This window comes from Thioalkalivibrio sp. ALJ15 (assembly GCF_000383695.1).
In the GTDB taxonomy this organism is placed as follows: domain Bacteria; phylum Pseudomonadota; class Gammaproteobacteria; order Ectothiorhodospirales; family Ectothiorhodospiraceae; genus Thioalkalivibrio.
The window spans coordinates 1-55509 of sequence record NZ_KB912062.1; the positions used below are offsets into that span (position 1 = coordinate 1).

At 68.0% G+C, this 55509-nt stretch carries 57 protein-coding genes (1 of these 57 only partly in view); 24 read left to right on the forward strand and 33 right to left on the reverse strand.

From position 1 onward, the window contains the following. Window positions 1-357, forward strand: a 357-nt coding sequence (locus G015_RS0112895; protein WP_020146568.1) for an integrase core domain-containing protein, incomplete at its 5' end; no start/stop codon positions are given. On the opposite strand, the gene G015_RS14180 is transcribed toward G015_RS0112895, so the two are convergent. Next, on the reverse strand, window positions 303-680 hold the full coding sequence (locus tag G015_RS14180; RefSeq protein ID WP_083925142.1) for a PilZ domain-containing protein: 378 nt from the start codon (window positions 678-680) through the stop codon (window positions 303-305). The two genes, G015_RS0112895 and G015_RS14180, sit on opposite strands and share 55 nt — an antisense overlap. 225 nt (window positions 681-905) lie before the next feature. On the opposite strand from G015_RS14180, the gene G015_RS0112905 reads away from it, so the two are divergent. Beyond that, the gene (locus tag G015_RS0112905; protein ID WP_026182187.1) at window positions 906-1238 is read left to right on the forward strand and encodes a DUF3634 family protein; all 333 of its coding nucleotides are present in this window, start codon (window positions 906-908) and stop codon (window positions 1236-1238) included. A gap of 277 nt (window positions 1239-1515) precedes the next feature. Next, complete coding sequence (locus G015_RS0112910; RefSeq protein ID WP_020146855.1) at window positions 1516-2715, forward strand: NnrS family protein; 1200 nt, start codon at window positions 1516-1518, stop codon at window positions 2713-2715. Between the two features lie 34 nt (window positions 2716-2749). On the opposite strand, the gene G015_RS0112915 is transcribed toward G015_RS0112910, so the two are convergent. From G015_RS0112915 to G015_RS0112925, 3 genes are all read right to left on the reverse strand, one after another. Next, complete coding sequence (locus tag G015_RS0112915) at window positions 2750-4180, reverse strand: RtcB family protein (protein WP_020146856.1); 1431 nt, start codon at window positions 4178-4180, stop codon at window positions 2750-2752. Window positions 4181-4259: 79 nt separating this feature from the next. Next, complete coding sequence (locus G015_RS0112920) at window positions 4260-4706, reverse strand: archease (protein WP_028490932.1); 447 nt, start codon at window positions 4704-4706, stop codon at window positions 4260-4262. Window positions 4707-4721: 15 nt separating this feature from the next. Further along, window positions 4722-4991 carry a hypothetical protein gene (locus G015_RS0112925; RefSeq protein WP_020146858.1) on the reverse strand — a complete coding sequence of 90 codons (270 nt, stop codon included), beginning with the start codon at window positions 4989-4991 and terminating at the stop codon, window positions 4722-4724. 287 nt (window positions 4992-5278) lie between these two features. On the opposite strand from G015_RS0112925, the gene G015_RS0112930 reads away from it, so the two are divergent. Both G015_RS0112930 and G015_RS0112935 read left to right on the forward strand, forming a co-directional pair. Then, window positions 5279-5908 carry a MarC family protein gene (locus tag G015_RS0112930; RefSeq protein WP_018138037.1) on the forward strand — a complete coding sequence of 210 codons (630 nt, stop codon included), beginning with the start codon at window positions 5279-5281 and terminating at the stop codon, window positions 5906-5908. A 144-nt stretch (window positions 5909-6052) separates the two neighbouring features. Continuing rightward, window positions 6053-6718 carry a DUF3012 domain-containing protein gene (locus G015_RS0112935; RefSeq protein WP_020146859.1) on the forward strand — a complete coding sequence of 222 codons (666 nt, stop codon included), beginning with the start codon at window positions 6053-6055 and terminating at the stop codon, window positions 6716-6718. Between the two features lie 133 nt (window positions 6719-6851). Here the strand turns inward: G015_RS0112935 and G015_RS0112940 are convergent, their stop codons facing one another. The 3 genes from G015_RS0112940 to G015_RS0112950 form a co-directional block, all read right to left on the reverse strand. After that, on the reverse strand, window positions 6852-7616 hold the full coding sequence (locus G015_RS0112940; RefSeq protein ID WP_018174563.1) for an SDR family NAD(P)-dependent oxidoreductase: 765 nt from the start codon (window positions 7614-7616) through the stop codon (window positions 6852-6854). 143 nt (window positions 7617-7759) lie between these two features. Continuing rightward, entirely contained in the window at window positions 7760-8122 is a 363-nt protein-coding gene (locus G015_RS0112945; protein WP_018138034.1) for a nucleotide pyrophosphohydrolase, read from the reverse strand. A 380-nt stretch (window positions 8123-8502) separates the two neighbouring features. Continuing rightward, a complete protein-coding gene (locus G015_RS0112950; RefSeq protein ID WP_018138033.1) occupies window positions 8503-9051 on the reverse strand; it encodes a glutathione peroxidase in 549 nt (182 codons plus the stop codon). A 160-nt stretch (window positions 9052-9211) separates the two neighbouring features. On the opposite strand from G015_RS0112950, the gene G015_RS0112955 reads away from it, so the two are divergent. From G015_RS0112955 to G015_RS0112970, 4 genes are all read left to right on the forward strand, one after another. Beyond that, on the forward strand, window positions 9212-10315 hold the full coding sequence (locus tag G015_RS0112955; RefSeq protein ID WP_038038672.1) for an alkene reductase: 1104 nt from the start codon (window positions 9212-9214) through the stop codon (window positions 10313-10315). 51 nt (window positions 10316-10366) lie between these two features. After that, window positions 10367-11314 carry a nitroreductase family protein gene (locus tag G015_RS0112960; RefSeq protein ID WP_020146860.1) on the forward strand — a complete coding sequence of 316 codons (948 nt, stop codon included), beginning with the start codon at window positions 10367-10369 and terminating at the stop codon, window positions 11312-11314. Between the two features lie 144 nt (window positions 11315-11458). Next, window positions 11459-12256, forward strand: a complete 798-nt coding sequence (locus tag G015_RS0112965) for a M48 family metalloprotease (protein WP_018649087.1) — start codon at window positions 11459-11461, stop codon at window positions 12254-12256. A gap of 12 nt (window positions 12257-12268) precedes the next feature. After that, entirely contained in the window at window positions 12269-12595 is a 327-nt protein-coding gene (locus G015_RS0112970; RefSeq protein WP_018138029.1) for a DUF3634 family protein, read from the forward strand. 44 nt (window positions 12596-12639) lie between these two features. On the opposite strand, the gene G015_RS0112975 is transcribed toward G015_RS0112970, so the two are convergent. Further along, entirely contained in the window at window positions 12640-13212 is a 573-nt protein-coding gene (locus tag G015_RS0112975) for a Spy/CpxP family protein refolding chaperone (RefSeq protein ID WP_018994278.1), read from the reverse strand. Between the two features lie 125 nt (window positions 13213-13337). Beyond that, window positions 13338-15224 (reverse strand): DNA topoisomerase IV subunit B, encoded by a 1887-nt coding sequence (gene parE / locus G015_RS0112980; RefSeq protein WP_018138027.1) that lies wholly within the window; start codon window positions 15222-15224, stop codon window positions 13338-13340. Window positions 15225-15542: 318 nt separating this feature from the next. Here parE and trxA point away from each other — a divergent pair, with 318 nt between their 5' ends. Next, window positions 15543-16418 (forward strand): thioredoxin, encoded by an 876-nt coding sequence (gene trxA, locus G015_RS0112985; RefSeq protein WP_018138026.1) that lies wholly within the window; start codon window positions 15543-15545, stop codon window positions 16416-16418. Between the two features lie 277 nt (window positions 16419-16695). Here the strand turns inward: trxA and G015_RS0112990 are convergent, their stop codons facing one another. From G015_RS0112990 to G015_RS0113010, 5 genes are all read right to left on the reverse strand, one after another. Further along, a complete protein-coding gene (locus G015_RS0112990) occupies window positions 16696-17097 on the reverse strand; it encodes an OsmC family protein (protein ID WP_018138025.1) in 402 nt (133 codons plus the stop codon). 61 nt (window positions 17098-17158) lie between these two features. Beyond that, complete coding sequence (locus G015_RS0112995; protein WP_018138024.1) at window positions 17159-17872, reverse strand: DsbC family protein; 714 nt, start codon at window positions 17870-17872, stop codon at window positions 17159-17161. A gap of 94 nt (window positions 17873-17966) precedes the next feature. Continuing rightward, complete coding sequence (gene xerD / locus G015_RS0113000) at window positions 17967-18872, reverse strand: site-specific tyrosine recombinase XerD (RefSeq protein WP_018138023.1); 906 nt, start codon at window positions 18870-18872, stop codon at window positions 17967-17969. A gap of 14 nt (window positions 18873-18886) precedes the next feature. Next, complete coding sequence (locus G015_RS0113005; protein WP_018138022.1) at window positions 18887-19732, reverse strand: slipin family protein; 846 nt, start codon at window positions 19730-19732, stop codon at window positions 18887-18889. A gap of 319 nt (window positions 19733-20051) precedes the next feature. Next, the gene (locus G015_RS0113010) at window positions 20052-21575 is read right to left on the reverse strand and encodes a nodulation protein NfeD (protein ID WP_018994730.1); all 1524 of its coding nucleotides are present in this window, start codon (window positions 21573-21575) and stop codon (window positions 20052-20054) included. A gap of 137 nt (window positions 21576-21712) precedes the next feature. Here G015_RS0113010 and mobA point away from each other — a divergent pair, with 137 nt between their 5' ends. The 3 genes from mobA to glp all read left to right on the forward strand — a co-directional run bounded on the left by mobA (window position 21713) and on the right by glp (window position 24152). Then, window positions 21713-22279 (forward strand): molybdenum cofactor guanylyltransferase MobA, encoded by a 567-nt coding sequence (gene mobA, locus G015_RS0113015; protein ID WP_018138155.1) that lies wholly within the window; start codon window positions 21713-21715, stop codon window positions 22277-22279. 64 nt (window positions 22280-22343) lie between these two features. Next, complete coding sequence (mobB, locus tag G015_RS0113020) at window positions 22344-22880, forward strand: molybdopterin-guanine dinucleotide biosynthesis protein B (RefSeq protein WP_018138156.1); 537 nt, start codon at window positions 22344-22346, stop codon at window positions 22878-22880. A gap of 27 nt (window positions 22881-22907) precedes the next feature. After that, window positions 22908-24152 (forward strand): gephyrin-like molybdotransferase Glp, encoded by a 1245-nt coding sequence (gene glp / locus G015_RS0113025; protein WP_018138157.1) that lies wholly within the window; start codon window positions 22908-22910, stop codon window positions 24150-24152. A gap of 51 nt (window positions 24153-24203) precedes the next feature. On the opposite strand, the gene G015_RS0113030 is transcribed toward glp, so the two are convergent. Further along, window positions 24204-24569 carry a PilZ domain-containing protein gene (locus G015_RS0113030; protein WP_018138158.1) on the reverse strand — a complete coding sequence of 122 codons (366 nt, stop codon included), beginning with the start codon at window positions 24567-24569 and terminating at the stop codon, window positions 24204-24206. Window positions 24570-24631: 62 nt separating this feature from the next. Between G015_RS0113030 and G015_RS0113035 the strand changes: the two genes are divergently transcribed. Beyond that, window positions 24632-25168 (forward strand): RDD family protein, encoded by a 537-nt coding sequence (locus G015_RS0113035; protein WP_018138159.1) that lies wholly within the window; start codon window positions 24632-24634, stop codon window positions 25166-25168. 43 nt (window positions 25169-25211) lie between these two features. Here the strand turns inward: G015_RS0113035 and G015_RS0113040 are convergent, their stop codons facing one another. From G015_RS0113040 to lptF, 3 genes are read right to left on the reverse strand one after another with little or no spacing between them, the layout of a single operon-like run. Next, complete coding sequence (locus G015_RS0113040; protein ID WP_020146861.1) at window positions 25212-25868, reverse strand: GDSL-type esterase/lipase family protein; 657 nt, start codon at window positions 25866-25868, stop codon at window positions 25212-25214. Next, window positions 25865-26938 (reverse strand): LPS export ABC transporter permease LptG, encoded by a 1074-nt coding sequence (gene lptG, locus G015_RS0113045; RefSeq protein WP_018994726.1) that lies wholly within the window; start codon window positions 26936-26938, stop codon window positions 25865-25867. Before lptG ends, G015_RS0113040 begins: the two co-directional genes overlap by 4 nt. Then, a complete protein-coding gene (gene lptF, locus G015_RS0113050) occupies window positions 26935-28050 on the reverse strand; it encodes an LPS export ABC transporter permease LptF (RefSeq protein ID WP_018174550.1) in 1116 nt (371 codons plus the stop codon). Before lptF ends, lptG begins: the two co-directional genes overlap by 4 nt. 89 nt (window positions 28051-28139) lie before the next feature. On the opposite strand from lptF, the gene G015_RS0113055 reads away from it, so the two are divergent. Together G015_RS0113055 and G015_RS0113060 are read left to right on the forward strand one after the other, a co-directional pair. After that, window positions 28140-29618 carry a leucyl aminopeptidase gene (locus tag G015_RS0113055; RefSeq protein WP_020146862.1) on the forward strand — a complete coding sequence of 493 codons (1479 nt, stop codon included), beginning with the start codon at window positions 28140-28142 and terminating at the stop codon, window positions 29616-29618. A 16-nt stretch (window positions 29619-29634) separates the two neighbouring features. After that, complete coding sequence (locus G015_RS0113060) at window positions 29635-30054, forward strand: DNA polymerase III subunit chi (protein WP_018864759.1); 420 nt, start codon at window positions 29635-29637, stop codon at window positions 30052-30054. A 30-nt stretch (window positions 30055-30084) separates the two neighbouring features. Here the strand turns inward: G015_RS0113060 and G015_RS0113065 are convergent, their stop codons facing one another. Then, window positions 30085-30684: a DUF938 domain-containing protein gene (locus G015_RS0113065; protein WP_020146863.1), complete on the reverse strand. Its 600-nt coding sequence runs from the start codon at window positions 30682-30684 to the stop codon at window positions 30085-30087. A 90-nt stretch (window positions 30685-30774) separates the two neighbouring features. Between G015_RS0113065 and G015_RS0113070 the strand changes: the two genes are divergently transcribed. Continuing rightward, complete coding sequence (locus tag G015_RS0113070; protein ID WP_020146864.1) at window positions 30775-31641, forward strand: bifunctional nuclease domain-containing protein; 867 nt, start codon at window positions 30775-30777, stop codon at window positions 31639-31641. Window positions 31642-31662: 21 nt separating this feature from the next. On the opposite strand, the gene pgi is transcribed toward G015_RS0113070, so the two are convergent. Continuing rightward, entirely contained in the window at window positions 31663-33321 is a 1659-nt protein-coding gene (gene pgi / locus G015_RS0113075; protein WP_012983482.1) for a glucose-6-phosphate isomerase, read from the reverse strand. Window positions 33322-33474: 153 nt separating this feature from the next. Here pgi and glgA point away from each other — a divergent pair, with 153 nt between their 5' ends. The 5 genes from glgA to G015_RS0113100 all read left to right on the forward strand — a co-directional run bounded on the left by glgA (window position 33475) and on the right by G015_RS0113100 (window position 41319). Continuing rightward, window positions 33475-34950, forward strand: coding sequence for a glycogen synthase GlgA (gene glgA, locus G015_RS0113080; RefSeq protein ID WP_012983483.1), 1476 nt, complete (start codon window positions 33475-33477; stop codon window positions 34948-34950). Between the two features lie 87 nt (window positions 34951-35037). Then, on the forward strand, window positions 35038-37878 hold the full coding sequence (gene ppc, locus G015_RS0113085) for a phosphoenolpyruvate carboxylase (RefSeq protein WP_018174543.1): 2841 nt from the start codon (window positions 35038-35040) through the stop codon (window positions 37876-37878). Window positions 37879-37945: 67 nt separating this feature from the next. Then, window positions 37946-38227 (forward strand): PP0621 family protein, encoded by a 282-nt coding sequence (locus G015_RS0113090; protein WP_020146865.1) that lies wholly within the window; start codon window positions 37946-37948, stop codon window positions 38225-38227. 21 nt (window positions 38228-38248) lie between these two features. Next, window positions 38249-39898 carry a PAS domain-containing sensor histidine kinase gene (locus tag G015_RS0113095; RefSeq protein WP_018174542.1) on the forward strand — a complete coding sequence of 550 codons (1650 nt, stop codon included), beginning with the start codon at window positions 38249-38251 and terminating at the stop codon, window positions 39896-39898. Beyond that, window positions 39895-41319, forward strand: a complete 1425-nt coding sequence (locus tag G015_RS0113100; protein WP_018994267.1) for a sigma-54 dependent transcriptional regulator — start codon at window positions 39895-39897, stop codon at window positions 41317-41319. The genes G015_RS0113095 and G015_RS0113100 overlap by 4 nt, the downstream gene beginning before the upstream one ends. 10 nt (window positions 41320-41329) lie before the next feature. Here G015_RS0113100 and G015_RS0113105 read toward each other — a convergent pair whose 3' ends face one another. The 8 genes from G015_RS0113105 to leuS form a co-directional block, all read right to left on the reverse strand. Next, window positions 41330-41923: a nucleoside triphosphate pyrophosphatase gene (locus G015_RS0113105; RefSeq protein ID WP_018994719.1), complete on the reverse strand. Its 594-nt coding sequence runs from the start codon at window positions 41921-41923 to the stop codon at window positions 41330-41332. After that, window positions 41923-42393 (reverse strand): 23S rRNA (pseudouridine(1915)-N(3))-methyltransferase RlmH, encoded by a 471-nt coding sequence (gene rlmH, locus G015_RS0113110; protein WP_018174539.1) that lies wholly within the window; start codon window positions 42391-42393, stop codon window positions 41923-41925. The genes G015_RS0113105 and rlmH overlap by 1 nt, the downstream gene beginning before the upstream one ends. Window positions 42394-42408: 15 nt before the next feature. Next, window positions 42409-42801, reverse strand: a complete 393-nt coding sequence (gene rsfS, locus G015_RS0113115; protein WP_020146866.1) for a ribosome silencing factor — start codon at window positions 42799-42801, stop codon at window positions 42409-42411. A gap of 7 nt (window positions 42802-42808) precedes the next feature. Then, window positions 42809-43459, reverse strand: coding sequence for a nicotinate-nucleotide adenylyltransferase (gene nadD / locus G015_RS0113120; protein ID WP_020146867.1), 651 nt, complete (start codon window positions 43457-43459; stop codon window positions 42809-42811). A 69-nt stretch (window positions 43460-43528) separates the two neighbouring features. Then, window positions 43529-44833 (reverse strand): glutamate-5-semialdehyde dehydrogenase, encoded by a 1305-nt coding sequence (locus tag G015_RS0113125; RefSeq protein WP_020146868.1) that lies wholly within the window; start codon window positions 44831-44833, stop codon window positions 43529-43531. 4 nt (window positions 44834-44837) lie between these two features. Next, window positions 44838-45875: a DNA polymerase III subunit delta gene (gene holA / locus G015_RS0113130; protein WP_018138178.1), complete on the reverse strand. Its 1038-nt coding sequence runs from the start codon at window positions 45873-45875 to the stop codon at window positions 44838-44840. Continuing rightward, window positions 45875-46441 (reverse strand): LPS assembly lipoprotein LptE, encoded by a 567-nt coding sequence (gene lptE / locus G015_RS0113135; protein ID WP_020146869.1) that lies wholly within the window; start codon window positions 46439-46441, stop codon window positions 45875-45877. Before lptE ends, holA begins: the two co-directional genes overlap by 1 nt. Next, window positions 46438-49029 (reverse strand): leucine--tRNA ligase, encoded by a 2592-nt coding sequence (gene leuS, locus G015_RS0113140; RefSeq protein ID WP_018994716.1) that lies wholly within the window; start codon window positions 49027-49029, stop codon window positions 46438-46440. The genes lptE and leuS overlap by 4 nt, the downstream gene beginning before the upstream one ends. 206 nt (window positions 49030-49235) lie before the next feature. Here leuS and G015_RS0113145 point away from each other — a divergent pair, with 206 nt between their 5' ends. Together G015_RS0113145 and G015_RS0113150 are read left to right on the forward strand one after the other, a co-directional pair. Next, window positions 49236-50090, forward strand: coding sequence for a DUF2189 domain-containing protein (locus G015_RS0113145; RefSeq protein WP_018138181.1), 855 nt, complete (start codon window positions 49236-49238; stop codon window positions 50088-50090). 61 nt (window positions 50091-50151) lie between these two features. After that, window positions 50152-50697: a zinc ribbon-containing protein gene (locus G015_RS0113150; RefSeq protein WP_018138182.1), complete on the forward strand. Its 546-nt coding sequence runs from the start codon at window positions 50152-50154 to the stop codon at window positions 50695-50697. Between the two features lie 47 nt (window positions 50698-50744). Here G015_RS0113150 and lnt read toward each other — a convergent pair whose 3' ends face one another. The 5 genes in view from lnt to miaB are tightly spaced (at most 3 nt apart) and all read right to left on the reverse strand, a layout consistent with a single transcriptional unit that may run on beyond the window. Next, window positions 50745-52244, reverse strand: coding sequence for an apolipoprotein N-acyltransferase (gene lnt, locus G015_RS0113155; RefSeq protein ID WP_020146870.1), 1500 nt, complete (start codon window positions 52242-52244; stop codon window positions 50745-50747). Next, complete coding sequence (locus G015_RS0113160; RefSeq protein ID WP_018138184.1) at window positions 52244-53176, reverse strand: HlyC/CorC family transporter; 933 nt, start codon at window positions 53174-53176, stop codon at window positions 52244-52246. The genes lnt and G015_RS0113160 overlap by 1 nt, the downstream gene beginning before the upstream one ends. Next, on the reverse strand, window positions 53169-53684 hold the full coding sequence (ybeY, locus tag G015_RS0113165; RefSeq protein WP_018138185.1) for an rRNA maturation RNase YbeY: 516 nt from the start codon (window positions 53682-53684) through the stop codon (window positions 53169-53171). Before ybeY ends, G015_RS0113160 begins: the two co-directional genes overlap by 8 nt. Continuing rightward, entirely contained in the window at window positions 53671-54666 is a 996-nt protein-coding gene (locus G015_RS0113170) for a PhoH family protein (RefSeq protein ID WP_018138186.1), read from the reverse strand. Before G015_RS0113170 ends, ybeY begins: the two co-directional genes overlap by 14 nt. 3 nt (window positions 54667-54669) lie before the next feature. Further along, a protein-coding gene (miaB, locus tag G015_RS0113175) for a tRNA (N6-isopentenyl adenosine(37)-C2)-methylthiotransferase MiaB (protein WP_018138187.1) crosses the window boundary here: on the reverse strand, window positions 54670-55509 show its 3' portion. It continues 513 nt past the right edge of the window; the window shows 840 of its 1353 coding nt (coding positions 514-1353); its start codon lies off the right edge, out of view; its stop codon occupies window positions 54670-54672.

A 55509-nucleotide genomic window follows, 5' to 3' on the forward strand; every position in this document is an offset into this window, starting at 1 on the left:
CTGCAGAGCCGGCAACCCGAGCCGGGGCTGCTGGTGCACTCCGACCAGGGCTGTCAGTACACCAGCGACGCCTGGCGGCGTCTGCTGGTGCAGCACGGCGCCCGGGCCAGCATGAGCCGGCGGGGTAACTGCTGGGACAATGCGGTGGCCGAACGCTTCTTCCTAAACCTGAAGATGGAGCGCGTCTGGCGACGGGACTATGCCAATCACGGCGAGGCCACCCGGGACATCACCGACTACATCGTCGGCTTCTACAACGAGCGCCGAAGGCACTCGACCCTGGGCTACCTGTCGCCTAACGCCTACGAGCGAAAATGGACAGCCGAAACACCGATCGAGGTGTCCGAAATCACTTGACCACTACACTCGCGCATCAGGTCGAGGAGGCCGTCGACGTTGGTCGGGTCTTCCGTTTCGAACATCACGCCCGCGCCGTTCTCGTCCAGGCGCATGACGATGCAATGCCAGACATGGGTCCGGCCGTCGGGCGCTTCTTCAGGGCTTACAATCAGCCGCACTCTGGAATTCTCGGAGAGACCGGAAATCGGCAGCTCCAAGTACAACCCGCTGAGGCTGACATCCCGGACCCGGCCACGGGCGCGATACCCTGGGGCACCGGATCGAGTCTGCACCTCGGCGGTCATGCCGATCGCCCTGCGACGCCCTTCGCGAAGCTCCATTGGCCACACTCCCTCCGCAGCTCATTCCGCTACGGCATGTTCGTGTCTTTCTTTGGACTGTAGTACATGCGTCTGGCCCCGGCTCGCGGGCGATGCGGAACCGCCCGCACTTCGCCCCGCACGCATCGGGAGACCCCAGCTCGCCGCTGTGACATGCGATCGACGCAGGATGGCGTGCGCTACACTGGGCGCCGATTCTCGTCCCACTTGGCGCCCCATTCGGTGATGCTCCTTACGCTGTTGATCATGCTCTTGTTGCTGGGCCTGGGTGTCGCGCTGATGCTCTGGCATGCGCGGCAGGTGTTCTCGGTGGAGCTGCGCGACGGGACGGCCCGCGTGCGGCGCGGCAAGCCCCCGGCCGGCTTCCTGCGTGGCTGCGAGGACGTGGCACGCCAGTTCGGGCTCAAGCGGGGCCGAATCGCCGCCGTGCGCACCGACGCGGGCGTGCAACTGCGCTTCTCCCGCGACCTGCCAGCAAAGACCCACCAGGCCTTTCGCAACGTCTGGACGCCCCCGCCGGGCGGCGGAGGTGGCGGCGGCATGCGCGCGACCGGATAGCAGGACGGTTCGGCCGATAGCCGGGGTCTCGCAATGACGATGAGGCCACCCCTTCAACACCAGACCTCCCTTTGCCACCCATGATCCCCGAACCATCGGGGCCAGCGTGCCTTTTGACCTTGGATCGCATCGAGTCGCCTCGCATATGCGACCGGCGGCTTGGAGGTCGGCTCGCACTAAGCGGCAGATAGAATGCAAGATATCGACAAGGGTCGATTTTGTGGGTGGTGCCCGTAGAGAAGACGGGTACGGCGCGGCGGAGCCAAGGGGGGCGAACATGAAGCTGAACATCGAGGAGTCCGGGCAGTATCGCTTCGGCCTGAGCCACCTGGGATTTCGTCCGTTCTTCCTCTTGGCCGGGCTGTACGCCGTTCTGGTCGCGGGTCTGTGGACCTGGCTCTACCACGTCGATATGGCGGCGCTGCCCACGGCCGCCTTTGGCGGACCCTTCGCCTGGCATGGCCACACGCTGATCTTTGGCTACGGCATGGCGGTGATCGCCGGCTTCCTGCTCACGGCCGTGCGCAACTGGACCGACATACAGACGACCCACGGCCCCTCGCTGCTGGTGCTGGCCGGACTCTGGCTCGGTGGCCGGATGGCGGCGTTGTTCGGGGACCCTGGGCTGGTCGCGATGGCGTTGTTTGATCTCGTCTTCACCCTGTGGCTGCTGGCCGCCCTGGCCCGCCCGGTATGGCAGGCGCGCCAGTGGGCCCAGCTCGCTGTAATCGGCAAGGTCGCGCTGCTGGGGGCGAGTAACGGGTTGTTCTATCTGGGCGCCTTCGATCTGCTGGACGGCGGCCAGCGCCTGGGACTTTACTCCGGGGTCTACCTGGTGCTGTCGCTGATCCTGATGATGGGACGCCGGGTCATCCCGTTCTTTATCGAGCGCGGCCTGGACGGTGCCTTTACGCCGGTGAACCGGGCCTGGCTGGACCGCCTGGCCCTGGTGCTGTTGCTGGCCTTCTGGCTGGTCGAAGTCTTCCTGCCCTGGACAACGGTCGCAGCGGCGCTGGCGGCCGGTCTGGCCCTGGCGCATGGCGTGCGCTGGGCGGGCTGGCATACACCGGCGCTGTGGGGCAAGCCGCTGCTCTGGGTGCTGATGCTGGCCTACGGCTGGATCGTGATCGGCTTTGCGCTGCGGGCCGCGACCGAGTTCACGCCCCTCGCCCCGATGGCCGCGCTGCACGCCTTTACCTACGGGGGCATCGGTCTGATGACCCTGGGCATGATGACGCGCGTGGCCCTGGGCCACACCGGGCGCAATGTCTTCGATCCGCCACGCATCCTGGGCGTGCTGTTCGCCTTGCTGGCCATCGGGACGCTGGCACGGGTGGCCGGGCCCCTGCTCTGGCCGGCCCTGACCGCAACCTGGATGGGCACCTCGCAACTCCTGTGGATCGCGGCCTTCGCCGGATTCGTCTGGGTGTACGCCCCGATGCTGGTCAAACCGCGCACCGACGGCCGTTACGGCTAGGAGCCTTTCCGCGCCCTCTTCCGGCGGGACGCGATCAGCCCTTGATGCAGACCAGGGGTTCGACGCGGGCGACGAGGCGGGCAAGGCCGGCCTCGTGGGTGGCCTGCACGACCTCGGCGACGTCCTTGTAGGCGCCTGGGGCCTCCTCGGCCACGCCGCGCAGGCTGGGGCTGCGAATCACGATGCCGCGGGCGGCGAGTTCATCGACCAGGGCGCGCCCGCGCCACTGGCGGGTGGCCTGATGGCGGCTCATCGCCCGGCCAGCGCCGTGACAGGCGGAGCTGAATGACAGGTCCTCGGCCTCGCGGGTGCCCGCCAGGATGTACGAGGCGGTCCCCATGGAGCCGCCGATCAGGACCGGCTGGCCGACATCCCGCAGGGCCGCCGGGATCTCCGGGTGGCCAGGGCCGAAGGCACGGGTGGCGCCCTTGCGGTGCACGTAAAGCTCGCGTTGGCGGCCGTCGACCAAGTGGCGTTCGGTCTTGCAGGTGTTGTGCGAGACGTCGTAGAGCAGATCCAGCCGCGCTGCGGGGAGGACGTCGGCAAAGACCTGACGGGTCAGGTGGGTGATGATCTGGCGGTTGGCCAGCGCACAGTTGATGGCCGAGCGCATCGCGCCGAGGTAGCGCTGGCCCACCTCCGACCGGATCGGTGCGCAGGCCAGCTCGCGGTCGGGCAAACGGATCCCGTGCTCCTCGGCGGCCAGTGCCATCTCGCGCAGGAACTCCGTGCCGATCTGGTGCCCCAGCCCGCGCGAGCCGCAATGGATACTGACCACGACCGCGCCGCCTTCCAGCCCGAAGGTACGGGCCACATCCTCATTGTAGATCTCGGTGACATGCTGCACCTCGAGGTAGTGGTTGCCGGAGCCCAGGGTGCCCATCTCCTTGCGCTGGCGCTTGCGCGCGAAGTCGGACACCGCGTGCGGGTCGGCGCCGGGCATGCGGCCGCGTTCCTCGGTGCGGTCGAGGTCGGCGTTCTCCCCATAGCCCTGGGAGACGGCCCAGGCGGCGCCGCCGGCGAGCATCTCGGTCATCTGCTGATCCTGCAGGTGGATTCGCCCGGTGCTGCCGACGCCGGCGGGGACCGTGGCGAACAGGGCATCCGCCAGCTCGCGTTTCACCGCCTCGATGTCCTGGCGGACGAGCCCGGTGTGCAGGGTGCGCACCCCGCAGGAGACATCGAAGCCCACCCCGCCGGCCGAGATCACGCCACCCTGGTCGGGGTCGAAGGCGGCCACACCGCCGATCGGGAAGCCGTAGCCCCAGTGGGCATCCGGCATCGCGTAAGAGGCCTGGACGATGCCGGGCAACGTGGCAACGTTGGTAGCCTGCTCGGCGACCTTGTCGTCCATCTGGCGGATCAGCCCGGCCGTGCCGTAGATGATCGCGGGGACCCGCATGTCGCCCCCGGGCTCGAGCTGCCAGGCGGTGTCGGAGAGGCGGGCAAAGCGGCTCAGGTCCATGGTGGTTCCTCCCGGCCCGGGGTATTCCCGTCATGGCCGTCAGGGCGAGACACGACGGGATACGCCGCACGGGGCATGCTCAAATATCGAGCACGCACTGTGCGACCCAACGCCCGTCGTCCTCGCGGCGCACGTCCAGCTGCGTGAAGGTGGCCCCCTTCACCTCCACGCAGGGCTGGTGACGCGCAACCTCGGTCTTCTCGCCCCAGGCCTCGGCCAGCAGGCGGTCACCCTCGATCTGCACACAAAAGCGCGAGAACAACAGACCGTTCACGGCCATCTCGTACACCAGGCCGTTGAGAAAATCATAGAACAGGATCTCCGGGTCCGCGGCCTGCGCGCGGACTTCCACCGAAATCTCCGGGCGCACGGTCTCCGGGTCGGTGATCACGGCGGTCATCGCGTGCGCGGCAGCGGCAAAGGCCTCGCCGAGGGTCCCACCAAAACCGCGCACCCCCATGTCGGCGACGTGCGGGAAATGCTCCCATCGCTCGGCCGGGACCTCCGGAGGCGGCGTTGTGCTCATGCCGACGCGGCCGGCTCAGCGCGCGCACTGACAGGCAGCCAGAGGTCCCGCCCAGGCGTCGAGCAGTTGCTGGCGCACACGGGCGTCGTCACAGTGCTGCAGTTGCTCCCGCGTGGCGGCGAAGGTGTGCGTGACCCAGCCGGAGTCCGCGGCGCATTCGATCTGGATCTCCCAGCCGCCGTCGCGTGGTTCGACATCGAAGGTGTAGTTGCTCAGGTGCAGCTCCTCCAGCAGGCCGCTGACCACCTCCCGCGCCCGGGAAAGTTCCTCGATTGACAGCGCCATGGTCTCCTCCGGCATGTTGCCCTGCAGCCACTGCCCGAGCCGGCGGGTGGCCTATGCGAACGGCGGGCGCACCCCTGTGGCAATGAAGTCAGGCCATCGGCACCCGCAAGCGCCTGATGATCAACGTCGACTGCGCGCGACCAGGAAGCGGATGCACGGGACTGCGTCCTTCATGCGGGGCCCGCAAAGGGCTCGTGCATCTGCAATGATGTAGGCCATGGACGGCCCGCGTGCAACGCGGCGGCCAGCAGAACCAGGCACGCAACACGAAGGGATCGGGGAGAAAGATGCTGGAACTGGGTGTGGTCGCACTGGCGACCTTCTTCGTGACCGTAGGCCCCGTGGACGTGGCGGTCGTGTTCGCTGTGCTGAGCCAGGGCATGACACGGGCCCAGCGACGCCGAGTGGCCTGGCGCGCGGCATTGCTGGCGACCGCCATCCTGATGCTGTTCGCGCTATTCGGCGAGGCCGTGCTGTCGGTACTGGGCATCACCATGCCGGCGCTGTACACCGCCGGCGGCATCCTGCTGTTGCTGATCGGGATCGACATGGTCTTCGCGCGCAGCTCCGGCGGGGTCTCGGCGACCCCGGCGGAAACCAGCGAGGCGCGCAGCCGGGGCGACATCTCGGTATTCCCGCTGGCGACCCCCATGCTGGCCGGGCCGGGCGCGATGGGGGCGGCAATCCTGCTGATGAGCCGGGCCGGCGATGACTGGATGGCCCAGGCGGTGGTGCTGGGCGCGCTGGCGGCGATCATGGTGCTGGCCCTGATCTGTCTGCTGGTGGCATCACGCCTGCAGCACCTGCTGGGGGTCACCGGCGCCCATGTGCTGACCCGTATCCTCGGCGTGCTGCTTTGCGCACTGGCCATGCAGTTCATATTCGACGGCCTCGAGCAAAGCGGCCTGCTGGGCTGACGAACTTGCACCTCGGCAAACCGGTGCGTTTGCTGCTATGAACTAGGTAATCGCCGCCTGTTCGCATTCCGTTCGCTGTTGGCCGCGGTTCCCATCCTGTTGCATTGATTTGTGTTCGGTTAGGGGGAACCGAGGGAGGCAGCCATGAACACCCTACCGAGCTTTACCGCGCCAGCCATCGCGGGGCTGGCTTTCGTGTTGATCACGTTTTCCGGCTGCGGCCAGTCGAACGACTCGGCCCAGGCCGCGGAATCGGACGCCATCATCCAGGAAGAACCGGAAGCGCCGGCCATGGAGCGCGCGATCGGCTTTTTGGAGTCCTGGATCGAGTTATTCGACACCATGAGTGCGGAACTGGCCGGGGTCGAAAGCCGGGAGGCCGCCAATGAGCACGCCACCTGGCTGACCGAAGAACTGACGCCGCGCCTGGAACAACTGGCGAGCGAGATGATCGTCTTCATGGAGTCGATCGAGGAACACGAGATGGAGGTCATGGAGGCGTCGTTTGACGCCCCGGAAAACCACCAGCGCATGCTGGAACTGGAAGGGCGCATGGAGCAGTCGCTGGATCGACTGGAAGAAAACATCATGCGTGTCGAGACAGCGCATGCAACGCCGGCCCTGGAGATGGCGTGGCTGAACTTCGCCCGGACCAACGAGCGGCTGGAACGGCAGATGGAGGCCACGTTCGCCGGTGGCGCGCAGGCGGTTGGCAGTCCCGCATGGTGCGACGCCATGGCCAACACGCCCCAGGCCCAATGGACGATGAACGACGCCTTCGCCTTTGCCAACCACTGCGTGGGGCGCTGATGCGGGGCCCCGGCATAGCTCCCGGAGCCCCGCTTGCAGGTTCAATCGACAGATTGCCGCGGCCCCTGCGGGGCCTCGCAATGACGTCAGCGCCTTGCGCGCCGCACGATGACGAGTGGCGCGTCCCGGCTGACTACTGCGAGCAGAGGCCGCCGTCGACAACAAAGGTGTTGCCCGTGCAGCCGGAGGCGGCGTCGGACAGCAGGAATACCGCCATCCCGGCGCATTCCTCATTACTGACGTAGCGGCCCAGCGGGATGCGCGCCTCGAAGGACTTGTGCACCTCGTCGGCGTGGCCCGGGTTCGCCTGCTCCTCGATGGACTGCATCATGCGGTTCGCGACCGGGCCGGGGTTGAGCGTATTCACGCGGATGTTCTCCGATCCCAGCTCGGCGGCCAGGCACTTCATCATGCCCACCACCGCGTGCTTGCTGGACACATAGGGCGACAGGCCCGCAGCCCCGCGCAGCCCGGCTACGCTGGAGGTGATCACGATGCTGCCGCCATTGCCGCGACGCAGCGCAGGAAGGGCCGCCTCCGCGCCCAGACGTACGCCATGCACGTTGACGGCAAAGACCTTTTCCCAAGCCGCGTCGGAACGGCTGTCGAACGGGCCCACCTCGCCCTCGATCCCGGCGTTCAGGAACACGCCATCCAGGCGCCCGAAACGTTCCAGTGCCGTCGCGACCATGCGCTCGTTGTCCTCGCGCCGCGTGACGTCCACGGCCAGACCTACCGCACGCTCGCCCAGGGACTGGGCGATGGCCTCCACCGGCCCGGCTTCGCGGTCGGTAATCACCACACTGGCACCCTGCTCGTACGCCATGCGCGCCGTGCTCTCGCCAATACCACCGGCACCACCGGTGATTGCGATCACTTTTCCTTCCAAGGGACTCATGCTGTGTCTCCTTCATCGTGCAGTCGGGTAACCGCGGCAAGGCGCTCGCGGACAAAACCATTATCAGCCCGGCAAAGGCCAGGCATCTTGATCCGGGTCACGACTCTTGCCGCATACGACTCCCGGCGGGCCGAACGAGCGATCTACAGGTTCGTGTACTTGCGTGCGCGGCCTCGCGCCTTGTCCACCGGGTATTTTTTCGCGTTGGTTTCCAGCTTGTCGCTCGCGGCCTGCACGAGGTCGATGTTCAGCTTGCGCGCCAGCATCAGCAGATAGATCTGCACATCTGCGATCTCGGCCCGAACCTCTTCCAGCGCCTCGCCGGACAGGCCACGCGACTGCTCCTCGGTCAGCCACTGGAAGTGCTCGATCAGCTCGCCGACCTCACCCGCCAGCGCCATCGAGAGATTCTTCGGCGAATGGAACTGCGCCCAGTCGCGCTCTTCGACGAACGCCTCCAGCCGCATCGCCAGCTCATCCAGCCCCCGCGTGTTGGTCGACCCCATGGCCATCGCTCCTGTCGCATCCGTTTCTCTGGACTCGACACCGTAACGAACTCTCGCCGCGCCGTAATCCGCCTGGTAATCGCCCGCGCAGGCACAGAACTGGCGCCACCGGGATGTTCGAACGCCGGAGGTCCCGGCTCGCTCGGGAACAGCGCACGTACTGACGAGCAGGCATGCGAGGCCTAGCCCGCCCCCTGTGCGGCGGAAGAACCCGCCTTACAGCCCCGGGAACGCTCCCGAGTAGACGCTTGCTGCGCCAGGAGCGTATCGGACAAACCAGACAGAACTGGTAAGGCGGCTGTTTCCGGCAAGGCCCGGGCGACGAGCACGAGTTCGTCCCGCTGCCCTGAGCGCCGGGGCCGGCATCCGCGAAAGACGTACTACAGGATGCTCTCGATCGCGCCGCGCAGGTCGGTGGAGTTGGGGCCGACCCGGCTGGGGAAGTGCGCGACCACCCGGCCGTCGCGGTCCACCACGTACTTGTAGAAGTTCCAGCGCGGGGCGTCGGCCTGGCGCGCCAGTTCGCGGAAGATCGGGTGCGCACCGTCACCGCGTACGCCGATCGGCTTGAACATATCGAAGGTCACGCCGAAGTTCTGAAAACAGACACGCGCGGTCTCCGCCTCGTCATCCGCCTCCTGGTTGAAGTCGTGCGAGGGGAAGCCGACGACCTTCAGGCCCTGGTCCCGGTAATCCTGGTGCAGCCGTTCCAGCCCGCCGAACTGATCGGTGTAGCCACAGTGGCTGGCCGTGTTGACGATCAGAAGCGGGTGCCCCTGAAAGCGCTCCTGCAGATTGACCACCTCGGAGGAGTGCAATCGACCCAGCTCGTGCTCGAACAACGCCGCCCGGTCAGGCTCGGCGGCACTGGCAAGCGCCAGAGGAAAGACCAGCAGGATGGCAGCGAACAGGCGCATGAACAGGGGCATGTCGAATCTCCGCGATAGCTCGACGTTCAGACCATCGGTAACAGCCAGGGTTCTGCGCATCGCCCACCCGATGCCGGTGACGCCCTGCAGCGGAACGTCCGCCGGCCCGTTCCGGTCCGACGCCCCGCACGGAACGAACTCAACCGAGATGGAGAACCTGATGACCGCTTCCAGCGACCCGCTTTTCCGCCCGTATCGCCTTGGCGATCTAGAACTGCCCAACCGGATACTGATGTCACCGCTGACGCGCTCGCGCGCCGCCCAGCCGGGCGACGCACCCTGGGAGCTGAACGCCGAGTACTACGCCCAGCGTGCCGGAGCGGGCCTGATCATCGGCGAAGCGACCCAGGTATCGCCGCAGGGCAAGGGCTACGCCTTTACGCCGGGCATCTACTCGGCCGAGCAGGTCGCCGGCTGGGGCAAGGTCACCGCGGCGGTGCACGCCGCCGGGGGCCGCATCCAGGCCCAGCTGTGGCATGTCGGCCGCATCTCGCGCCCGGAGCTTCAGCCCGATGGCGCCCAGCCCGTCGCGCCCTCCGCCATCCAGCCCAAAGGTGCCTACACGTTTGTCAGTGCGGACTCCGGCATGGTGGAGGTGCTCGAACCCCGCGCGCTGGAGACCGACGAGTTGCCGGACATCGTGGAGCAGTACCGCAAGGCGGCGCAGAACGCGCGAGCGGCCGGCTTCGACGGGGTGCAGATCCACGCGGCCAATGGCTATCTGCTGGACCAGTTCCTGCGCAGCGGCTGCAACCAGCGAACCGATGCCTATGGCGGCTCGGTCGAGAACCGCATGCGCCTGCCGCTGGAGGTCGTGCGCGCGGTCATCGGGGTATGGGGACCGGAGCGAGTCGGCATCCGCGTGAGCCCCACTGGCAGCTTCAACGACATGCATGACGACGACCCGCTGGCTACCTACAGCGCCTTTGCCCGCGAGCTGGACGCCACCGGCATCAGCTATATCGAGGTCGTCGAGGACTCGTTCCAGGGCAACCACGAATCCGGCCGCCCGGAACCCGTGATCGACGCGATCCGCGAACACTTCAGCCGCACCTACATCGGCAACGGCGCCTACACCGCCGACGAGGCCCGTCAGCGCATCGACGCCGGGCGCTGCGACCTCGTGAGCTTCGGCCGCCCCTTCATCGCCAACCCGGACCTGCCGGAACGCTTCCGCCGCCATGCGGAGCTGAACGAGTGGGACGAGGCAACCTTCTATGGTGGCGACGAACACGGCTACACGGACTACCCCGCGCTCGACTAGTGCCCTGACCAACCCGTCGCCAGCGCGAAGGCGTAGCGGTATGTTGGCGGTATGCAGATCGACCCCGTCATCCGCGAGTGGCTACGCCTGGCCGGGCAGGCGCCCTCCTCGCACAACACCCAGCCCTGGCGGTTCCGTGTAGACCGCGCGGGGGTGGAGGTCTGGACCGACCCGACGCGTTCGCTCCCGGTGAACGACCCGACCGGGCGCGAACGCATCATCAGCTGCGGCTGTGCGGTGCTGAACCTGCGCGTGGCCGCCGCCGCGGACGGCCAGGGCCTGAACGTGCGGCCGGAACAGGCGGGCGACGGCCCGTTCGTGCGGCTGTTGACTGGGCACCATGGGGGAGCAGGCCAGCAGGACCTGGAACCACTGCGAGAATGGATCGGTGAACGCCGCTCCTGGCGTGGCCGGTTTCTCACCGGCGAAATCTCCCCGGACATCGTCGAAACACTCGTGCATGCCGCCCGCCAGGAAGGGGCCTGGCTGCGCCCGATCACGGGCGACGAGCGCCGCGAGGAGGTCGCCAACCTGATCCGCGCGGCGACCGCTGCACAATGGAAGAATCCCGCCTGGCGCCGCGAACTGGCGCAGTGGATGCGCCCGGCCTCCCGGGGCGACGGCCTGCCGGTCGGTCGTGTGACCGGCGGCCTGGCCCGCTGGAGCGTCCGCCATCTGGTGCCCGCCCGCGCGATGGCGCGCGGCGAGGCAAGGGCGGCACAGGCGGCCCCGTTGCTGCTGGCATTGGGCACCGGAATCGAGGGTCCGATGCAGTGGCTGACCGCCGGACAGGCCCTGCAGCGCGTACTGCTCGAAGCCGCCCGGCACGGGCTATGCGCCCGCTACCTGAATCAGCCCGTCCAGCAGGCCGATTGGCGCCCGCAACTGGCCGAGACCCTGGGTGGGGGCCAGCCGCAACTGCTGTTCGCGCTGGGCCTCCCGGACGGCACATCCCACCCTACGCCGCGCCGCCCGCTGGACGACTTGCTGAAACACTGAGGCAAACGCAGACCCAGGTACGATTCCGGCCCTCCCCGCGCGAGCCAAAACGCTCTATGTTGGAGACACAAGGGCACGCGACAGCACGAGAGGGACAGCATGACAACACAAGGAATACAGAGGGCGTATGGACGGCGGGCCGCAGTGCTGGCCCTGGTCGGTGTGTTTGTGCTGGCGAGCGCCTGCGCACCGCGAGTCTCGGTGCAGGAGGAACGCCAGCTGGGCGAGGAACTGGCCGAGGAGATGAACGCGGAGTTGCCCATCGTCGAAGAGCCGGCCATCAACGACTACATCAATTCGCTGGGCCGCTCGATCGCGGCGGTGGCCGACGATCGCGAAGAGATCGACTACACCTTCTACGTCGTCAACGGGCCGGACGTGAACGCCTTCGCCGTGCCCGGCGGCCATATCTATGTCTACCGCGGCCTGATCGAGCGGGCCGATGACATGTCCGAGCTGGCCGGCGTGCTGGCGCACGAGGTCGGGCATGTGGTGAAGCGCCATGGCATCGACCAGTGGCGCCGTGCGCAGCAGGCCGAAATGGGGCTCGCCGTCGTCTACGGCGTGATTCTCGGACGCGACCCTGGCGCGGCGGAGCAGGTGGCCGTGCAGGTCGGCGCCGCGGGCGTGTTCGCCGGCTACAGCCGCGAGGCGGAGCGCGAGGCGGACGACGTGGCCATTGGCTACCTGGTGGATGCCGGTATCCACCCCGTTGGCCTCGTCTCGTTCTTCGAAACCCTGCTGGACGAGCGCGACCGGGATCCCGGCCGGGTCGAGCAGTTCTTCGCCACACACCCCACCACCCGCGAGCGTGTGGAGAACACCCAGGCGCGGATCGACGCGCTCCCGCAGGAAACACTGGACGGGCTGGCTCGAGACAGCGATGATTTCCAGCGCTTTCGCCGCCAGGTCGAAGCACTACCGGAACCGGAGTCGGATTAGACCGAAATGTCCATGCTCACCGCGTTACTGCTGATGATTGCGCTGCTGCTGGCCGCAGCGGCATTGATCATCTGGCAGGCCAGCATCCTGTTCAGCCTCGAGATCGTGGACGGCAAGCCGCGGGCACGGCGCGGCGACGTGCCCATGCACTTCGAGCACACAGCCCGGGATGTCGCCCGGCGCTACGGCATCCAGCGCGGCCGCCTGACCGCGATGCGCACCCGCGAGGGCGCACGCCTGCGCGCCTCCGGCTCCATCCCCCGCGAGGCGCAGGGCGAGCTGCAAACCGCCCTGAAGCGCATCAAGCTCGGCCGTCGGCGCCGCCGCAAACGCCGCTAAAAGAGCACTGGGGCGCCGATTCGCGCCCTTGAACGGCGCCCCGATCAGTGGCCGTGGCCATGGTGGTGATCGTGGCCGTGCTGATGTCCGTGCGCGCCGGGCCGATCCTCGTCGTAGCCACGGGCACGCTGGTAGGCCTCCTTCTGCTCATCCGACAGCAGCTCGTCCATTTCCAGGTGGTGGGAAAGATGGACGTGGCGCAGCCGCCCACGCAACTCGCCGATCTCGACCGTCAGCGCCTCGATCTGGTCGCTGGTGATCTCGCGCGAGGCAAAGCGCTCGTCAAGCTCACGCTCCAGATCGACGATCCGCTGCCCCAGCTCCCGCGCCTGCTCGCGCATGGCATCGAACAGCCGCTCGGTCTCCGCCTGCTGCTCGGCACTGAGATCCAGTTGATCGGCCACCTCCAGCACATGGAGCGGACCGGGATAGCCATGCAGCTCCGCCGGCAGGGCCATCCCCAGCCCCTGCCCATCCAGCAGACCCTCCTGCTCCTCGGCCGACAGGGCCTTGATCTCGCGGTCCTGCAGCGTCGTATACGGGTTGGCCAGCGCGGGGGCCATACAGCCGGCCAGCGCCAACCCGATAACCCAGCGCACTGGGGCCAGAGATTTCATCAGCGACTCCTTGGGGATGATTCGTCGGGCATAACGCATGATCGACCCCCTAAGGGATGGTCGGGTTCCGCTACAAGCGCGGGCAACCAACCGAGCACGAGCACATGCATGGGCACGTGACTTCCTTAAACGGCGACGTCGGCCAGGTGGCCCTTGCCTTCCAGCCAGGCGCGGCGTTCGGAGGCGCGCTTCTTGCCGAGCAGCATGTCCATCAGCTGCTGGGTGTCGTCGGCGGCGTCCAGGGTGAGCTGCACCAGGCGCCGGGTGTCCGGGTTCATGGTGGTCTCGCGCAGCTGTAGCGGGTTCATCTCGCCGAGGCCCTTGAAGCGGGTTACGGAGACCTTGCCCTTCAGCTTTTCCGCCTCGATGCGTTCCAGCACCCCGGCCTTCTCGTCGTCGTCCAGGGCGTAGAACGTCTGCTTGCCGACGTCCACGCGATATAGCGGCGGCATCGCGATGTAGATATGCCCCCGCTCCACCAGCGGCCGGAAGTGTTTCAGGAACAGCGCGCACAGGAGGGTGGCGATGTGCGCGCCGTCGGAGTCCGCGTCGGCCAGGATGCAGACCTTGCCGTAGCGCAGCCCGTCCAGGCTGGCCTGGCCCGGGTCCACGCCCAGGGCCACGGAGATGTCGTGGATCTCCTGCGATCCGAGCACCTGGTCCGGATCGACCTCCCAGGAATTCAGGATCTTGCCGCGCAGCGGCATGATCGCCTGAAAGTCGCGATCGCGCGCCTGCTTGGCAGAGCCACCGGCCGAGTCGCCCTCGACCAGGAACAGTTCGGTGCGCTCCAGGTCCTGGCTGGCGCAGTCCGCCAGCTTGCCCGGCAACGTCGGGCCCTGGGTGACCTTCTTGCGCACCACCTTGCGCCCGGCGCGGCTGCGCTTCTGCGCGTTCTGGATCGCCAGTTCGGCGATGCGCTCGCCCTGCTGCGGGTGCTGATTCAGCCACAGGCTGAAGGCGTCCTTGACCACGCCGGAGACAAACGGCGCGGCCTGACGCGAAGACAGACGCTCCTTGGTCTGCCCGGCAAACTGCGGGTCCTGCATCTTGAACGACAGCACGCTGGCGACCCGCTCCCAGACATCCTCCGGCGCCAGCTTGATACCGCGCGGAAGCAGGCTGCGGAACTCGCAGAACTCGCGCACCGCGTCGGTCAGACCGGTGCGCAGGCCGTTCACGTGCGTGCCGCCCTGGGTGGTCGGGATCAGGTTCACGTAGCTCTCACTGACGACCTCGCCGCCCTCCGGCAACCAGGTCACCGCCCAGTCCACCGCCTCGGTGGCGCCGGCCATCGCGCCCATGAAGGGCTCCTCCGGCAGGCGCTCCAGGCCGTCCAGCGCCTCCACCAGATAGTCGCGGAGGCCCGCCTGATAGCACCACTCGCAGGCCTCGCCGGTGGTCTCGTCGCGGAAGGTGACGGTCAGACCCGGGCACAGCACCGCCTTGGCGCGCAGGATGTGCTTCAGCCGAGGTACCGAGAACTTCGCCGAATCGAAATACTGCGGGTCCGGCCAGAAGTGCAGCGTGGTGCCGGTATTGCGCTTGCCGACCTCCCCCACCGGTTCCAGGTCCTGCGTCTTGTGGCCGCCGGCGAAGGCCATGCGGTACTCGCGCCCGTCACGCTTGATCTGCACCTCGAGCTTCTGCGACAGGGCATTGACCACCGACACGCCCACCCCGTGCAGGCCGCCCGAGAACTGGTAGTTCTTGTCGGAGAACTTCCCGCCTGCATGCAGCGTGGACAGGATCACCTCTACCCCCGGGCGGTTCTCGCGCGGGTGCAGGTCCACCGGCATGCCACGGCCGTCATCGGAAACGGATACCGAGTCGTCCTTGTGCAGGATCACGTCGATGCGCTTGGCGTGGCCACTGATCGCCTCGTCCACCGAGTTGTCGATCACCTCCTGCGCGAGGTGGTTCGGGCGGGTCGTGTCGGTATACATGCCCGGGCGCTTGCGCACCGGGTCCAGCCCCTCGAGGACCTCGATATCGGATGCGGAATAGCTCACACAGGAACCCCTTTATTGATCATGCCCTTTGCCGAACCCGGCCTTCTGAACAGGCACCGTCATTGCGAGGAGTGAAGCGACGAAGCAACCTCCCAACGAAACCACCGACATTGGTCCGGGCCAGCGTCGGAGCCGCCCGGGGAGATTGCTTCGTCGGCTACGCCTTCTCGCAATGACGGGGCAACCGTATTCGTGGCCAGCGCGGTGGCCTGTGCGCAGCGTACCAAAGCCCGCGGGGGAAAGGCTGCTTGCAATCCCGGTTCCGATCCCAACAATGCAGGACAGATTCCGTATCCCCGTCTTCACAGGAGGTTTCCGATGGAAGAAGCCGCGAGCATAACCGGCGACGATATCCTCGACGTCACCCAGGAAAGCTTCCAGCAGGCCGTGCTGGAAGAATCCGCCCGCCGCCCGGTCATGGTCGACTTCTGGGCCGCCTGGTGCGGGCCCTGCCAGCAGCTGATGCCGCTCCTGCAGCAACTGGCCGCGCAGTACGCCGGCAAGTTCCGCCTGGCCAAGGTCAACAGCGACGAGCAGCAGGCCCTGGCCCAGCAGTACGGCGTGCGCAGCCTGCCCACCGTGATGGTGTTTCGCCACGGCAAGCCGGTGGACCAGTTCATGGGCGTACAGCCGGAGCCGAACATCCGCGCGATGATCGACCGCTACCTGGAAAAGCCCTCGGACAGGATCATCGAACAGGCGCGCGAACAGGCGAAAACCGGCGATGTGGACGGTGCCCTGGCCACGCTCAGGGCCGCGCTCGAGGAAGACCCCGACAATGGCGACCTGCGCATCGAGCTGGCCCGAGCGCTGGCCCAGTCTGGCGATGCGGACGCCGCCGAAGCGGAGCTGAACAAGCTGCCGCTGGACCAGCACGAACAGGACGCGGTGAAGGAACTGCGTGCGCGACTAGTCTTCGCCAAGACCGCGGCCGGCATCGACCCGCAGGCCGTGGCGACGGAGATCCAGTCCGGCAACCCCAGCCCCGAGGCACTGGAGAAGATGGCCGCCTACGCGATCCTCTCGGGCCGCGCCGAGGAGGCGCTGGGGCTGTACCTGCAACTGATGAAGCAGCACCGCGCCTACAACGACGGCGCCGGCCAGAAGGGCCTGCTGGCCGCATTCAAGGTGCTGGGGGATGACCATCCGCTGGTCGGACAGTACCGGCGGCAGATGGCGTCACTTCTGTACTAAGGAGACGCTCGGGAATCCGCTCGAACAGGGGCTTCGCGGGCGACCGCGCTCCTGCATGCGCCCCATCGGCCAGGGGGCTGGCCTCCTACGAGGGGCGCGGTCCAGCGCTGTAGGAGCCGAGCCCTCTCGGCGATCAGACGCAGGCCAACCCATCCGACGGACGCCGAACCCCTGCCGTAGCCACCGGGAATACATCCGGCGCGGGCGGGGCTACGCGTGCGCGCGATACGGCAGCACCCCATCGGCCAGGGGGCTGGCCTCCTACGAAAGCGCAACATCAGGTGCTGGCGACGAGCTCTCCGGTGAGTTCGGTCCCAGCGGCCAGGGTCGAGTAGATCGTGCCCTTCTGCACGTTGCGGTGCAGGATCTCCAGCATCTCCTCATCGTCGTCGGTCCCGACTTCGATGCGGTACTCGATTCTGGCGATTGCGGGCGGGTCGTCCTGGCGCCAGCCACGCAACTGGATCGACAGGGTGTCGATCTCCATGCGCAACATTGGCAGGGCCCGCTGAATACCCCTCACCATGCAGGCCCCCAGCGATGCGAGCAGCAGCTCCGGCGGGCTCAGCGCATCGTCACGCCCGTCCATGTCGGTGTCCAGGGTGATCTCGGCCTGCTTGGCGCTGGCCACACTGCCGTGCGAGTCCAGTCGTTCAACGCGCAACTCGTATTCGAGCATCGAAACCTCCGCTGGAAGAATGCGCCCGGCCCGTCCGCTGCGGTCCGGGCGATCCGTTCGGTCAGTTGCTGCCGACGATCCGTTCGATCACGGCCTCCGGCTCCTGGTAGCCGGACATCTGCTGGCCGTCCTCGGTGATCAGGGCCGGGGTGCCGCGCAAATTCAGCTGCTGGCCCAGCGCCATGTGCGCGTCCTGCGGGGTGCCGCAGCTGCCGTCGATGTCGTCCAGAGTGTCACCGGCCTTGGCGCGATCCATCGCGTCCTCGCGGTCATCCGCACACCAGATCCGGTCCATGATCTCCGGGGAGTTCTGCCCCAGCACCGGGAACATCAGGTAGCGCACCTTGATACCGGCCTCCAGGTACTGCGGGATGTCCTGGTGGATCTCGCGGCAGTAGGGGCAATTCGGATCGGTAAACACGTTCAGCACGCCGCGGGTGTCGCCGTTCGGTGAATAAACGACCAGTTCGCTGTCGTCGATCTCGGCGAACATGTCGGCACGCACGCCCCGCAGCGAACCCTGGGTCAGGTTGTCACGGGTATCCAGGTCAATCAGGTTGCCCTGCAGCAGGTACTTGCCATCCCCGGACACATAGAAGATCTCGGTGCCGTAGCGCACCTCGTAGATCCCGTCCATGCCGGTTTCCTGGATGCTGTCGATCTCGGCATTGGGGATGACCTCGGCCATGCGCTCCTCGATGGCATCGGTCGCGGCGGCGGTGGTAGTGAAGGCGGCCAGCAGGACGGCCAGGGGCAGTGCGCGTTTTACAAACATGGACTCTCTCGTGGCTGTACAAAAAAGGAGGCCAGTCTAGCAGGCCCAACAATACGGCCCGCCCGGCTCTGGCACGAAACTGGGGTAATAGACGTCAGCCGCGGGGATGATGTTCCGCATGCAGGCTCTGCAGGCGGGCGCGTGCGACGTGGGTATAGATTTGCGTCGTCGACAGGCTGGAGTGGCCCAGCAGCATCTGCACCACGCGCAGATCCGCCCCGTGGTCCAGCAGATGGGTCGCGAACGCGTGGCGCAGGGTATGCGGCGACAGCGGCGCCTCGATGCCGGCCACCCGTGCATAGTGCTTGATGCGATACCAGAAGGCCTGACGCGTCAGTCCCCGGCCACGCCGCGTTACAAACACGGTATCCACCGGCGGATGACCGGCCATCAGGTCGGCCCGGGCCTCGCGCAGATAGCGTGTCAGCCAGTGCACGGCCTCCTCCCCCAGCGGCACCAGGCGTTCCTTGTCGCCCTTGCCGGTCACGCGCACCACGCCCTGGCGGGTGTTCACCTCGGACTGCTCCAGGCCGACCAGCTCGGACACGCGCAGGCCGGTCGCGTACATCAGCTCCAGCATCGCGCGGTCGCGCAGGCCGACTGCGGTATCCAGTTCCGGGGCCGCCAGCAGCGCGTCGACCTGGCTTTCGGACAGGCTGTCCGGCAGCGGGCGCCCGGCGCGCGGGGACTCGATCCCGGCACTGGGGTCATCCTCGCGCTCGCCCTGGTGCACCAGGTAGCGGTAGAAGCGCCGCTGGCTGGACAGGGCACGGGTAATCGACTTTGGCCGCGCGCCCGCCTGCATGCGGGCGCTGACGAATCCCAGCAGATCGGCACCACTGGCCGTCTCCAGCGCGACCCCGCGCCCGTGCAGCCAGCGCGCCAGGGCCTCAAGGTCGCGGCGATAGGCCGCCAGGGTGTGATCCGACAGGCCCTCGACCGCCCAGAGCTCGTCGAGGAAGCGGTCGAGGGTGTCGGACTGGACTGCCGCTGCGGTCACGGCCCGCGCGCGGCCTACGGGTTACCTCCCGGGTTGCCCGGATTGCCGGGATTGCCGAGACCACCCATCGGATTGCCCGGCGCCTCGGGGTTCTCCGCGCGGAACTTGCCGGCGAGGTTCTCGAACACCTTGGTCAGCTCCAGCGGCAGCGGGAAGAAGATCGAGTTGGCGTTGCCGTTCGTCGACATGTCGGACATCGTCTGCAGGTAACGCAGCTGCAGCGCGGCCGGGCTCGCCTCCATCTGCTGCGCGGCCTGGACCAGCTTCTCGGCCGCCTGCAGTTCGCCCTCGGCGTGGATGACCTTCGCCCGACGTTCGCGCTCGGCCTCGGCCTGGCGCGCGATCGCGCGGATCATCGAGTCGTCCAGGTCGACATGCTTGATCTCGACATTGGTGACCTTGATGCCCCAGGCATCGGTCTGTGAATCGAGGATCTCCTGGATGTCGTTGTTCAGCTTGTCGCGCTCGGAGAGCATCTCGTCCAGGTCATGCTTGCCGAGCACGGAGCGCAGCGTGGTCTGCGCGAGCTGACTGGTCGCAGCGTAGTAATCCTCGACCTGGATGACCGACTTGGCGGAATCCACCACGCGGAAGTACAGCACCGCGTTCACCCGCACCGTCACGTTGTCCTGCGAGATCACGTCCTGACTGGGCACGTCGAGTGTGATGATGCGCAGGTCGATCCGCACCATCTGCTGGATGCCCGGAATCACGATGATCAGGCCCGGGCCCTTCACCGACTGGAAACGGCCGAGGAAGAAGATGACGCCGCGCTCGTACTCGCGCAGCACCTTGATCGACATCACGATGATGGCGACCAGGATGACTAGCGGGACGACAAAGAAACCGAGATCGTTCATGTCCTGCTCCTTCTGTGTTGAGGGTGCCGCGCCGGCGGGGGAAACACTGTTTAATGTACACGCTCGCGCTCGAGTCGCTTTTGCGTGCGAACAAGGCGCGGTGACCGCCGTGCAGTCATTCTGCACAAGGGAGCCGCAACGCCGTGCGCGCGCAAAAGCGGCCGAGCCCTTTCGTTAATTAAGTCGTAGGGTTGGCACCCCAGGTTCCCCGATCCTGCGTTGCGGCCCTTGCCGGTAGAACCACTACCGGCTGCGCACCGCGCCTTGTCTCGGAAAACCTGGGGTACCAACGCGAGTGTGTACATTAATCAGTGTTTCCCTAGCCGGCCGAGGCAGTGCCCGGGGTGTCTTCTTCAGTCACGGGTTCGACCCGAAGCCTGAGTCCTTCGATTGCGGTCACCCGCACCTTCTGTCCTTCGCGGACCGGTGCCGAAGTCTCCGCGTTCCACTGTTCGCTGTGGACCCAGACTCGACCGCTTTGGTCGAAGTCCTCGCGCGCCTCGCCGATCATGCCGATCATCTCTTCGTAGCCGGTGGCGGGCTTCTTGCCACGCAGGCTGAACAGCCGGCCCAGCACCCAGACCGACAGGATGCCGATAGCGATGGCAGTGCCAATCACCAGCGGGATCGCCACATTCAGCTGCGGGTCGTCCCACAGGATGATGGAGCCAACAGTAAAGGCCACGATTCCTCCTATGCCCAGCGCCCCGAAACTGGGTACGAAGGCCTCTGCAATCATGAAAATCATGCCCAGCAGCATCAGCGCCAGGCCCGCGTAGTTCACCGGCATCACCTGCAGCGCGAAGAACGCCAGTATCAGCGCGATCGAGCCGATCACCCCGGGATAGATCGCGCCCGGATTGGCCAGCTCGAAGATGATGCCGTATATCCCGATCAGCATCAGGATGTAGGCGATATTCGGGTTGGTGATCAGCGACAGCAACTGGGTGCGCCAGTCCGGATCCATGCGCACAATCTCCAGCCCCTCGGTCGACAGCGTCCGCTCGCCGTCGTGCATACGCACGGTATGGCCGTCGATCTGCGCCAGCAGGTCGTCGAGGTTGTCCGCGACGAAATCGATCACGTTCTGTTCCAGCGCGGCAGTCGCGGTCAGGTTGGAGCCCTCGCGCACTGTCTCCTCGGCCCACTCGGCGTTGCGGTCGTAGCGCTCGGCCAGGCCGCGGATGTAGGACACCGCATCTTCCAGCACCTTGCGCTCCATCGCGTCGCCGCCCCGGCGGGGTGAGGGGGGATCGTCTTCCAGCAGTTCCTCCTCGGTGGCCGGTTCGACCTCGCCGTTGTCGCCGTTGCCGTTGCCGTTGCCGTTGCCGTTACCGTTACCGTTGTCGCCATTGCCATTGGTCTCGTCGGTGGCCTCTTCTTCCTCCTCTTCCGGCGGATCCATGCCCGGCAGGCCGCCTCCGCCCATCTGCACCGGCGTGGCAGAACCGAGGTTGGTGGCCGGGGTCATCGCGGCGACATGCGAACCGTAGAGGATGTAGGTCCCGGCACTGGCCGCGCGGGCACCCGAAGGGTGGACATAGGTGACCACCGGGACATCCGATTGCAGGATGTTGCGGATAATGCTGCGCATGCTGGAATCCAGCCCGCCCGGGGTATCCAGCATCAGGACCATGATCTCGGCGTCCTCGGCCTCCGCGCGCTCGATACCGCGGCGGATGTAATCGCCGGTGGCCGGACCAATGGCATCTTCCACGGTCAGCACCAGTGCCTGCCGCTGCCCGGTGTCCGCCAGCGTGGACATCGCCAGCCAGCCGGCCCCCAGCAGCAGGAACGCCAGCCAGATTACGGTTCGCCAGAGGCGCATGCCGCCTCGCTTCATGGGCTTCCTCTCCCGTCGGTCCTGTTTCGTCGTACACTCGGCAACGCTTCACCCGGTACGTGCCCCCACCCTAAACCATAGGCTATTGCGCCGCTGATTCCCCAATCCCGATGTCCGCATCCCCCACGAACAAGGCAATGCATCCGCCACTCGGCCTGGTCCTGGCCGGCGGACAGGGTCGACGCATGGGCGGGCGCAACAAGGGCTGGGTGGAGTACCAGGGCCGCCCACTGGTGGAACAGGTGATCGAACGTCTGCGGCCGCAAGTGGACTCCATCGTGATCAGCGCCAACACCGATATCGACCGCTATCAGGCGCTGGGGTTTCCCTGTCTGCCGGATACGCGCCCCGATTACCCGGGGCCGCTGGCCGGGATCGCCGCGACATGGGCGCACGCCCCCGGCCACACCCTGCTCTGTGTCCCGGTGGATGCCCCGCACCTGCCTCCGAATCTGGCCGCAAGACTGGGCCAGGCGCTGGGCTCCTGCGCCGCCCCGGCCGCGATCGCCCACGACGGCGAACGGCTGCAACCGCTATTCGCGCTGCTCAGACCCGAGCTGGCCGCGCGCCTGGAGACGGATCTCGCACGTGGCCCACTCGCGGTCGGCCGCTGGTTTCGCGACATTGGCGCCACGGTGGTCGACTTCTCCGACCAGCCCGGCGCCTTCGTCAACCTGAACACGCCCGAAGACCTGGTCGGCTGAGCGCCCCCTCCCGCTGCCACCGGTTATCGCTATACTCGGGCGTGCATAACGCAAGCAGGTGGCCATGAACCCAATCCCGACCAACCTCCCGCGCATCGGCTTTGCCGCCTGGAGCGGCAGCGGCAAGACCACCCTGCTCAAGGCGGTGATCCCCGCCCTGCGCGCCCGCGGCCAGCGCCCGGCCGTGATCAAGCATGCCCACCATGCCTTCGACGTGGATACCCCCGGCAAGGACAGCTACGAGCTGCGCCATGCCGGTGCGGACCAGATGCTGGTTGCCTCCTGCCGGCGCTATGCGCTGATGGTGGAGACCCCGGAGACCGACGATGGCCGCGTACCGGACCTGGACATGCTCTGCTCGCGCCTGGACCCGGAACGCGCGGACCTGATCCTGGTCGAGGGCTTCAAGCAGGCTGACCTGCCGAAGATCGAGGTCCACCGCCCCTCTGTCGGCAAGCCCCCGCTCTACCCGGAGATCCCCGGCGTGATCGCGGTCGCGACCGATGCTGCCGAGCTGGACTTCGACGGCCCCCTGCTGCCGATCAACGACCCCGATGCGGTCGCGCGTTTTATCATTGACCACTTCAACCTGAACCCCTGAACACCTGCCCCGGAGACGCCGAGCGCTATGTCCGTGCCCAGCTGCGACGAATTCGACCCCAACGCACTGACCCTGGAACAGGCGCGCGCGGCCATCCTGCAGGCCTGCGATGCACTGACCGAATCCGAGACGTTGGCACTGGAATCGGCGCTGGGCCGCACCCTGGCCGAGCCGGTCGCCGCCCGTATCGACGTCCCGCCGGCCGCCGTCTCGGCGATGGATGGCTATGCCCTGCGCGCCGACGACGCCGTCGAGGGCCGCGAGCTGATGCTGGCCGGGACTTCGGCCGCCGGGCACCCCTGGGACGGCACGGTGACACCGGGCCAGTGCGTGCGCATCCTGACCGGCGCCGTGGTCCCGGACGGGGCCGACGTCGTGATCATGCAGGAACAGGTCGAGCGCGTCGGCGAAACCGGGATTCGCCTGCACAACGGCGGCCTGGCGCCCGGGCACAACATTCGCGGCCCGGGCAGCGACACTGCCAGCGGGACCGCGCTATTCGCCAGGGGGCATGTCATCGGGGCGGCCGAGATCGGCGTGCTGGCCAGCCAGGGGATCGGCGAGCTGCAAGTACTGCGCAAGCCGCGGGTCGCATTCTTCTCCACCGGCGACGAACTGGTGCCGCTGGGACAGCCGCTGGGACCGGGCCAGATCCATGACTCCAACCGCCACACGCTGCGCGCGCTGCTGGCCTCCTACCCGGTCGAGGCGCTGGACTACGGCGTGATCCGCGATACAGAGGCGGCCGTTCGCGAGGCGCTGGAGCGCGCCGGGCAGGAAGCGGACCTGGTCATCACCACCGGCGGCGTCTCGGTCGGCGATGCCGACCACGTGACTCGTGTCCTGCAGGCCTCGGGCCAGGTCGGCTTCTGGAAGATCGCGATCAAGCCCGGCCGCCCTCTGGCCTTCGGGCGTTTCGGCAACGCCCACTTCCTGGGCCTGCCCGGCAACCCGGTCGCGGTCATGACGACCTTCGCGCTGCTGGTACGCCCTGCCCTGCAGGCCCTGGCCGGACGCGACACCACGCCGCCGCACACCATCAGCGCACGCCTGGTGGAGGACCTGCGCAAGACCCCCGGGCGCAAGGACTTCCAGCGGGCGGTGCTCGCCACCGATGAGCGTGGATGGGTCGTACGTTCGGCCGGCGGCCAGAGCTCGCACCAGCTGCGCGCGATGAGCGAGGCCAATGCCTACATCGTGCTGCCGCGCGAGTCCGACGGGGCGCGCGTGGGCGAATGGGTGGAGGTGCTCTCGTTCCGGGAAGTCTTCTGATCGCCGCAGCCTTCGGGATTGCAGGCTGGGGCCTTTGCTTTGAAGGCTGACTTATTCGCGAGTCGGGGCGGACTCGGCCATGGCGGCAAATTCCCGCTCCAGCAGGGCCTCGTCACCCAGATTGAGCTCGACCAGGCGGCGCAGGTGCGTCGCCGATTCCAGCGGCATCGCCTCGATCTCGAGTCCCAGCCACAGGCCCTCCTGCCAGCGTACGCGACCCTCGAACGCGATCCGCGCCTCGTCGGACAAAGGGATGTCCAGCGTGACCACGGCATCTGGCTCAAAAACTGGGATCTGCGCCCCCTCGACCAGGACACCGCGCAGCGATATGTCCTCGACGCGCACGGGACATTCCCCGTTCGCATGGATCAGGTTGGCCGGAAACTCCAGGGGGATACGTTGAAACCGTCGCTCCATACAGGAAGACTACGCGCTCCTTGCCCGTTCCACCAACCTGCATACCGATCCCGACCCTGCCCATGAGCCAAGACCCCAAGAATATCGAAGGCCTGCCCGCCGGCCTGCTGCGCCGCTTCGGCGCGATCATCTACGACGCCCTGCTGTTGATCGCGATCTGGATGGTGCTGGGCATGATCGTGGTGGCACTGGGCAACCTGACCGGCTGGTACTCCACCCGCGCGCATTTCATCGCCAACCTGTTCGTGGGCTGGGCATTCTTTTTCTGGTTCTGGACGCGCACCGGGCAGACCCTGGGCCTGCAGACTTGGAACATCCAGCTGCGCACCGAGCATGGCCAGCCGGTCAACGCCTGGCAGGCCACGCTGCGCTATCTGGTGGCGGCCGCCCAGTGGCTGGTGGTGCTGATGGCGATCTGGGCGGTGCGCGAACACGGCGCCGTGGCGACCGTGGCGGTTACCGCCGCAGCGATCTTCGCGCTGGGGCTGTCGCAGTTCCATCCACGGCGCTGGATGCTGCACGACTGGCTGTCCGGGACCGAGCTGGTACGCATCCCGGGCCTCGCCAAACCACGCTGGAAAAAAGACAAGGCGGCCTGAACCGACGCCGCCTGCGGCCCCGGAGCCCGCAGGGTCCTTTACATCAGGGGGCAAGCCACAGGCCTGATTCCTCCAGCCCGTCGGCGATTTGCTCCGCCATTTGCTGATAGCCGGCCGCGTTGGGGTGGATGCGATCCGCGCGCAGGTCGCCGTTCGAGAGCACCCCTGACAGCACCCCGTCGATTAGCGGGACCCCCTCCTCGCGCGCCAACTCGCCATAGATGCCGTCGTCACGCAGGCGCCCCGTGGCGGCCGCGAAGGCCGAGGCCGAGGGCACGCCAAGCAGCAGGGGCTGGGCGCCATGCTCGCGCACCTCGTGGATCAGGGCCCGCAGGTCCTCCTTGACCGCCGGCGCGGCGCGCTGGCGCAGGAAGTCATTGCCGCCGAGACCGATGATCACCAGATCGGGCTCGTGCTCGCGCAGGCTGGGGCCCAGCCGGCCACGCGCGCTGTCCGCCCGGTCGCCGGGCACGCCGTCGTTCACCACCTGCCAGCCAGTGATCTCGGCCAGACGCGCCGGGAAATCTTCCCCGCGCGAGGCGCCCGTCCCGTGGGTCACGCTGTCCCCGAACGCCAGCACCGTGGCCGCGCGCGGCAGCGGCTCCAGGTCACCGGGTCCGCTACCACCACACCCGGCGAGCAGGGCCAGCAGCCCCGCTACCCCGCCCGCCAGAAACTGCCGCCGCGAGCGAGCGATCATGCCCGCACCGCCATGCGTCGCAGTGCGAACAGCGCGATGGCCAGGAACAGCAGTACCGGCAGGCTGGCCGCCAGCAGCGGCGGCAGGTTGTACACCAGCCCCAGGTGGGTAATCGCGCGCATCACGATCACGAACGAGACCCCGATCGCGATCCCGATAAACAGGCGCTGGCCGGCGCCGCCCTCGCGCTGCGAGCCGAACAGGAACGGGATCGCCAGCAGCAGCATCACGAAGGTACTGGCCGGCAGGGTGAAGCGCTGCCAGAACGCGACCTCGTAGGGAGCCGCATCCAACTGATTCTGCTGCAGATAGTCGATGTAGCGAGAGAGATCGAGCGCGGCCATCTGGCTGGGCTCGACCACCAGCACGTCGAAATACTCGGGGGCGATCAGCCGGTCGATTGTCTCCTGCTCACGGTGTTCGGCGACCACGCGGTCATGCGACAGCTGCGAACGCTCCACGTCCTCCAGCCGCCAATCTCCATCGACAAACCGGGCCCGCGCCGCGCGGGTGATGCGGCTGGGCTCGCGATCCCCGGTGAACTCGATGATGCGCACCCCGATCAGCTGATTCCCGGCCAGCACCGACTCGGCGTGGATCATCCGCTGACCGTCGCGTGCCCAAAGCCCCATCGACCCCACGCTGATCTCCTCGTCGAAGGCCGAGGCCTTCAACGCCTGGGCACGCGTCTCCGAGGCCGGGGCAAAGAACTCGCCGATAATCAGCATCACCATTACCACGACCAGCCCCGCCTGCAGCACCCAGACGATGAACCGGCCCAGGGTCATGCCGGCGGCCCGCATCGCCGTCAGCTCGCTGTTCGCGGCGAGGTTGCCCAACCACAGGAGCCCGCCCAGCAGGGCCGCCGAGGGCAGCATTTCGTACATCCGCCGCGGCAGGGTCAGCGCCACGTAGAGCATCGCCTCGGTGACCCCGTAGGTGCCGGTGCCGGTATCGCGCAGCTCGTCGATCATCGCGAACACCGCGTCCAGCGCGACCAGCAACACTACGGCCAACGTCGTGCCGATCAGCACCTGGCGGATCACATAGCGCCCCAACACCGTGGTCATGGCGCCCCTCCGGCATCACGCAAGCGAGGAGTGGCCGATCGCAGCCGCAACAGGCCCTTGTGCCAGGCCAGCACCACCCACAACACCAGCATCAGACCATGGGTCCACCACAGCCCCAGGGCCAGTGGTGTGCGGCCGTCGGCCAGCTGTCCCTGCCCGAGGATGAGGAAGTTTGCGTACAGCACGTACACACCGATCGCGGCCGGGATGCGCGCATAGCGCCCGGTGCGGGGCGGCACCTGCGCCAGCGGCAGCGCAAGCAATGCCAGCACCAGGATCGACAGCGGCATTGCCAGACGCCATTCCAGCTCGGCGCGCGCCTCGGGATCGTCGCGCTGCGCCCACAGCGCGGAGGTCGGCAGCGCATCCAGGCTAGCGCGGCGCGTGGTTGGGTCGGGCTCGGTAATCTGGGTGCGCAGGCGCTCGAACTCCAGCATGCGGAAGCTCGCAGTGCCGGGCTCGCCGACGTAGCGATAGCCGTTCTCCAGCAGCAGGAAGCCGCTGCCCTCGGCCTCGGGATCGGGCACCGCGCGCTCGGCCACGGTGATCTGCGACTCTCCATCCACCTCGCGATAGATGAAGACTTCCAGCAAGGCCTCGCGATCCTCGCTCATGCGCTCGGCGAAGAAGACCTGATCGCCCACCCGCGAACGCAGGAAACGCCCCGGGGCAATCCCCACCAGGTCGGAGCGCTGCTCGGCCAGGTCACGCAACTGGTCGATCTGCGCCTCGGTACGGGGTACGACCATGGTCATCAGCACCAGCAGCAGGATCGCGGCCGGGGCCGCCACCCAGAACAGCGCGCGGTAGAGGGCCGCGAACGACATCCCGCTGGCCTGCAGCGCGGTCATCTCGCTGTCGCGCTGCATGCGCCCGAACACCAGCATGAACGCCAGAAACAGGGCGACCGGCCAGAGGAACACAATGCCCTTGAACGCCCCGAACGCGACCATGCCGGGGAGGAAATCGACCGGCAGGCTGCCCTCGGCGACGTCGCGCAGCACCCGCGCCAGTACGCCGCCGATAATGACCAGCAGCAACACCACGCTCACTGCGGCCTGGGTCAGCCACAGCTCGCGGGCGATGAAGCGCTCGGCGCGACGCAGGATCATGCGCCCGTCACCCCGCGCCGGACGCGACGCGTGGTCGGGCGCCGCTCGGCGCTGGTAACATGCTCGGACTCATTTTCGGGAGGCATTTGATGCAATTCTCCGTCACCACCTCGACCCTCGACAAACCCCGCGTCGGCATCCGCGCCGCCGGGATCGCCCACAAGCGCAAGCCGGCCGCGGGCGCCAGCGCCCTGGATGCCGCGCGCGACGGCGAGATCGCCGCCCTGCTGAAGGCCGGCGAGATGGATGGCGAGGCCGGCAGCCGGCTGCTGCTGCCCGGCGGTGGAACCAAGGGTAGCGCACTCCTGATCGGCCTGGGGGCGAAGAAGGACTTCGACGCCCGCGCCGCGCGCAAGGCGGCGCAGGCCCTGGCCGCCGCGCTGGTCGAGCGCCCGGCCACCAGCGCCGCGATCGCGGTCGCGGACTTCCAGCCGCGCGGCAAGGACATCGCCTGGGTGGTGCACACCCTGGTCGCGGCGATCTCGGATGCCGCCTACCGCTTCACCCCGTTCAAGGGCAAGGAGAAGACCACCCCGGTGAAGCTGGACAAGATCCAGCTGTGCGTGGAGCGCAAGGACGCCGAGGCCGCGAAGCAGGCCTGCACCGAGGCCGCGGCGATCGCCACCGGCGTGAACCGCGCGAAGGACCTGGGCAACACCCCGCCGAATGTCTGCTACCCGGAGAGCCTGGCCGACACCGCCCGCGAGATGGCGAAGCAGTACAAGCAGCTGAAGGCCACGGTGCTGGACGAGAAGGACCTGGAGAAGCTTGGCGCCGGGGCGATCCTGGCGGTGGGCAAGGGTTCCGAGCGCCCGCCGCGCCTGATCGCGATGGAGTACTCCGGCGGCAAGAAGGGCGACGCCCCGGTGGTGCTGGTCGGCAAGGGCATCACCTTCGACACCGGCGGCATCTCGCTGAAGCCCGGCGCCGAGATGGACGAGATGAAGTACGACATGTGCGGCGCGGCCAGCGTGTTCGGGGTGATCGAGGCCTGCTGCGAGCTGGGGCTGCCGGTCAACGTGGTCGGCGTGGTCACCAGTGCCGAGAACATGCCCGACGGCCGCGCAACGCGCCCCGGCGACATCGTCACCACTTTGTCCGGACAGACCGTCGAGATCCTGAATACCGACGCCGAGGGCCGCCTGGTGCTGGCCGATGCCCTGACCTGGGTGGAGCGCTACAAGCCGAAGGCGGTGATCGACATCGCCACGCTGACCGGGGCCTGCATCATCGCCCTGGGCCATCAGGGCGCGGCGATCCTGGGCAACAACGAGCGCCTGGCGAAGAGCCTGCTGGCCGCCGGCGAGGAGACCGGTGATCGCGGCTGGCAGCTCCCGCTGTGGCCGGAGTACCAGGAACAGCTGAAGAGCAATTTCGCCGACATGGCCAACATCGGCGGGCGCCCGGCCGGCACCATCACCGCCGCCTGCTTCCTGTCGCGCTATACCGAGGACTACACCTGGGCGCATGTCGACATCGCCGGCGTGGCCTGGAAGAGCGGCAAGGAGAAGGGCGCGACCGGCCGCCCAGTCCCGATGCTGATGCGCTACCTGCTCGACCAGGCCTGATCCGGGTCGGGCGCGGATGACCCACGTCAGCTTCTACCTGCTGCAGGACCCGGCCCCGGAGGCGCGCCTGCGCTTCACCTGCCGCCTGGCGAAAAAGGCCAGCGGCCAGGGCCATCGCGTGCACATCCACACCGGCTCGCCGGAGCTGACGCGCACGCTGGACGAGTGGCTGTGGACCTTCGAGGACACCGCGTTCCTGCCGCACAGCACCGATGTGCGCGATGCGGACGTCCCGGTCTCCCTGCACGAAGCCCATGCCCCGTCGGATCGCTGCGACGTGCTGATCAACCTGGCGCCGGAGGTGCCGGAGTACTGCGGGCGCTTCGAGCGCGTCGCGGATATCGTCGGCGGCGAGGAGTCGGAGCGCGAGGCGGGCCGCGCCCGCTACCGCTACTTCAAGGAACGCGGCTACCCGCTGAAGCACCACAACATCTGACGCGCACCGCGCCAGGGAAACACGGACTCTTCAAGCCTTGTGCCAGATCAGCACCTGGTTGTTGACCGGCATCTCCACCACCTCGGCCCGGCCGAGACCGTGCTGCGCGGCCAGCGCGTCCAGGTCGGCCCGGTCACGCACGCCCATGCCGGCATCCTGCTGACGCAGCATCGCATCGAAACGCGCGTTGGAGGCCGCCATATGTGCGCCGTCGTGGGCGAACGGGCCGTAGAGCGCGAACACCCCGGCCGGTGCCAGCACCCGCCCCACGCCGGCAAAAAAGGCCTCGACCGCCGGCCAGTGCATGATGTGCACGGTATTCGCGCTGTAGACGTAGTCGAACGGCCCCTCGGGCCAGGGGTCGGCCAGCACGTCCAGCGCCACCGGCGCCCGCAGGTTCGGCAGCGCCGCGTCCGCCCGCCAGGCCTCCACCCCCGGAAGATTCTCCGCGACATCGCTTGGGAGCCAGTCGAGGTGTGGCAGGGCGCCGGCGAAATACGCCGCGTGCTGCCCCGTTCCCGCCCCGACCTCCAGCACACGCCCCGGGGCGGCAAAACGCTCGCGCAACACGGACAGGATGGGGTCGCGGTTCTCCTCCGCGGCCGGGGCGTACGGCTTGTGTCGGGACATCATCTCTCCTGCATCGGATTTCGGGTCATTCTGGACGCGCCCGGGGCGGACTGCCATGATCGAGGGACATCCCGAACACAGGCCCGCCCCATGTCGCATCCCCGCTGGTTTGCCTGGCCCCGAGTCCTGATCGTCTCCCTGGTGTTCACCCTCACGCTCGCCGCCAGTGACACCCTCGCCCGCGAAGTCGATCCGGAAGCGCTGGAACGCGTGCTGCCGGTGGAGCTGGCCACCGTCGGCATGGACGCTCAGACCGGCGCCCCGATCGCCCTGCTGCGCGACCCCGACTCCGGCGAGGTGGTACCGATCGTGATCGGCCCCGACCAGGCGCAGGCCATCCTGCTGGCGATGCACGAGGTCCAGCTGTCGCGTCCGCAGACGCACGACCTGATGATCGACCTGCTGGACGAACTGAATGCGACCCTGGAGCGCGTGATCGTCGACGGCCTGGTCGACGGCACCTACCTCGGCTGGCTGGAACTGCGCGTGGAGGGCGAGGAAGAACCGCGCTACATCGACACCCGCCCCAGTGACGGCCTGGCCCTGGCCGTGCGCACCGGTGCCACGATTGCGGTCTCGCCCGACGTCCTCGAGGCCGACGTGCCGTTCGAATACAGCCCGCCCGGCGACGACGAGGTGGTGACCGCGCTCGGCATCACCGTGATCGCGGTGCGCGACGACCTGCGCGAGGCACTGGAACTGCCGGATGAACCCGGCGTGCTGGTCAGCCGCGCCCAGGGCGCTGCCGCAGCCGCCGGCCTGGCGCAGGGCGCGCTGATCCTGGAGGTAAACGGGCAAACTCCCGAGACCCCGATCGAATTCCTGGATGCGGTCTCCGAGACCCCGGATGGCGAAGAGGCGGAGATCCGCTTCTGGCTGGACGGCGAGGAACAGACCATCACTCTGCCCACCGACGTCCCGCAGATCGAAGAGTCGGACGACGCGCTGGCCGTGTAGCGGAACTGGCCAGGAAAGAAGTCAGTCGGCAGTCGGCAGCCGCGGGCGCAGCCAGTCCAGCGTCGCGGCCGTGGCCGCGTCCGGCTGCCCGCCCTCGCCGCGCAGGGCCTGGAGGGCCTCACCCGCCAGCTGCTTGCCAAGCTCCACGCCCCACTGGTCGAAGGCATTGATACCCCAGAGCGTCGCGAGCACATAGATCTTGTGCTCGTACAGCGCGATCAGCGCCCCGAGCGTGGCCGGATCGAGTTGCTCGAGCAGGATCACGGTGCTGGGCCGGTTGCCCGGGAAAGTCCGGTGCGGGGCCAGGGCATCGATCTGCTTGGGGGCGGTCCCGGCCGCGGCCATCTCCGCGCGCACCGTGCCCTCGTCCTTGCCGAGCGCCAGGGCCTGCGCCTGCGCTACCAGGTTCGCCAGCAGCAGCGGGTGCTGGGCCGGCAGGTCGTGTTCCGGCCGGGCCACGCCGATAAATTCCGCCGGGATCACCCGCGTACCCTGATGGAGCAGCTGAAAGAACGCGTGCTGGCCATCGGTGCCGACCGCCCCCCAGACGATGCTGCCGGTATCCTCCTCCACCGGGCGGCCATCCAGACGCACCCGCTTGCCGAGACTCTCCATCTCTGCCTGCTGCAGATAGGCGGGCAGCAGGGCCAGGCGCTCGTCATAGGGCAGGACCGCGCGGGCGCAGGCCCCCAGCAGGTTCTGGTTCCAGTAGTCGACCAGGGCCATGCGTACGGCGGCGTTGTCGGCGAGGGGCGTGGCGCGCACGTGCTCGTCCATCATGTGCGCCCCGCCGAGGAAGGCGCGGAAGCCATCCATGCCCAGCAGCAGCGCCACCGGCAGACCGATCACCGACCACACCGAATAGCGCCCGCCCACCCAGTCCCAGAAGCCGAACATGTTGGCCGGGTCGATCCCGAACGCCACCACCCGCTCGCGCGCGGTGGACACCGCGACGAAGTGGCGCGCGACCGCCTCCTCGGGAAAGTGGCCAAGCAGCCAGTCACGCGCGGCGCGGGCGTTGGTCAGGGTCTCCTGCGTGCCGAAGGTCTTGGAGGCGACGATGAACAGAGTCGTCTCGGGGTCGGCCTCGCGCAGCTCGGCGGACAGTGCGGCGCCATCCACGTTGGAGACAAAGCGCACGGTTAGCGGATCGCCCTCGGCGGTCGGCCGCGCGTGTGCGGCCAGTGCACGACAGACCATGCGCGGGCCCAGGTCGGAGCCGCCAATACCGATATTGACCACGCGCCGGATCGGGCGCCCGGTATGGCCCATATGCTCACCCGTGTGGACCCGCCGCACGAAGGCCTCCATGCGCTCGAGTTCCGCATGCACCACACGCGCCAGGTCCTCGCCTTCGACCTCGCAGCACGCCCCGGGCGGCAGGCGCAGCGCTGAATGCAGAGCCGCCCGCCCCTCGGTGATGTTCACGCGCTCGCCCGAGAACAGGCGCTCCAGGGCCCCGGACACACCGCAGCGGTTCGCGTGCGCCGCCAGGGCCTGCCACGCCGGACCGTCCAGCCGCTGGCGCGTCCAGTCCAGGCGCAGCCCCGCGATCTCCTGCACATCCCGCTGCACCCGGCCCGAGTCCTCTTCCAGCAGGTTTCGCAGGGGGCACTCGTTCAGCCGCTCTGCATGTGCAGCCAGATCATCACTCCGTGCCCCTTCGTTCCCTGAGATCATCCGTGTGCCCCTTGCGATGGTGACTCCAGATTGCCGCGCGCCGCCCAGCCGTTCAATGCCCCGGCGCCCCATATCGCTCCGGGCGCCTGCGTTACACTCTTGGAAACGCAACCGGGGCTCCCGGTTCCACCCGTGTTTCCCCAGGAAATTGTTATGCGCATCCTTTTCGCCAGCAGCGAGGCGTACGGCCTCACCAAGACCGGGGGCCTCGCCGACGTCAGCGCCAGTCTGCCCGTTGCCCTGCGCCGGCGGCGGCAGGACGTACGGCTGGTCGTACCCGGCTATCCGGAGGCCTGCAGCCAGCTGGCCCACGCGCAACCCTTGCCCGGCCCCCCGGATGCGCCCTGGCAGCTGATTGAAGGCCATCTGCCCGGTACCAAACTGCCGGTCTACCTGGTCGACTGGCCGGAGTATTTCCAGCGGGCCGGCAACCCCTACAGCGCCAGCAATGGCACGGACTGGCCGGACAACGCCCAGCGTTTCGCCGGATTCGCCCGGGCGATCACCGCCATCGCCCGCGACGCGGCCGGGCTCGACTGGGCACCGGAACTGGTGCACCTGAACGACTGGCAGACCGGCCTGGTGCCCGTGTTCCTGGACCCCGAGCGCAGTGGCGCCCCGCGCCCGCGCACGATCTTCACGATCCACAACCTCGCCTATCAGGGCCTGTTCCCGGCGCAGGCGATGGACGATCTTGGGCTGCCGTCCGATCTGTGGACCCCGGACGCCCTGGAGTTCCACGACCAGTTGTCGTTCATGAAGGCCGGACTGGTCTTCGCCGACGCCATCACCACCGTCTCGCCCACCTACGCCCGCGAGATCCAGGAGCCGGAATCAGGCATGGGCCTGGACGGCGTGCTGCGTGCCCGCGCCGCCGACCTCTACGGCATCCTGAACGGGGTCGACTACCGCGCCTGGGATCCGTCCCGCGATCGCCACATCGCTCAGCCTTACTCGGCGGAGGACCTGGCCGGCAAGGCCCATAGCAAGGCCGCCCTGCAAAAACGCATGGGACTGGACGTGGACCCCGACGTACCGCTGCTCGGGCATGTCGGGCGCATGGTCGAGCAAAAGGGCGTGGACCTGATCCATGCGGCCTGCACCCCGTTGCTGGAGGCCGGACGTGTGCAGCTCGCCCTGGTCGGCTCCGGACAGAAGGACCTGGAACATGCGACCGGCGCCCTGGCCCGGACCTACACCGGCCGCGTCGGGGTGCATATCGGCTACGACGAGCCGCTGGCGCACCAGATCGAGGCCGGGTCCGACCTGTTCCTGATGCCCTCGCGCTTCGAGCCCTGCGGCCTGAACCAGATGTACAGCCTGCGCTACGGCACCCCGCCGGTGGTGCATGCCACGGGCGGGCTGGCGGACACCGTGGTGCACGCAAGCCCCGAAAACCTGGCCGACGGCACAGCCACTGGCTTCAGCTTCACGCCCGACACGGTCAGCGCCCTGACGCAGGCCCTGGAACGCGCCCTCGAGCTCTACCAGCAGCGCGCCGACGGGCGCTGGGAACAGCTCCTGCGCACCGGCATGACCCAGGAATTCGACTGGACCGCGAGTGCCGAGCACTACCTCTCGCTTTATCGCCAACTGGTTCCCCGCAGGCGACAGGCTACGACCGGCTGATCTGCGCTATAATCATCCTCTTTTCGCGCTAGCAACGTTCCCCACAAGGCCGGCCCATGGGCCGGCCTTGTGCGTGCAGAAGGGCTTATGACTCAAACCGACCTAGACGACCGATTCCTGCCCAAGGACAAGGAACTGCGCGCCCGCGTGCGCCTGTTCGGCGAACTGCTGGGTAACGTAATCCGCAAGCTGGAAGGCCAGACCGTATTCGACGCAGTGGAAAAGCTCCGCCGCGGTTTCGTGAGCCTGCGCAAGGACGAAGATCCCCAGCTGCGCCAGCGTCTGATGGCGGACATCACCCACTTCGACGCGACCCTGACCGAACGCGTGATCCGCGCGTTCAGCATCTACTTCAGCCTGGTCAACATCGCCGAGGAAGACCTGTTCTACCGCTGGCGGCGCGCGCAGGTCTCCAGCGGCGAGCCGCTGTGGACCGGCTCGTTCGACCAGACGCTGCGCGAATTGCACAACGAGGGTGTGACCGCCGCCGAACTGGAACGCCTGCTCGCGGAACTGCACTACCAGCCGGTATTCACCGCGCACCCCACCGAGGCCCGTCGCCGGACCACGATGGAGAACCAGCGCCGCGTGTTCGAGACAGCCGACCGGCTCAACCAGCCCGAGCTGGGCGAGGAAGAACGCCGCCTGATCATCGAGGAGCTGGAGACCCAGATCCAGCTGCTGTGGCGCACCAACGAGGTGCGGGTGAAAAAGCCGCAGGTCCAGGACGAGATCAAGTACGGGTTGTTCTATTTCGAGGAGAGCCTGTTCGAGGCAATACCGCTGTCCTACCGCTTCCTGGAGAAGGCGATCCGGCGCATCTACGGGGTACACCCAGACGGCAGCCTGCCCGTGCGCATCCCGGCCTTTCTGCACTTCGGCTCCTGGATTGGCGGTGACCGTGACGGTAACCCGAACGTCACCCCGGAAGTCACCGAACTGGCCTGCCGCCTGGCGATGGAGCAGGTCCTGCGCGAGTACATCAAGCGGGTCAATCACCTGCGCAATGTCCTCACCCATTCGGCCTATATGTGCCAGCCGTCGCAGGAATTCCTCGACAGCCTGGACGCCGACAGCAACATCGCCAACGCCGTGTTCCACGGCGCCTCCGACCGTTTCGAGAGCGAACCGTACCGGCGCAAGCTGTACATCATGCGCTACCGCCTGCGCGAGACGCTGGAGACGGTCTGCCGGCGCATCCAGGGCGAGGCGGCCGTGCTGCCGACCAACAGCGCCTACGCCGACGCCAATGCCTTTCTGCAGGACCTGAACCTGATCCGCGACTCGCTGATCAGCCATGGCGACCGCAACATCGCCTCCGGTGCGCTGACCGACCTGATCCGTCTGGTCGAGACCTGCGGCTTCCACCTGCATCACCTGGACGTGCGCCAGGAGTCCACGGTCCACAGCGAGGCCATCGCCCAGCTGCTGCAGCAACTGGCACCGGAGGTCGACTACAACACGCTGGACGAGTCCGGCCGCCAGAAGGTCCTGAGCGACCTGATCGCGGCACCATCGCTGGCCGATCTGAATCGCGAGGCCCTCGACGAGGGCGCACTGGAGACCCTGCGCGTATTCGAGGTCATCCAGTCGATGCGCCGCGAGATCGGTCCGGATGGCATCGGCACCTACGTGATCTCGATGACCCACGCCGCCTCGCACGTGCTGGAGGTCCTGCTGCTGGGCCGCCTGACGGGGCTGGCCGGCGAGGACGAGAACGGCGAGCCGTTCTGCCACCTGCGCATCTCGCCGTTGTTCGAGACCATCGAGGACTTGCTGCATGTCGAGGACGTGCTGGAAGGCCTGCTGTCCAACCCGGTCTATGCCCGCCTGTTGTCCGCCTCCGGCAACGTCCAGGACGTAATGCTCGGCTACTCCGACTCCTGCAAGGATGGCGGCATCCTCGCCTCCAGCTGGAACCTCTACGAGGCGCAGAAGAAGATCGTCGGGATCACCGACCGCTTTGGCGTGCGCTGCCAGCTGTTCCACGGGCGCGGTGGTACCGTGGGCCGCGGCGGCGGCCCGACCCATGAATCCATCCTCGCCCAGCCCCCAGCCACCGTGCAGGGGCGGATCAAGTTCACCGAGCAGGGCGAGGTGCTGTCGTACAAGTATTCCAACGCAGAGACGGCGGTCTACGAACTGGGCATGGGGGCGACCGGTCTGATGCTCGCCTCGCGCAGCCTGATCCGCACGGCACGCCAGGACCGTGACGAATACCGCGACACGATGGGCGAGCTGGCCCGTGCTGGCGAGGATGCCTACCGCGACCTGATCGACCGCACGCCGGGGATTCTCGACTACTTCTACGAGATTACCCCGGTGCAGGAGATCGGTTTCCTGAATATCGGTTCGCGCCCCTCCCACCGGCGCAAGACGGATCGTTCCAAGAGCTCGATCCGGGCGATCCCCTGGGTGTTCGGCTGGGCACAGTCGCGCCATACCCTGCCCGCCTGGTACGGGATCGGATCGGCCCTGGAACAGTGGCGGGGCGAGGACCCGGCACGCCTGGAACAGCTGCAGCGGATGTACCAGGAGTGGCCATTCTTCCGTTCTCTGCTGTCGAACTGCCAGATGGCCCTGACCAAGGCGGACATGCGCACCGCGGCCGAGTACGCACGTCTTTGCAGCGACCCGGAGCTGGCCGAACGGCTGTACTCGCGCGTGCGCGAGGAGCACACACGCACGGTCAACGAGGTCCTGCGCGTGGCCCGGCTGGACCGACTGATGGACGAGACACCGCTGTTGGCGCGCTCGCTGCAGCGGCGCAACCCGTATCTGGACCCGCTCAACAGCATCCAGATCCACCTGCTGCGCGAGTCGCGCCAGTTCGACGCCGAAGCCGACGATGACGCGGACAACCCCTGGCTGTCGCCACTGCTGCGCTCGATCAACGCGATCGCCGCAGGGATGCGCAACACCGGCTGAGCACAGTCATCCGCCCCCGTGCTGGACCCGGGGGGCGGTGGGCACCTCCTTGCGTTAGAATCGCGGCATGCGCCTGCTGCTGCTCATCGTTGCCATCGTCGCTGTCTTTCTGGCGGTCCGCACCCTGGTGCGCTCCACCAGTGCGCGCAAGGAGTCCGTCTCGCGTGACGCCCGCCCCGACCGCCTGAAGGAAGGCGGCGCGGTGATCCGTTGCGCCTATTGTGGTGTACACGTCCCGGAGGCCGAGGCCTACCGCGATGGCGATCGCCTCTACTGCTCCCCGCAACACGCCGAGATCGACCGCAACCGGCAGAACGCCGGGCCCGGTTCCGACTCGGGCGCCGACTGATCCAGCGGGAGGTCGGCATCCATGGGGGGGCCCATCGCGCTTGATGCCGACACGCGCCGCTCGGCCTGGCTGTTCGCGCTATACCGCGTCTTTGTTGCCAGCGTCCTGCTGATCCTGGGGCTGGTACCGGAGGGTCCCGCGGGGCTGCACGCCGCGGCACCGGAGATGTATCCGGCGCTCGCCGGCGGCTATCTGGTTTTTGCGCTGTTCGTCGCGGCGATGACCTGGCGCCCGGCCCGCGACCCCAACACGACCAGTCTGGCCGCTCTCGCGCTACTGGGCGGGATTGGCGACACCATCAGCCTGGTCGCGCTGGTCCTGGTCGCAGGCGGCGTGGGCACCGGCATCGGCCTGTTGCTGATCCCCGCGGTGGTGGCCGCCACCCTGCTCTCCGGCGGACGGCTGAGCCTGTCGCTGGCCGCCGTCGCTACCCTGGGTCTGCTCACGGCCGAGGCGGCGGCGATCTTCCTGCTGGACCAGGACGGCTCGGGCCTGACCCAGGCCGGACTGCTCGGCGCCACGCTCTTCGCCGCCGGGCTACTCGCCCGGCATGTCGCGCGCCGCGCAGGGGCGACCCGCGCCCAGGTCGAGCGTCAGGAAGAAGACCTGGCCAACCTCGCCGAGCTCAACGCCCAGATCATCGCGCGCATGAGCGCCGGCGTCATCGCGGTCGACCCGGATGGCGAGATCCGTTCGATCAACGAGGCCGCGCGCCGGCTGCTCCCGCCCCGCCCCGGCCGCCAGCTGGCCGAGATCTCGCCGGCGCTGGCGCAGCGGGTCGAACAATGGCAAAGCACAGGGATGCGCACGGACACGCAGCAGCTGCCGGGGGATCGTGACCAGCCCGCCCTGCAGGTCCGCCTGACCCCTCTGGGCGATCGCGGGACGCTGCTGATCCTCGAGGATCTCGCGGAGATCCAGCGCCAGGCACAGGCCAGCAAGCTGCAGGCGCTCGGCCGCCTGACCGCGAGTATCGCCCACGAGATCCGCAACCCGCTGGGCGCGATCAGCCACAGTGCCCAGCTGCTCGCCGAGTCTCCACAGCTGACCCGACCCGACCAGCGCCTGCTGACCATCATCAACAAGCAGAGCAAGCGCGTGAACGAGCTGATCTCCAACGTGCTGAGCCTGTCGCGACGCGATACCGGACAACGCGAGCGACTGAACCTGCAGGAATTTCTCGACCGTTTCGTCGACGAGTTCTGTGGCGCCCTGCAGATCCCGCGCGTCGCGCTGCACGCCAGGATCGAACCGTATGACTCCGAAGTGCTGTTCGACCCCTCGCAGCTGAATCAGGTCCTCTGGAACCTTTGCACCAACGCCCGCATACACGGGGGCCACGACCAGCCGGGCTCACCGCCGATTGTGCTGCGTGGCGGCGCCGGCCAGGTGGCACGCGTTGTCAGTCTCGATGTCCTCGACGCAGGACCCGGCATTGCGCCGGACCAGCGCTCCGACCTGTTCGAACCGTTCGTCTCGAGCAGCGGCGGGGGCTCCGGGCTGGGCCTGTACATCTCGCGCATGTTGTGCGAGAACAACGGAGCAACCCTGGAGTACGTCAGCACACCCACCGGCGGATGCTTCCGCATCCTGTTCGCCCCGACCGAAACAGTCGCGGGCAAAAGCAGCACGGAAGCATCGTCAACGGAGACCGCGAGGGAACGCGCATGAGCATTCGCCACGTCCTGGTCGTGGACGACGAACCGGACATCTGCGAACTCCTCGAGATCACCCTCTCCCGCATGGGGATCGAGGCCACCACAACCGAACGCCTGAACGGGGCGCGCGAACTGCTCGCCCAGCAGGATTTCGACCTCTGCCTGACCGACATGCGCCTGCCGGATGGCGACGGGCTGGATCTGGTGCGCCACATCCAGGGCCAGCGCCCGGACCTGCCTGTGGCCGTGATCACCGCCCACGGGAGCGTGGACACCGCCGTCCAGGCCCTGAAGCTGGGCGCATTCGACTTTGTCAGCAAGCCGGTGGACCTGCAGCAGCTGCGCGAGCTGATCGACACCGCACTGCGAATGGAACCCGCTCCAGACCTGCCCGGGACACTGAATGCCGGCACGGTCCTGGACGCCGATACCACCCGCACCGACAGCCCCTTGCTCGGACAGGCACCACCGATGCAGACCCTGCGCGCGACGATCCAGAAACTGGCGCGCAGCCAGGCGCCGGTGTTCATCCGTGGCGAGTCCGGCTCCGGCAAGGAGCTGGTGGCACGCGAGATCCATCGCCTGGGGCCGCGCAGCGATCGCCCGTTCGTGCCGGTCAATTGCGGGGCGATCCCCGGCGAGTTGATGGAGAGCGAGTTCTTCGGCCACCGCAAGGGGGCCTTCACCGGGGCCACGCAGGATCACACCGGGCTGTTCCAGGCCGCCAGCGGCGGGACGCTGTTTCTCGACGAGGTCGCCGACCTGCCACTGCCCATGCAGGTCAAGCTGCTGCGTGCAATCCAGGAGCGCGCGATCAAGCCCGTGGGGGGCACGCGCGAGATCCCGGTGGACGTGCGCCTGCTGTCGGCCACGCACCACGACCTGGAGCGCGCGGTGGCCGAGGGGCGCTTCCGTCAGGATCTCTACTACCGCCTGAACGTGATCGAACTGAAGGTCCCCGCCCTGCGGGAACGACGCGAGGACATCCCTCTGCTCGCCCAGTGCGTGCTGGCCCGGATCAGCGAGCAGTGGGGTACCGAGCCACTGGAACTGGCGCCGGACGCGCTCGAGGCCCTGGCCCGGCATCCCTTCCCGGGGAACGTGCGCGAACTGGAGAACATCCTCGAACGCGCGGCCACCCTCAGCGAGGGCCCCACGATTCACGCCGACAGCATTGACCTACCCCGTTCCGCACATGGCGAACCCTTGCCATCGGCCGAGGCCCCAGGCTTTGTACCCCCCCCGCCCCGGCGCGAGATACCGACGGCAACGGCGGACGACGTCGCCCTGGACCAGCGCCTGGCCGAGCAGGAACGCCAGGCCATCGCCACGGCGCTGCAGCAGACCGGCGGCAACCGCACGGCGGCGGCGCGCCTGCTCGGGCTCAGCTTTCGCCAGCTGCGCTACCGGCTCAAGAAGCTCGGGATCGAGTAAAAGGGACAGATCAGGCGCGGCGCGGCGGCGGGTCTGGGATCGCCGCCAGCCACTGCTCCAGTTCGAACAGAGGAAGCCCCACCACGTTGGTGTAGGACCCGGCAATCCACTCGACAAAGGCGGCACCGCGCCCCTGGATCGCGTAGGCCCCGGCCTTGCCGAGCGGCTCGCCCGTCGCCCAGTAACGCTCGATGTCGGATGGCGTCAGCGGCCGCATGCGCACGCGGGTCGTCACGGTGCATGCCCGCATGGATTCACCGGGCCGGCAAAGGGCCATGCCGGAGACCACCCGGTGCTCACCGCCGGAGAGGCGTTGCAGCATGGACTCGGCATCGGCGAAATCCACGGGCTTTCCCAGGGCCTCGTCGCCCAGCGCGACCACGGTATCCGCAGCCAGCACCCACTGCCCCGGGATGCCGCGCTCGAGGGCCGCCTCCGCCTTGGCGATGGCGAGGCGCTCGACCAGCGCCTCCGGGGACTCGCCCGGTAGCGGGGTCTCGTCCACGTCCATCGGGGCCACCTCGAAGACGAGCTGGACCTGCTCCAGCAGTTCGCGCCGGCGCGGGGAGGCGGAAGCCAGCAGCAGCGGATGCGCCACGGGCATCACGCGCGGTGGTAGGGGTGGTTGTTCAGCAGCGACCAGGCGCGGTAGAGCTGCTCGGCGACCAGCACCCGCACCAGCATGTGCGGGAAGGTCAGCGGCGACAGCGACCAGGCCCATTCCGCACGGGCGCGCACGGCCTCATCCAGCCCCGCGGCCCCGCCGATCACCAGCGCGACATCGCGTCCGTCCTGCTGCCAGTCGGCCAGGCGCCGCGCGACGCCCTTGGTGTCCACGCCCTTGCCGCGCTCGTCCAGCAGGATCACGCGGGCGCCCTCGGGGATGGCCTTCAGCAGGATCTCGCCCTCGCGCCGCAGCAGCGTGGCCGTATCCATGGACTTGGCCCCGGAGGGGCCGGCCAGGGCCTGCAGGTTCAGGTTCAGCTCACGCGGCAGGCGACCGGCGTATTCGTCGAACCCGGCCGCCACCCAGTCGGGCATGCGCTTGCCGATCGCGATCAGGTCCAGGCGCATGGCGGCGCGCGGCGGTCAGCCGCGCAGGCGGCGGACGCGCTCCAGGCTGGGGTCTTCCGGGGCGGCCTTTTCGGTATCCGCGGCCTCCTCGGCCAGCCAGAGCTTTTCCAGATTGTAGAAGTCGCGGGTCTCCGGGAGCATCACGTGGACGATCACGTCGTTCAGGTCCACCAGCACCCACTCCTGGCTCTCCTGGCCCTCGACCCCCAGCGGCTGAATACCGGCCTCCTTGGCCGTCATCGCCACCGACTCGGCCGCCGACTGCACATGCCGCCCGGAGGTCCCAGAGGCGATCACCATGAAGTCGGCCAGTGTGGTCTTGCCGCGCACATCGATAGTGCGGATGTTCTGCGCCTTGATGTCTTCAAGCGCCGTGGTGACGAGTTCAAGCAGTTGTTCGCTGTTCATGTGTCGATCAAGTTCCGTGATGTCGTTGGGCCCCGGCCCGGTACAGGCCGTGGTCCTGAATGTAGCGGTTGACGGCCCCGGGGAGCAGAAAGCGCGGGCTGCGCCCGGCAAGCAGTTCGTCGCGGATGGCCGTGGCGGAGATATCGAGCTGCGTCACCGGCTGGAAATACACCCGGCCCGCCGGGCTGGAGCGCAACGCGGCCGGATCATGGGTGGCCGCGTTGCCCAGCCACCCGCCCAGCTCCTGCGAAGCGGGGCTGCCCGGGCGGTGCGATACCACGATATGGGCCAGATCGAACAGCTGTTCCCAGCGGTTCCACGATGGCAGGCCGGCGAAGGCGTCCATGCCCATGATCAGCACCAGCGGGGCATCCGGCCCCAGCTCCTCGCGGAAGCTGAGCAGGGTATCGACCGTGTAGGAGGGCCCTTCGCGGTCCAGCTCGCGACGGTCGGCCACGAAGCCCGGCACGCCCGCGATGGCACTCTCCACCATCGCCAGCCGATCGTCGCTGCCGGTGCCCGGGCTCGCACGATGCGGCGGGACATGGCAGGGAATGAAGTGCACCTGCTCCAGCCCCAGGTGCTGCTGGATCTCCAGGGCCGGCCGCAGGTGGCCGAAGTGGATCGGGTCGAAGGTGCCGCCGAGAACCCCGATCACGCGGGAATCGCCCCGGGGAGACGCCGGTTCAATCGCGCGCAGCAGATCATTCCCAAACCCGGCAGGCCCCTAGCTGCGCACATGGCCGTCGCCGAATACCACGTACTTGAGGGTGGTCAGGCCGTGCAGGCCCACCGGACCGCGTGCGTGCAGCTTGTCGGTGGAGATGCCGATCTCCGCGCCCAGGCCGTACTCGAAGCCATCGGCGAAGCGGGTGGAGGCATTCACCATCACCGAGCTGGAGTCCACCGCGCGCAGGAAACGCCGGGCCCGGGTGTAGTCCTCGGTCACGATGCTGTCGGTGTGGTGCGAACCGTACGTATTGATGTGGTCGATCGCTGCGTCCAGGTCGTCGACCACGCGGATCGCGAGGATCGGGCCCAGGTATTCGGCCACCCAGTCGTCCTCGGTGGCCTCGGCGATGTCCGTCCCGGTGTTCGCGAGGATGGCCCGGGTACGTGCACAGCCACGCAGGCTCACCTGGTGCTCGCCCAGGGCCGTCGCCAGGCGCGGCAGGAAGGCCTCGGCCTGATCCGCGTGCACCAGCAGCGTCTCCATGGTGTTGCAGGTGCCGTAGCGCTGGGTCTTGGCGTTCACCGCCACGGCCAGCGCCTTGTCGAGATCGGCCCCGCCATCCACGTACACGTGGCAGACACCGTCCAGGTGCTTGATCACCGGGATCTGCGACTCGTTGCTGACACGCTCGATCAGGCCCTTGCCACCGCGCGGGACGATCACGTCCACGTACTGCGGCATGCGCAGTAGCGCGCCCACCGCCGCGCGGTCGGTGGTCGGCACCACCTGCACCGCCTCGCGCGGCAGCCCGGCCTGCTCCAGCCCGGCCTGGATGATCGCGGCCAGGGCCTGATTCGAGTGCAGGGCCTCGGAGCCGCCGCGCAGGATCGCGGCGTTGCCGGACTTCAGGCACAGGGCGGCGGCGTCGATGGTCACGTTCGGGCGCGATTCGTAGATGATGCCGATCACGCCCAGTGGCACGCGCATCTGGCCCACCTGGATGCCGCTCGGCTGATAGGCCATGTCGGTGATGGTGCCCACCGGATCGGGCAGCCCGGCCACCTGGCGACAGCCCTCGATCATGGTGTCGATGCGCGCGTCGGTCAGCGCCAGGCGGTCCAGCATCGCGGCGTCCAGGCCGCGCGCGCGCCCGGCCTCCAGATCGCGGCTGTTGGCCTCCACCAGCTCGGCACGCCGCGCGGCGATACCCTCGGCGATCGCGTGCAGCGCCGCGTTCTTCGCGCCCGGCTCGGCCTCGGCCATGCGCCGCGAGGCCACGCGGGCAGCACGCCCCAGGGCTTCGACCTGGGCGATCACGTCGGCGGCAGCGGGTTCGGTCGGGTGTACGGCAGCGTTCATGCAATCAGACTCGTTCGGTGTTCAGTGCGGGCAATGGCCGGGACAACCGGCGTCCCGCCATACGGGCCACCAAGTCTAGCAACCCCTGCCGGGCGTTGCCGTTTTCCTGACCCTTGATGACCCGATCCACACGCGCGGCCTCGCCCAGCAGCCCGCGCGCCGCCGGCAGGCTCAGCCGCGACATCGCCTGGCGCAAAGCCTTCTGACCGTCCCCGAAACTGCCCTGGAAGGCCTCGCGATCCGGTGCCCCGGCCGCCTTGCGCTCCATCGCCTGCACCAGCAGGCGGCATTCGCGCGCCAGCGCCCAGAGGATCAGGGGCTCCGGCTGTCCCTCGTCCAGCAGCCCCTCCAGCATGCGCAGGGCATGTCGGGCATCGCCGCGCAGTGCGGTCGGGGCCAGGGCAAACAGCTCGAAGCGCGCGGCGTCGGTGGTGGCTTCGGCCAGCACGGCCTCGTCGATGTCGGTCACGCCCGCCAGCGCCAGCTTCTCGATCTCCTGGCGCGCGGCCAGCAGATTGCCCTCGATGCGCGAGACCAGCAGCGCCAGCGCCGGATCCGTGATCGTCAGGCCATGGCGCTGCAGGCGGGCGCGAACCCACGGACCCAGCTGGGATGGCGGGATCGGACGCGCGTGCAGCACCACCGCACGGTTCTCCAGCGCCTTGAACCAGGCTGCCCGGCGCATGTCCCGATCCGGCCGCGGGAGCTGCAACAGCAGCACGAGATCGTCCTGGGGATCGGCCGCATAGGCCTTCAGGTGATCGCCACCTACCTTGCCCGGCTTGCCAGTGGCCAGGCGCAGGTCCAGCACGCTGCGCTCGGCGAACAGGGACCGGTCGCGGATCGCGGACTCGAACGGCGCCCAGTCGGACTGCGCGGTCATGTCCAGCACGGTCCGTTCCAGATAGCCCTGGTCGCGGGCCGCCGCACGGATCGCATCGGCCGCCTCGATCGCCTGCAATGGCTCCTCGGCCAGCAGCAGGTAGATCGGCGCCACGCCGCGCGCCAGATCCTGTTCCAAGCGGGCGAGATCCTGGGCCATCAGTCGGTAGGTTCTCCAGTCATCGGCTGGTCATCCTCGAACTCGACATCCGTGCGCAACTGCCCGTCGGCTCCGATCACCGCCTGAATACGACGCTGCAGCTGGCTGACGATATCCCGGTTCATTGCCTCGCGCAGGGTCTCCTCGCGCTCGGAACGGCTGAGCACCGCCGAGCCGTCGAACAGATAGCTCCGGCTTGCGTGCAACGTGCCCAGATCCACAGCCTCGCCGTCCACCGGGCGCAGGCGCACCTCCACCGACCGGATCAGTTCGTACTCCGCGACCCGTGCCGCGTCGGTCACCGACAGCGTGCGCCGACGGTCGCGCACGGAGCGCACATCCAGGGTGGCGCCCTGCCCCTCGGGGCGCTGATCGACCACCTCGACCCCGGCCGAGCCGAAGGCCACCGCCAGCTCGCGGTACAGGGAATCACGTGGGTTCACACCGGTGATCTGCACCGGGGCCAGGGCCTCCGGCCAGTCCATGCTGCCGCGCAGCTGGAAGCCGCAGGCGGCCACGGAGACCGCCAGCCACACCACCAGCCCTGCGCGCAGCAGCGCGCTCATTGCGGCTTCACCACGAAGTTCACCAGGCGCCCGGGCACCACGATCACCTTCACCACGTTCTGTCCCTCGATGTGCCGCTGCACGTTCTCGTCACCGCGCGCGGTGGCCTCGATCGCGTCCTTGTCGGCACCGGCGGGGACCGCGATCTCGGCGCGGCGCTTGCCGTTCACCTGCACCGCCAGGGTCTCCTGCGCGGCCTGGCGCGCGGCCTCGTCGACCGTCGGCCAGGCGGTGGTCGCGACCAGCTCGTCATGGCCCAGCGCGCGCCACAGCATCTCGGTCACATGCGGGATGATCGGCGCCAGCATGCGCACGATGCCCTCCAGGGCCTCCTGGCGCACGGCCGCGGCCCGGGCCGCATCCTTCGGGAATTTTCCGAGATCGTTCAGCAGCTCCATGTTCGCGGCCACCGCCGTGTTGAAGGTCTGGCGCCGCCCGATGTCGTCAGTCACCTTGGCGATGGTGTCGTGCAGCTTGCGCCGCAACTCGCGCCCGGCGTCGTCCAGCGCGTCCACATCCAGCGCACCCGGCGCATCGCCGTTCACGTGCTCGTGCACCGCCCGCCACAGGCGCTTGATGAAGCGCTGCGCGCCCTCGACGCCGGAGTCGGACCACTCCAGCGACAGGTCCGGCGGCGCGGCGAACATGGTGAACAGCCGCGCGGTGTCGGCACCGAAGCGCTCGATCAGCGCCTGCGGGTCCACGCCGTTGTTCTTCGACTTGGACATCTTCTCCATGCCGCCCACGACCACCGGCTGGCCGTCCTCGCGGTGGCGCGCGGCCTTCACGGCGCCGTCCTCCGCGCGTTCCAGCTCGACATCGGCCGGATTGATCCAGTCCTTCCCGCCGTCACCGCGTTCGCGGTAGAAGGTCGGCGCGATCACCATCCCCTGGGTCAGCAGCCGGGTGAATGGCTCGTCGGATGCCACCAGGCCCTCGTCACGCAGCAGCTTGTGGAAGAAGCGCGCATACAGCAGATGCAGCACCGCGTGCTCGATGCCGCCGACGTACTGATCCACCGGCAGCCAGTGGTCGGCGCGCGGGTCCAGCATCGCGCTGCCATTGTCCGCGCAGGCGTAGCGGGCGAAGTACCAGCTGGATTCGAAGAAGGTGTCGAAGGTGTCGGTCTCGCGCCGCGCCGCCTTGCCGCATTCCGGGCAGGTTGCCTCGAAGAACTCGGGCATGCGCGCCAGCGGCGAGCCGGCGCCGTCCGGGATCACGTCCTCCGGCAGGCGCACCGGCAGGTCGGCTTCCGGCACCGGCACCGCCCCGCAGTCGTCGCAGTGGATCACCGGGATCGGGCAGCCCCAGTAGCGCTGGCGCGAGATGCCCCAGTCGCGCAGGCGATAGTTGCGCCGGCGCCGGCCCAGCCCGGCCTGTTCCAGGTGTTCGGCGATCGCGGCCTTGGCCGCCTCGGAGGCCTGCCCGTCGAAGTCGCCCGAGTTCACCAGCACGCCGGGGCCGGTGAAGGCCGCGGTCTGTACGTCGCACTCGGCACCGTCGGCGGGGGCAATCACCTGCCGGATCGGCAGACCGTATTGCGTGGCGAACTCGTGGTCGCGTTCGTCGTGTGCCGGCACCGCCATCACTGCGCCGGTGCCGTATTCCATCAGCACGAAGTTGGCGACCCAGACCGGGACCTCCGCTCCGGTCAGCGGGTGGCGGGCGGTAAAGCCCAGCGACCGGCCCTTCTTCTCCATGGTCGCCAGATCGGCCTCGGCCACCCCGCCCTGCGCGCAGTCGGCGACGAACGCGGCCAGTTCGGCATCGTTCTCCGCCAGCGCCTGCACCCGCGGGTGCTCGGGGGCCAGCGCCATGTAGGAGACGCCGAACAAGGTGTCCGGGCGCGTGGTGTAGACAGTAAGCGGCTCGCCGCCATCCACTGCGAATTCCAGCTCCACGCCCTCGGAACGCCCGATCCAGTTGCGCTGCATGGTGCGCACCTGGTCCGGCCAGCCGTCCAGCCCGTCCAGGGCCTCCAGCAGCTCGTCGGCGTAGTCGGTGATGCGCAGGAACCACTGCGGCATCTCACGGCGCTCGACCAGCGCGCCGGAGCGCCAGCCGCGGCCCTCGATCACCTGCTCGTTGGCGAGCACGGTCTGGTCCACCGGGTCCCAGTTCACGGTCGCCTTCTTGCGGTAGACCAGGCCCTTCTTCAGCAGGCGCACAAACAGCCACTGTTCCCAGCGGTAGTAGTCGGCATCGCAGGTCGCGAACTCGCGCGACCAGTCATAGGCGAAGCCCAGGCGCTTGAGCTGGGTGCGCATCTGCTCGATGTTCTGGCGGGTCCAGGCGGCCGGCGGGACGTGGTTCTGCATCGCCGCGTTCTCCGCCGGCAGGCCGAAAGCGTCCCAGCCCATCGGCTGCAGCACGCTCCGACCCTGCATGCGCTGGAAGCGGGCGATCACGTCACCGATGGTGTAGTTGCGCACATGCCCCATGTGCAGCTTGCCCGACGGGTAGGGGAACATGGACAGGCAGTAGAACGGCTCGCCGGGGGCGTCCTCGCGCGCGCGGAAGCAGTCGGCCTCCTCCCACTGGCGCTGTACCTGCGCCTCGATCACCTCCGGGGAATACTGCTCCTGCATGCGCCTCACCTGTGCCTTTATCGCGGGAAACAAAGAACTGCGCAGAATACCAGCCGCCCGTACCCCCTCCAAGCAAACGACGCTGACCGGGGCACCCGGGCAACCCGCCGGTTTTCGAGACGGGCTTCAAAAAATGACCGGAACCACTGCGCATCACGACAGACGGAATCAGTGAGCCCACGAAAAAGTCCCAAGGAGTTGAGGACATGAGTGAGGAAAAGGACGAAATCCCCGTTGTGAAGCGCGCCTATCCCGAAGACCTGGGCGAAGTCGAAAGAGAACACACACCCGAGACCGAGAGTCCCGCAATCCGCACAGTGGAGCCCGACCATCTCGGGACCTGGCTGGGCAAGGGCTGGCGAGACCTCTGGAAAACACCCGTGGCCCTGATACACGGCCTGGTCATCGCCATCGTCGGCCTGGTGCTGCTGGGAATGTCATGGAACCAGCCCTGGATGGCCTTTTCCTTCCTGGCCGGCTTCCTGTTCCTGGGGCCGGTGCTCGCCGTCGGCGTGAACTACCTGGCGATGGAACGCGAACAGGGCCATTCCACTGGCGCAGGCCTCGGCTGGCTTACCCATCTGGGGGGATCGGTCTGGGTATTCGCCCTGCTGCTGGCCCTGATCTTCGTTATCTGGGCGAGCTTCGTCTGGATGTGGGTCGCCGTGCTGAATATCGGCGAACTGGGTGTGACCGGGCAGTTGCATCACCTGGTGGGCACCATGCTGACCACCGGCTCCGGGATCATCTCCCTGATCGGGGTAGTCGTGGCCGCCGTGGTGTTCGGGCTCATAGTCTTCGTACTGAGCCTCGTCACCTTGCCCGCCATGATCGATCACCGCGCCCGCGAGGAGGCCCCGCAGACCACGCTGGTCGACGCGATCGGGATGAGCCTGAAGGCCTTCAACCACAACCGGGGCACGCTGATCCTGTGGGGGCTGATCATTACCACCCTGTTCGTGATCTCGGTGGCCACGGCCTTGCTGGCACTGATCGTGATCTTCCCGTGGCTCGGCTTTGCGATGTGGCACGGCTACCGGGATCTGGTCGAAACTGCGTAAAAAGGCTCTAATCCTGGGGAGGGGGGCAACCGCCCCTCCCCAACAATCGACGGAGGAATCGATGAGCGAAGAACGCAGGGACGAGGAACGCGAGAACCGACTGAGCAGCGCCTACCACCGGATGCTGCACGAGGTCACCGAAGATCTCGAAAAACTGGAAGACAAGACCAGCAAGGCGATCACCGAGACACTGGAAAACGCCCGCGACCGCGTACAGAAGGCCAGCGACCTCACGCGCGAGGAGGCCCACGAGGTCATGGACTATCTGCGCCGCGACCTGCAGGACCTGGGGGCTTACCTGGACAGCCGCAGCGAGGACTGGCGCGGCTGGCTGCGGATCGACCTCGGGCTGATCGAGGCCAGTGTTCTCAATGCGCTGGAGCGCATCGCCGACAGGACTCGCATCGAGATCACCGAGCTGACCGCCCGCGCCCAGGTGATGGGCGAATGGCACACCGGCGAGATCACTGGCCCCGGCGAGCTGTTGTGCAAGAAATGCGGCCATGCACTGCACATGACCAAGGTCGCGCGCATTCCGCCCTGCTCCAACTGCCATAACACGACCTTCCGCCGTGGCCCGGGCGCCAGCGAGACCGCAGAGGCCTAGGAGCCGATCAGTCCCAGGTCCGACAGGCTCATAGTCCAGCGGAAACGTCAGACCAACTGTGACCGGGTGCGGCGACCCACCGCCGCACCCAGCACCACCAGTACCAGCGCAGCCAGCACCGCCGGGCCCTCGCCCAGCGCGGCGGCGGGGGTCAGCCCGGTGCGCGGCTCCAGCGTCCCGCGGACCACCTCGCGGGTAAACAGACCCGAGCGTTCCAGGATACGGCCATCGGCATCGATCAGCGCCGAGATGCCCGTGTTGGTCGAACGCACCATCGGGCGCCCGGTCTCCACCGCGCGCACCCGGGCAATCTGCAGGTGCTGGGCCGGGGCCAGGCTGTCGCCGAACCAGGCGTCGTTGGAGACGTTGACCAGGAATCCGGCCTCCGGCAGTGCCGCGCGAATGTGACGGGAATAGGCGGACTCGTAGCAAATACTGACCCCGGCGGTCGTCCCGGCCATCTCCATGCGGCCATCGCCCCTGCCCGGGGAGAGGTCCGACATCGGGATCTGCAGCAGCCGGTCCAGCCAGGCCAGGCGATCGCGCAGCGGGATGTACTCGCCAAAGGGCACCAGCTGGCGCTTGTTGTAGCCCACGCCACTGCCGACATGCACCACCGAGTTGAAGACATCCCGCCCCTCGGCCTCGTAATCGAAGATACCGACCACCAGCTCGCCACCGGCCTCGGCGAGCTCGCTCGCAATGCCTTCCAGAGGACGGTGAACCTCGGTATAGAACGCCGGTATCGCGGTCTCCGGCCAGACGATCAACGCATCCCCGACGGCCTCGCGGGTCAACTCCTGATAGATATCCAGCGAATACTCGATCCCGTCCGGGGCCCATTTGCGGGCCTGGTCGATGTTGCCCTGCACCATCGCGACCGGGATCTCCTCGCCGGTGGGCTCCACCCAGCGCACGAGCCCCAGTGCCAGCGATGCGATCACCACCGTGACGGCCAGCCCTGCTCCCAGCCAGCGCTTCCCCGGCAGAAATACACTGACCACGGCCACCGCGAGCAACGCGACCATCAGCCCGGCGCCCAGCTCCCCGGCCAGGGGCAGCCAGCCCTGCAGTGGGGTGTCCAGCACCGTGTGCCCGAACAGCAGCCAGGGGAAGCCCGAGAACAGCCAGGACCGGGCCAGTTCCATCAGCACCACACCCCCGGCCAGGGCCAGCAGCCCGGCTGGTCGCGTCAGCGGCAGAAAACGGGCGGCCAGCCCCGCGAGCAGGGCCGGATAAAGGGCCATCATCAGTACGAAGAGCACGGTGATGAACGAGGCCACCACCAGGGGGGCCTGCCCGAATACCAGCAGGCTGTTGAAGATCCAGGTCACGCCGGCCCCGAAGAACCCGAGCCCGAAGGCATAGCCGGTCCAGGCGGCCTGCCGCGGCGGTGCGTCGATCAGCAGGCCAAACCAGACGGCCAGCCCCAGGGGCGCGGCCAGGAACCAGCCGACCGGGGCAAAGGCGAGGGTCGCCCCCGCCCCTGAGACCAGGGCCAGCACTGTGATGGCCCAGGCAGGCAGACGCTCGGCCAGTGGCTGCATCAGGCCCCCTTGTGCTCGCCGCTGTCGGTCGGCTGGCCCTCGAAGGTCTGGCCAGAGTCATCCGAGACCGGGATCACGTCGGGCTCCGGCAGGCGCATCTCCAGCAGATGCAGGCGGCGGTTGTCCGCGCGCAGCACACGAAAGCGCATCCCGTCGATCACAATCTGCTCACCACGTCGCGGCACATGGCCGAAGTGCGACAGCACCAGTCCGCCGATGGTGTCGAAGTCGTCCTCGCTGTAGGCGGTCTGGAAGTAGGCGTTGAACTCCTCCATCGGCGTCAGCGCCTTGATGGTGTAGCGCCCGCCGGGGTGCTGCATGATCTGGGTCAGGTAGTCCTCGACATCGTGCTCGTCCTCGATCTCGCCGACGATCTGCTCCAGCACGTCCTCGATGGTCACCAGCCCGGCCACGCCACCGTACTCGTCCACCACGATCGCCATGTGGTTGCGGCTCAGGCGGAACTCCTTCAGCAGCACGTTCAGGCGCTTGCTCTCCGGCACGAACACCGCCGGGCGCAGGATCTCCTGCATGTCGAAGGCGGCATCGTCGGGCTCGCCGAAAAAGCGCAGCAGGTCCTTGGCCAGCAGGACACCGACGACCTCGTCGCGGTGGTCCCCGACCACCGGCAGGCGCGAGTGCGCGGAGGCGACCACGTCCGGCAGGAACTCGGACAGGCGCGCGTCGCGGCGGACGACCTCCATCTGCGCACGCGGGATCATGATGTCGCGCACCTGCATGTCGGCCACGTTGAGCACGCCCTCGAGCATGGTCAGGGCCTCGGGGTCGACCAGCTCGCGACCGTGCGCATCGCGCAGCGTCTCGATCAATTCGGGGCGGGTGGCAGGATCGCGGCGCGGCCACAGGCGCGTCTTCGCGCGCTCCAGCCAGCGCCGCCAGGTAGGTTGCTCGTCGGGTACGGGTTCAGGCATTGGGGACGGTTCCGGTGGCGGGCGCGCTTGGGTCACGGGCCGGAGAGCCGGTCTGATAGGGGTCGGGATAGCCTAACCCGGCCAGGATCGAGCGCTCAACGGCCTCCATCGCCTCGGCCTCGCCGGGTTCCTGGTGATCCATGCCCTGCAGATGCAGCAGGCCATGCACCACCATGTGATTGTAATGGGCCCGCAGGGACTTGCCCTGCTCGGCCGCCTCGCGCGCCAGCACCGGCGCACAGAGCACGATATCGCCGAGATAGTGCGGCTCGCCCGCCGCCATCGCGGGCAGATCGGGGGCGGGGAAGGACAATACGTTGGTGGCGTAGGCACGCCCGCGAAAGCCCCGGTTCAGTTCCAGGCCTTCGTCGGCATCCACCACGCGCAGGGTTACGCGGGCCCGGCCGGCCCCGCGCCATGCGGCGCGCGCGGCCCGGTGCAGGGTAACGGCGGACGGGATCCCCCGACGCGGCAGGGCATACTGGACCACGACCTCAAGCGTCGCCATCGCCTCGGGGTCCGCCCTCCTGTGCCGCGTCATCCTCGTGTGCGTCGTAGGCCTCGACGATGCGCTGCACCAGCGGGTGGCGCACCACATCGCCCGCCTGGAACCGCGTAATGCTCACCCCCTCCACGCCCTGCAGAATCTGCATCGCGTGCTTCAGGCCCGAACGCTGGCCGCGCGGCAGATCCACCTGGGTGATATCGCCATTGACGACCGCCGTGGAACCAAAGCCGATCCGGGTGAGGAACATCTTCATCTGCTCGACGGTGGTGTTCTGTGCCTCGTCGAGGATGATGAAGGCCTCGTTCAGCGTGCGCCCGCGCATGTAGGCCAGCGGGGCCACCTCGATCACCTGGCGCTCCATCAGACGCGCGGTCTGGTCGAAGCCCATCAGTTCATACAGGGCGTCGTACATCGGGCGCAGGTAGGGGTCGATCTTCTGCGCGAGATCGCCAGGCAGGAAACCCAGGCGCTCGCCCGCCTCCACCGCCGGACGCACTAGCACCAGGCGCTGCACGCGGTCCTGCTCCAGCGCCGCGACAGCGGCGGCCACCGCGAGAAAGGTCTTGCCGGTCCCGGCGGGCCCAATCCCGAAGCTCAGGTCATGCTGCTGGATCGAGGCCAGGTAGCGGCTCTGGCGCGGACCACGGCCCCGGATCACCGCGCGCTTCAGACGCAAGGCGGGATCGGCGGCGGCCGGCTCGGCCTCCGCCAACCCTTCCATGTGCGCGGTCTGCAGTGCCGTATGCACCTGCTCCAGGCTGACCGGTTCCTCCTGCGCCATGCGGTGGAGGTCGTGAATCAGCGCGCCGGCGGCCTGTACCGCGGCCTTCGGCCCGGTCAGGTTGAAGCGCGGCCCGCGATTGTGCACGGCTACGCCCAGGCGCGACTCGATCAGGCGCAGATGGGCATCCAGCGGACCGGACAGACGCGCCAGCGTCTCCTGGTCCCCCGGCTCCAGGGTGAAATCCAGACGATTACTCATCAATCAGGCGCCGACGGCGGCGGGCATCGCCCGCTCGACCGCACGGCCGCGCAGGGAATGCGCCAGGGCCTCGGTGATCTCGACCGGGATCATCTGTCCGATCAGGCTGGGGTCGCCCGCGAAGTTCACGATGCGGTTGTTTGCCGTGCGCCCGGCCAGTTCGCCCGGATTGCGCTTGGCCGGGCCCTCGATGAGGACCGACTCGATGTTGCCGACCATGGCCTGGTTGCGCTCGCGCCCGTGCTGTTCGATCAGGGCCTGCAGCTCGGCCAGGCGAGCCTTCTTGGTAGCCAGCGGCACGTCGTCCGGCAGCGAGGCCGCTGGCGTACCCGGACGGGCGCTGTAGATGAAGCTGAAGGAGAAGTCGAAGTGCAGCTCCTCGATCAGCTTCATGGTCGCCGCGTGGTCGGCGTCCGTCTCGCCGGGGAAGCCGACGATGAAGTCGGAGGACAGGTCCAGGTCCGGACGCGCCTCGCGCAGGCGGCGGATCTTGGACTTGTATTCCAGAATCGTGTGGCCACGCTTCATCTGCGCCAGGATGCGGTCGGAACCGCTCTGTACCGGCAGGTGCAAGTGGCTGACCAGCTTGGGCTCGTCGGCATAGGCCTGGATCAGCGAATCGGAAAACTCCACCGGATGCGAGGTGGTAAAACGGATGCGCTCGATCCCGTCCACCGCGGCGACGTAGTGGATCAGCAGGGCGAGGTCGGCGGTGTCACCGTCTTCCATCGGCCCGCGGTAGGCATTCACGTTCTGCCCCAGCAGGTTGATCTCCTTGACCCCCTGCCCGGCCAGCGCCACGACCTCGGCGATCACGTCGTCGAACGGCCGGCTGATCTCGTC

Excerpts from the sequence above, each read along its gene's own strand:
- G015_RS14180 (WP_083925142.1), bottom strand. The coding sequence starts at position 680 with ATGGAGCTTCGCGAAGGGCGTCGCAGGGCGATCGGCATGACCGCCGAG.
- G015_RS0112905 (WP_026182187.1), top strand. The coding sequence starts at position 906 with ATGCTCCTTACGCTGTTGATCATGCTCTTGTTGCTGGGCCTGGGTGTC.
- G015_RS0112910 (WP_020146855.1), top strand. The coding sequence starts at position 1,516 with ATGAAGCTGAACATCGAGGAGTCCGGGCAGTATCGCTTCGGCCTGAGC.
- G015_RS0112915 (WP_020146856.1), bottom strand. The coding sequence starts at position 4,180 with ATGGACCTGAGCCGCTTTGCCCGCCTCTCCGACACCGCCTGGCAGCTC.
- G015_RS0112920 (WP_028490932.1), bottom strand. The coding sequence starts at position 4,706 with ATGAGCACAACGCCGCCTCCGGAGGTCCCGGCCGAGCGATGGGAGCAT.
- G015_RS0112925 (WP_020146858.1), bottom strand. The coding sequence starts at position 4,991 with ATGGCGCTGTCAATCGAGGAACTTTCCCGGGCGCGGGAGGTGGTCAGC.
- G015_RS0112930 (WP_018138037.1), top strand. The coding sequence starts at position 5,279 with ATGCTGGAACTGGGTGTGGTCGCACTGGCGACCTTCTTCGTGACCGTA.
- G015_RS0112935 (WP_020146859.1), top strand. The coding sequence starts at position 6,053 with ATGAACACCCTACCGAGCTTTACCGCGCCAGCCATCGCGGGGCTGGCT.
- G015_RS0112940 (WP_018174563.1), bottom strand. The coding sequence starts at position 7,616 with ATGAGTCCCTTGGAAGGAAAAGTGATCGCAATCACCGGTGGTGCCGGT.
- G015_RS0112945 (WP_018138034.1), bottom strand. The coding sequence starts at position 8,122 with ATGGGGTCGACCAACACGCGGGGGCTGGATGAGCTGGCGATGCGGCTG.
- G015_RS0112950 (WP_018138033.1), bottom strand. The coding sequence starts at position 9,051 with ATGCCCCTGTTCATGCGCCTGTTCGCTGCCATCCTGCTGGTCTTTCCT.
- G015_RS0112955 (WP_038038672.1), top strand. The coding sequence starts at position 9,212 with ATGACCGCTTCCAGCGACCCGCTTTTCCGCCCGTATCGCCTTGGCGAT.
- G015_RS0112960 (WP_020146860.1), top strand. The coding sequence starts at position 10,367 with ATGCAGATCGACCCCGTCATCCGCGAGTGGCTACGCCTGGCCGGGCAG.
- G015_RS0112970 (WP_018138029.1), top strand. The coding sequence starts at position 12,269 with ATGCTCACCGCGTTACTGCTGATGATTGCGCTGCTGCTGGCCGCAGCG.
- G015_RS0112975 (WP_018994278.1), bottom strand. The coding sequence starts at position 13,212 with ATGAAATCTCTGGCCCCAGTGCGCTGGGTTATCGGGTTGGCGCTGGCC.
- trxA (WP_018138026.1), top strand. The coding sequence starts at position 15,543 with ATGGAAGAAGCCGCGAGCATAACCGGCGACGATATCCTCGACGTCACC.
- G015_RS0112990 (WP_018138025.1), bottom strand. The coding sequence starts at position 17,097 with ATGCTCGAATACGAGTTGCGCGTTGAACGACTGGACTCGCACGGCAGT.
- G015_RS0112995 (WP_018138024.1), bottom strand. The coding sequence starts at position 17,872 with ATGTTTGTAAAACGCGCACTGCCCCTGGCCGTCCTGCTGGCCGCCTTC.
- G015_RS0113005 (WP_018138022.1), bottom strand. The coding sequence starts at position 19,732 with ATGAACGATCTCGGTTTCTTTGTCGTCCCGCTAGTCATCCTGGTCGCC.
- G015_RS0113010 (WP_018994730.1), bottom strand. The coding sequence starts at position 21,575 with ATGAAGCGAGGCGGCATGCGCCTCTGGCGAACCGTAATCTGGCTGGCG.
- mobA (WP_018138155.1), top strand. The coding sequence starts at position 21,713 with ATGCATCCGCCACTCGGCCTGGTCCTGGCCGGCGGACAGGGTCGACGC.
- mobB (WP_018138156.1), top strand. The coding sequence starts at position 22,344 with ATGAACCCAATCCCGACCAACCTCCCGCGCATCGGCTTTGCCGCCTGG.
- glp (WP_018138157.1), top strand. The coding sequence starts at position 22,908 with ATGTCCGTGCCCAGCTGCGACGAATTCGACCCCAACGCACTGACCCTG.
- G015_RS0113030 (WP_018138158.1), bottom strand. The coding sequence starts at position 24,569 with ATGGAGCGACGGTTTCAACGTATCCCCCTGGAGTTTCCGGCCAACCTG.
- G015_RS0113035 (WP_018138159.1), top strand. The coding sequence starts at position 24,632 with ATGAGCCAAGACCCCAAGAATATCGAAGGCCTGCCCGCCGGCCTGCTG.
- G015_RS0113040 (WP_020146861.1), bottom strand. The coding sequence starts at position 25,868 with ATGATCGCTCGCTCGCGGCGGCAGTTTCTGGCGGGCGGGGTAGCGGGG.
- lptG (WP_018994726.1), bottom strand. The coding sequence starts at position 26,938 with ATGACCACGGTGTTGGGGCGCTATGTGATCCGCCAGGTGCTGATCGGC.
- lptF (WP_018174550.1), bottom strand. The coding sequence starts at position 28,050 with ATGATCCTGCGTCGCGCCGAGCGCTTCATCGCCCGCGAGCTGTGGCTG.
- G015_RS0113055 (WP_020146862.1), top strand. The coding sequence starts at position 28,140 with ATGCAATTCTCCGTCACCACCTCGACCCTCGACAAACCCCGCGTCGGC.
- G015_RS0113060 (WP_018864759.1), top strand. The coding sequence starts at position 29,635 with ATGACCCACGTCAGCTTCTACCTGCTGCAGGACCCGGCCCCGGAGGCG.
- G015_RS0113065 (WP_020146863.1), bottom strand. The coding sequence starts at position 30,684 with ATGTCCCGACACAAGCCGTACGCCCCGGCCGCGGAGGAGAACCGCGAC.
- G015_RS0113070 (WP_020146864.1), top strand. The coding sequence starts at position 30,775 with ATGTCGCATCCCCGCTGGTTTGCCTGGCCCCGAGTCCTGATCGTCTCC.
- pgi (WP_012983482.1), bottom strand. The coding sequence starts at position 33,321 with ATGATCTCAGGGAACGAAGGGGCACGGAGTGATGATCTGGCTGCACAT.
- glgA (WP_012983483.1), top strand. The coding sequence starts at position 33,475 with ATGCGCATCCTTTTCGCCAGCAGCGAGGCGTACGGCCTCACCAAGACC.
- ppc (WP_018174543.1), top strand. The coding sequence starts at position 35,038 with ATGACTCAAACCGACCTAGACGACCGATTCCTGCCCAAGGACAAGGAA.
- G015_RS0113090 (WP_020146865.1), top strand. The coding sequence starts at position 37,946 with ATGCGCCTGCTGCTGCTCATCGTTGCCATCGTCGCTGTCTTTCTGGCG.
- G015_RS0113095 (WP_018174542.1), top strand. The coding sequence starts at position 38,249 with ATGGGGGGGCCCATCGCGCTTGATGCCGACACGCGCCGCTCGGCCTGG.
- G015_RS0113100 (WP_018994267.1), top strand. The coding sequence starts at position 39,895 with ATGAGCATTCGCCACGTCCTGGTCGTGGACGACGAACCGGACATCTGC.
- G015_RS0113105 (WP_018994719.1), bottom strand. The coding sequence starts at position 41,923 with ATGCCCGTGGCGCATCCGCTGCTGCTGGCTTCCGCCTCCCCGCGCCGG.
- rlmH (WP_018174539.1), bottom strand. The coding sequence starts at position 42,393 with ATGCGCCTGGACCTGATCGCGATCGGCAAGCGCATGCCCGACTGGGTG.
- rsfS (WP_020146866.1), bottom strand. The coding sequence starts at position 42,801 with ATGAACAGCGAACAACTGCTTGAACTCGTCACCACGGCGCTTGAAGAC.
- G015_RS0113125 (WP_020146868.1), bottom strand. The coding sequence starts at position 44,833 with ATGAACGCTGCCGTACACCCGACCGAACCCGCTGCCGCCGACGTGATC.
- holA (WP_018138178.1), bottom strand. The coding sequence starts at position 45,875 with ATGGCCCAGGATCTCGCCCGCTTGGAACAGGATCTGGCGCGCGGCGTG.
- lptE (WP_020146869.1), bottom strand. The coding sequence starts at position 46,441 with ATGAGCGCGCTGCTGCGCGCAGGGCTGGTGGTGTGGCTGGCGGTCTCC.
- leuS (WP_018994716.1), bottom strand. The coding sequence starts at position 49,029 with ATGCAGGAGCAGTATTCCCCGGAGGTGATCGAGGCGCAGGTACAGCGC.
- G015_RS0113145 (WP_018138181.1), top strand. The coding sequence starts at position 49,236 with ATGAGTGAGGAAAAGGACGAAATCCCCGTTGTGAAGCGCGCCTATCCC.
- G015_RS0113150 (WP_018138182.1), top strand. The coding sequence starts at position 50,152 with ATGAGCGAAGAACGCAGGGACGAGGAACGCGAGAACCGACTGAGCAGC.
- lnt (WP_020146870.1), bottom strand. The coding sequence starts at position 52,244 with ATGCAGCCACTGGCCGAGCGTCTGCCTGCCTGGGCCATCACAGTGCTG.
- G015_RS0113160 (WP_018138184.1), bottom strand. The coding sequence starts at position 53,176 with ATGCCTGAACCCGTACCCGACGAGCAACCTACCTGGCGGCGCTGGCTG.
- ybeY (WP_018138185.1), bottom strand. The coding sequence starts at position 53,684 with ATGGCGACGCTTGAGGTCGTGGTCCAGTATGCCCTGCCGCGTCGGGGG.
- G015_RS0113170 (WP_018138186.1), bottom strand. The coding sequence starts at position 54,666 with ATGAGTAATCGTCTGGATTTCACCCTGGAGCCGGGGGACCAGGAGACG.